The sequence below is a fragment of the Vibrio sp. YT-16 genome (assembly GCF_033337405.1).
GTDB lineage: Bacteria > Pseudomonadota > Gammaproteobacteria > Enterobacterales > Vibrionaceae > Vibrio > Vibrio alginolyticus.
Window position 1 is genome coordinate 173,014 of record NZ_JAWOQQ010000005.1, and the last position, 57,671, is coordinate 230,684.

Below are 57,671 nucleotides of genomic sequence, written 5' to 3' on the forward strand. Positions count from 1 at the left end.
GCAAGCAAAAATGATTGGTATGGTTTTGGCGGTGACAGCGCGGCTGAATTAGAGCCTGAGCGTTGTAATTCAAGTAAAGATCTTCTGTCTAACGAAGAGAGCGTTTACCAACGCGAGATTGATTTATCATACTTCAATGTTATTGACGGTAGCATGCATTTCCGCGCCGATATGGGTTACGGCACGTCAACGGCCAACTCCAGTTACATCCGTTCAGAATTGCGAGAGCTCTACATCAGTACTAACTCCCCGGATTGCAGCACCAGCGATGAAGAGACAAGTTGGTATATTGAAGATAGTCGTACCGGTGCAACTTCGCATACGCTAAACGCAACACTAAGAATCAACGAATACCCTAAAATCGACGGTCAATTACCAAAAGTCGTGGTAGGCCAGATACATGGTTGGAAAATCAGCCAAGCACTCGTAAAGCTACTTTGGGAAGGTGAGAATAAGCCAGTCCGAGTTATTCTGAACGATAACTACAAACTTGATAACAACAAAGACTGTACTGATTGTAACGCATTCAGCGTTAAGCTTGGTACCTACGCGGTAAACGAAGACTGGCAATATACGATCCGTGCCGATAAGGAAGGACTGTTTTTAGCCACCTACGATGCAGATGGCAGTAATATGGTCTCGCACACACTGAAGTGGGGAGAAGCATACTCAGACACCGCTAACAACAAGTCCTATACTCTTACTGAAAGATGGGCGTCGCCTGATATTGCGTTTTACTTCAAAGCCGGAATTTACCCTCAGTTTAAACCTGATAATGCATATCGAGGAGAAATCTTTGATGTGAGCTTTAGTGTTTTGAGCACTCTTCATCAATAGTCATTTCAATCTCTTAGCAATAGGCTTGCTACTTTGCTCTAAAGCAACGAACAAAGCTCATACTGCCGCCACGGGAAATTTATTTTCTCGTGGCCTCTTCTTTTAGAACACCACAATTCAACTCGCTTCACGCATAGTGTTTCCTTCTACGATAAATATATAAATCAACCTCCACTTAGGCAGCTTAAAAACAGCGTCTATAGTTTCGTGAGATATTTATCTACCCTAACGCTGAGTTATTTTAAATTTAACCAATTAAACTACTCTAATATACATTAGCACTTAAAAATAAACATTGTCAGAAGATAAAAGCAATCAATAATTATTACCTATCTATGATGATAAATTTTTAAATTAATTTATCTATGTCAATTAAAATAACATTTGAGCTGTTTTATTCTTCTATAGAAAGAAAAAGCCCTCAGCTACAAAGCTGAGGGCAAAGGACTTCAATCAACTAAAAGTGATAGAACTAGCCTTGGTACTTACCAAAAGATTGTTTTAATTTATAGAAAGTAGCTTGTGCGTAATCATCTGGATTACCGTACATATTCTGGTTATAGACACCGGCTTTAAAGTACATATATCTGCCACCTTCGTCATAGCCACTGTCACTCATATCTACGACTTGAACAACATCATCTTTACCATCACGTTTTACCGTAACTGTCATTGTGTTGCCTTTCACATCAATGATGTAGCTGAATTTTTCACCTAGCGCGATGCCATCGTCACCGATTTCACCAGTCATATCACCCACTAAGCTGTAGTAATCCTCTGTTCCAGTTTTGGTTTTTTCGTGAGCAAAGTAAACTGTACCTGTTGGTTGGTCTGGTAGCTTACGATAATAAAGACGAATTGGCTCATCATCTTTGTCATGAATCTGGCCGATAATAAAGCGGCCAACTTCATGCGACTGACCAGTTGTGGTTGCGTGGTCAATCTTCAGAGTCGCTTCAAGCGTACCGTCTACACCACCCGCTTCTTTTTGATCTTCAACTGGTGCAGAACTGAATACCCAGTTATTAGGATTTACACCTTTTGTGCTGTAAGACTTATCACCAGCACGAAGCATGGTACGTAACTCAGTTCGCGCGTATTTAGTGTTTTCAGAAGTTCGAGCGCCTTTCACATAGCTCTTGAATACCATTCCGCCATCATCAGCTGTGTAGAATATATCAGAGTGTTGGAAGCCGTTAGCCAAGTCCCACTCATCAATATCATCAGCACGACCATCTTTGTCATGGTCGAAAGGTGTCGTCAGTTTCCAACGTGTTAAGTCAAAGTTTTCACCCGGTGCATTTGTAGCGAGTGGCTCTTTCGGTAACGTAGGGTAAGGCATCGCTTTAGAAAGATCACACGTCACAGTCGTTTCACAAGGACGGACGATTGGTGCTCCAAAGTCGCCTTTACGATTCTTTTTGAGTAAATCCTTTTGTGCCTTTTGCTCCGCTTTCATTTGCGCAATCATAGCCGCTTCAGCGTTAACGACGTCATCAGTAATGATGTGACTTGCCGGACAGGCATTAATTCCGCAATTAACTGCCGCTAACTCAGTAACTGAGTTCCATTGGTTTTTGCTATTACCGTGGCCAACGTAACGAACATAGCGTGCTTTTACTGCAGGCTCAAACTGGAAGCGCTCTAAGCCAAGTGCGCGACCAGAGCTTTGCGCACCCTCAATAACCGTCACCCAGTTTTCACCATCAGTACTAAACTGAACATCAAATTTGCTGACGCGTTCGTTACCTTTGCTGAACGAGGCTTGAATTGCGTCGAACTCATAAACCGAGCCGTAATCCAACATCGCCCACTCACCATCACCATTTGCTGACCAACGTGTCATAATATCTTGGTCAAACAACTGCTCTGGAACATTACCATCATGACTACTCGCCGTTATCGTAACGGGAGTCAGAATATCAGCACCAGTTTCTTGGTTGTTTGGAAATGGATCTACCATGGTCGCCGTACTATTACAGCCCACAGCAAGTAAAATAGAAGAAGCTAACAAGCTTTTGAAGAAAATATGCTTCATGTAATCTAACACCTACAATATAAAAATGAATTAACAGCTCTTTTGCTGTAACAACAATTAGGCAATAACACTCGGGTTAAAAGCTGTATTTAAGGCCAAGGCGTGTTCTCAATTGGCGGTCATCCGTGGTTGAACCATCCTTACCTTTGACATTCCACAATTCAAAGTAAGGACGGAAATCTCCCATTTGGTAACCAACAATTAAGCCAGCATCCCACTCAGAATCTTTCCAATCAGATAAACGCACTTCGTCATAGTTTTTGTTGTAGTTGATCTCATAGCTCAGCTTGACGTTATCAAGGTACTCGTTATCAAACTGACGCATATCGTAAGAGCCTGTCAGTGTCCACTTACCTTGTTCAACTGTTTTCCCAGCAACGCTTACCGAAGTACCATCCGTTAGTGTTTTGTTACCTGCACCATCTGAATAAACTTGAAATTCGTGTCGGTAACGTAAAGCGGTACTTAAGCCAAAAGAGGATTTGTAACCAACACGAACTTGTGGTTTATAAGTGGTTTTTTCGTCATCATCACCAAAAGTAATAGGCATCCCTGGTTGGATAAACCATTGTTTATTTATTTGGTAGCGAACTCCCCAATCAAACTCAGAATCACCAGCAACGAGTTGATCCCAAAAATGCGAGTTGTCGTAACTATGGAATTTTTGTTCAACACCAAAGTTCAGTTTGGTCTGATCGTTAATTTTAGAACTACCACTAATTTTGATACGTTGGGCATAAGTTTCACTCTCATGCTTATATTCTGCGCGATAGTCTAAAGTTGCTGCGGAAACCGCTCCCGCCATTAATGTGGAAGCAACGAATAGGGACATTGTTGTAACTGCTTTCATGATTATATCTCTCTGTATATATTTTTTGGGATACCACTTAAATCCCTGGATTTGATTCAACACTATTGAATTAATGTATGACAAATACTAGTTAATTCATCATGAGAGTTCTGTGATATTAATCATGTAAGTGCCCCTCAACTGACAATTTGTATTATTATATATTCAAAAGTGTTAGCTATGTCTGATTCTAAAACGACCTTTGTAGACATCACTTACAGAGAAATGTTTTAACTCGTTTCATATGATAAAGAAGAAGATTAAAAAAACATAAAAAACAATAAATTCAATAACTTAAAGCCAAAAATCTTGACATGAAATCAAAATTCCCTTGCTAAATCACCTTTAGTTTTTGCTGTTCCTCTATAAAGAAAGCTGTCAACCTCATAAAGGTTCAGCTCTTATTGATGTTGATATTCAACTATTTTGTGTGACTTATTCATCACTTCAGTGAGCAATCATTGTATCTAGTGTGAGTCGGATCATTCTATTGATAAAACCATCTAGATGACAGAAATTATTTGTCTAACAATATTACATAAATAAAAACACATAGAAGTGAGTACCTACCATGCAAGTAACAAAAATTGCAGCAGCAATTGCTATTTCCACAGGTTTGTTAACCGGATGTAACACTGATTTAAGGGATGCACCATCGGCCCCCCCACCAACAGAAACTGAGTCTGAGTTGAGCCAAGGTATGTGGGATATTTCAACACCAGCCACTGTGGCGAAATCCGATGATGAGCACGACCTGCCAAACGTCTATGTCTTTGAAGACGGTACGCAAAAGTATTATAACGATGATGATAACTTCGGTACTTACACAATCTACACTTCAACTTATACCGAAGATAAAGATACAGAGACGCTTACATTCAACCTTTATGACGAGAGCGATCTAAGTAACCCCACCGAGTTAACAGGGACTTATGAAGTTTCAAACGGCATGTTAACCATCTCAGGAACAAATGACGGAAACTTCACCGGTAACGATGAATCAGAAAACGATGCGGTGAAAGATGCAGTTGCAGCGGCAAATAATGACGCTGGCGATAACAACGTCGTACAAATTTTGGATACCAATAAAGGTGGAACAGAAGAAGACACCGGTGAGTTACGAATCAAGCTGTCTGATTCAACGAGTGTTTCAGAAATTTCAACAGGCCGACTAACTGTAGATCTAACTTACCAGCATCATGAAGAAACAGAACAGGAAGCCGACGGTTCTGGTGACAATGCTTACATCTCATTTTATGCAGCAAAAACCTCGAATTCCAACTTGCATGGCGAAGTGGCATTTGAAAACGGCAAAATCAAATACCGCGATGCAAGTGGAAACTTGACGGAAACAGGCGACACGTTTGAGTTAGGTGAAAACCTCGCGATAGAAGTCAGTTGGGTAGAAAACTTCTTCTCTTTTTCGGTTAACGGTAAACAAATAGGTGAAATGTTACCTGTCGCTGATGGCACCGCTGTAACTTATGTATCACTGAGACTAGGTGATAATGGCAACACTACAAACTTTGAATTAAATGCAGACAACTTGAAGATTTACTCTAGTGATTCGGGCTCTGAAGTGTTGGTTCTAGAAGAGGATTTTGACAACTACATTCCAGGCTTAGACCTCGCGACAATTTACAACAGTGCATCAAGCGAAGCGGTTGTCATTTCAGACGGAAGTTCTAATCCTGATAAACCGTCAGAAGACGTGAGTGAAAACTTTGACTCATACCCAGTAGGAACAAATATCAGTTCAGCAAACTCTAGTTGGAAAGAATACAATACGGTTGCTGATGACTCCTCCACCTTGACGTCCGTGGCTGTAGTAAGTGATGATGTATCAAAGAGCGGCGCTAACTCTCTGCTAATATCCGACACAGATACGACCAACAAACCATACGTTACGCGCGAGTTTTCAAACGGAGCAACATCAAACGGTAGCGTGTCATTCGATGTTTACATTCCGTCAGACAACGAAAAAACTACATACATTAATGTTGGCTCAGGTAAAAACAACTCAGATCGTTACTACGAATTGAGAATTTCGGGCAGTGGTAAAGTTGAAGCCGAAGCAGGATCAGATGACGTAGAAATAGGCACTATTACGACTGACGCTTGGAACTCAATGTCCCTAGCTTGGGATGGTGATGAGATTAACGTTTCTATTAATGGAAAAACGGTTGATGCGCCAAGCCAGTCCGAAACAGGCTTAGACGCAACGAATACACCATCACAACTGACTATTTATGTAGGGGACACAAGTGGTGCTTCAACAAAAGCATATTTCGATAACATCGATTCAAAGCAACTCTAGTGTTATTTTGTAGCACTTGATACTAGGCCAGGCTTTCGAGCCTGGCTTTATTTTTTTACCTCTTCAGAAGAACAAAATTCAACACAATACTCTAAATTCAAGCCAGTCCCAGTGATTGCTTGCTCTATCTTGTTTCTTACCTTTTAAAGAATTCCACTGAAAACAAAAGCCTCATCAAATCGATGAGGCTTAAGTAGAAATCGAGTAGCTCTTAGTTTTCTATTAGTTTCAATTTTGATTTAGCTTGAGCTTAGAAAATGTCACGCTGTTATAGTCACCGTTTTTCTTGTCGACTGAAAAATCACCGGTGCCCGCACATCCTGTACCCCACACAGGGTGAGACTCACTGACGCTACATTGACCATAAGCTCCTGCTTTAAAATAGAACATGTCTTCTGCGTAGCCATGCTCAAAGTCCTTACTATCAATCCCCTTACTGAGATCTATGGAATAATTCACTGTCTCGTGGCGTTCTGTTTCAAACGTCAAGTTCATCATAGTTCCTTGAACTTCTATCTTGTAGCTGAACTCTTCACCAAGAGCGATACCTGCTTGGCCTGGTTCTTCAAGGTTATCCCAAGTATTTCCCCATACTGGATATGCAATATCAATACGATTTGGATCTTCCTTCGCTAGGTTACGCTCGTAGTTCCAAAATACAGAGCCCATTTTGTGTTCTGGGAATTTTTTATAGAAGATTTTAATGGGTTCATTTCCATGTCCATAACCTTTACCCTCTTTTATTCTTGCATCAATTTTTTTCGCGTGGATTTGACCGACAACAACAGAATGAGCAGGCCCTTTTTCTGGAAATTTGGCGTGTTCAGAAACATGGTTCACTTTCAAGGTCGCTTCCAACGTTCCACCTACGCGACTGTGTTTAGCAGCCTGAGGGTGGCTCGATAAAGCCCAATGGTTTGCTAAATCATCGGTTTGAATAGAAAAGTCAGCGCCACGAGGCATTTCACGTAGTTCAGAGCGCGCATTCTTCGAGTTTTTTGTCGTTACCGCTTTATTCTGCACTTCAAATACCAAGTTGCCTTCTTCGTTCAAGAAGAAGAAGTCTTTGTGTGAATAACTCAGCATCGCCACACCCTCGATTTCGTCCACTTTTCCGTCTTCATTGATATCTGAAGGAATAGTGATCTTCCAGTTTCGCATATCAAATTTATCGGCAGGGACTGGATAATCAACGCCATTATTTAAATCAGAAGCGATAGCAAGAGTTGGTAAGGTAACAGCCATTGCGGCTACGAGTAGATTGAGTTTCATGTTTAAACCTTATTATATGTAATATTGTCATACATATAATAAGGTTTGCAAAGGAATGATTCGAGGAAAGAAGTTATGATGTGCTCTATTGATCACAATTTATAAACTCGATAAACCCCAAAATGATAAGCTAGACATACTCCTCTTTAGTCCATAGCATCTACGAATCTTTTCGACCTAATCCCAAAGTCATAGGATCAATCGTACATTAGCTTGTCTGCCTTATTAATATCGAAATCTTTCAGAGACTTACGTGCTAAATGCCTAAATGGCCATGCCTTAACAATTTCTTCAAACGGCATGATTGCAAACACCCAAAATACTGAAAGATCCAAGTATAAAATCATCAAAGCACATAACGGTATTGAGATTACCCACTGACCGGTAAAGTTAATCTTAAACACCTCCGTTGTTTTACCTAACGCTCTCAAAATATGACCATGAACGGTGTTATAGCCACGTACTATCGGTAGCAGTATGTAAAGTGGAGCAATCGCGGATAACGCTTTGTAAGTACTCGGGTCTAAGTCGGGATACAAATCAGGAAGCACGAAACTAAGTGCAAAAAAGAAAAATGCTGAAACGAACGAGATCATCACGGCCATATCAATACTAATATCGACATTGTTACGCAGCTCATCCATTTTTCTTGATCCAATTGCTTGGCTAATCGTGATTGCCGATGAATGCGCCCAAGCAGTAATGAACTGAGTACCCGCTTTGATCCAAGGCATCACGATAGTCATAGCGACATAAGCATTTAAGGTCAGTTGCGAGTACAGCAACATGTATATCGTTGCGCCAGTTTGTAACATTGTGACGTTCGCCGCGACGGGGAAAATCTCTTTAAAATGCTTATGTATATTGCTTTTCAATGACGCATCAAGCTTCTTAATAGACAAGATGATAGAATCATCAAGCTTAATGCACATGGTTAAATATAACAGCCGAATACTAATAGCAACCAAACTACCCGCCGCGGCGCCTTGAACGCCAATACCTTCAAAATTAGTCAGGCCGTGAATCAGAACATAAGACATCGCCACGTTGACTGGCAATTCAATCAAATAGCCTTTAAATGGAACTTTGGTCCGTCCAAGCGCATTGAACACCGCAATCATAACCTGAGTAATGGCATTGAATATGACGATGAACTTAGCAATTGCAAGGTAGCATTTTGTCTCCGCATAGAGATCAACGTTATCCGTCAACTTACTGATTAACGCTTCATCAAAGACAGTAATCAACAGCCAGAATAAGGATGCGACTAGAACGTTGATAACTAAAGCTGCCCAGAAACCTTTATTTAACGATAGATAATGACCAGAGCCTACGGCACGGCTAAGTACCAATTGAGACCCATTTGCTAGAGCCATTTGGATACCTAAAACAAAAGAAACTATTGTTGTAGCAATCCCCATAGCAGCAAGTGAAACTTCACCTAATGGCGTAACAAGCAGCGTATCAATCATAAGCATTGATTGCATCAACAAAGCATTAAGAGCAAGCGGCCAAGCAAGAGATAAGTTTTTCTTTATATATGGTTGAGAAAACATTAGTAAACCTTTGTAATGAGGTTAAACGTTTAAACTAAAGAGCTCTGTCATTAGGCAAAGTTCATGACAAAAAGAAACGACAGAAAACTCTTTTTAGTCAACAAAAATGTACGCAAGCTCTTAACTATTCACGGCGTCGGAAAGCCTCTGATTCTCATCATTTAACAGCGTTTGAGAGGCTAAACGAGCTTGAAATGAGTTTCCGACCATAATTGCATCATAAATTGCACGGTGCTCATTAAGGCAGAACCTCCCTCCTTCAACTGACTTGTCAATAAACACCTTAAATATGGTCGAAAGTATATTGCTGAAGGGAACGTAGAATTGATTATCGGTACAAAGGAATATCGTTTGATGAAACAAATGATCGTTAGCAATCCACTCATCATAATCGTGACATCGTGCTGCCATCGTCATTCTTTGAAATACAATTGACAACAGCTTTCTTTGCTCAGCATTGGCATTTTGGGCTGCCAGCGCACACGCCTCTGGTTCTATGGCTTTACGCAATCCTAAAAACTGAGATAGAAACGGCTTAGTATCTTCTAAATCTTGGATCCACTCTAAGAGTTGAGGATCAAGAAAATGCCAATAGTTTCTTGGTAGTACCGTAGTTCCAACTTTTGGTTTAGAGATAATTAAGCCTTTAGCAGACAGCAACTTCGTCGACTCTCGTAGTGCTGTCCGACTAACACCAAACAACTTACACAGTTCTATTTCACTCGGGAGTTTCTCATTTTGACTTAATTCTCCTGACAATATTTTGCGAGAAATCTGTCTTGCTACTTGTACATGTATCTTGTGATTTGAATTCCCGAGAAGTGAAAACTCTGCCATCTATATTCCTCATTGCCAGCAGCCTAAACGACTTGTTTAGCTAATAATTAGAAAAGGCCAAATGAAACACGCTTTGAAGGCGGAGACTTTCTGTGTAAATGTAAAGCACTGTTATTTAGCGTCTAAAATCTAACGATCTTATGAATATGATTTTTACTCGCGAGGTATATTGGCCAAACTCAATATTGAATGGTCGAGTAGTAACATCATACACACCGATCTTTAGTATATAATAATACAATATCACTTTATTTAACAAGAAACCTGACCTTCTATTCAAATTGTGTGCTGTGTATTGAAAATCAGTGAGTACAATAAGTAGGCGCGACTAGAGTTAACTAACATATTGAGCTAACAGATAAATAAGGAATGATGTAAGAATCGGTGGCCTCATCTGTTATACGCTAAGTATCATAATCATGAAGGCTTCATAAAGCAGTCGGAGATTCAAAATGGATTTGTGAAGACAACTGTTATTACGTAAACATCTTCTTGGTGAGCTACACTTTGGATGATATAGTCCAAGCTTAAATAATACAATTTTAACGATAAGTGATTTTATGTCTGGTGAATTTCATTCTATCTCCGGTTCCAAGCGCAGCTTACATGTACAAGTAGCTCGCGAAATTGCTCGTAGCATTTTGTCAGGCAAGATCCCTCAAGGGTCCATTCTTCCAGGAGAAATGTCCCTGTGTGAACAGTTTGGTATCAGTCGCACAGCTTTGCGTGAAGCCGTAAAACTTTTAACATCAAAAGGTTTACTCGAGTCACGTCCAAAAGTTGGTACTCGAGTCATCAACCGAGCGTACTGGAACTTTTTAGACCCACAATTAATTGAATGGATGGACGGTCTAACAGAGATAGATCAGTTCTGTCATCAATTTTTGGGGTTACGACGCGCTATAGAGCCTGAAGCTTGTGCACTCGCAGCGAAAAATGCCACTGCGGAACAGCGAATTCAGCTATCAGAAGCATTCCAAGATATGTTGGAAGTCGCTAAAGCAGACGAACTGGACAAAGCGCGCTGGATGGATGTAGATATTCGTTTCCATAGCATTATTTTTAACTCAACCGGAAACGACTTTTTCTTACCGTTTGGGCATGTTCTGACTACAATGTTCATTAACTTTATTGCTCACTCATCTGAGGAAGGCAATACGTGCATCGAAGAACATCGTGAGATTTATGAAGCAATAATGGCAGGCAATGCTGAAAAAGCACGTCAAGCTTCGGCTAACCACTTGTTGGAGTCAAAACATCGCTTACCCGAAGCCAGTTAAGCTTAGGGCTTGGGCGATCTAATAACTAGGCAAAAGCACGCATCTCGCGTGCTTTTTTAATTTCGTTTCCTCCAATTCTTTATGGCACACCATCAATATTTTGATATATAGTAATACAAATGTATTTTAAGAATGTTGTGTTATGACCGACTCGCTACTGCCAAATATCATACAGTTTATCAGCCAGATTGATCCGTTTGACAAGGTACCTAAAGGTGCACTTCGCGAGCTTGCTTCATCTGTTAAGATCACTTATTTAAGCAAGGGGGATGTTGTTGATCAGTATTCTTCTAAGAACGAAAAGTCACTTTATATTATTAGAACTGGCTCTATCGAACAGCGTAAATCTGATGGCATATTGAGAGCTAAACTTGGTCCGGAAGATTTGTTTGGCTTCACTTTTCTTGGTAACGAAGTCGAAAGCGGAAAAGAATACAAAGCAATTGCAATCGAAAATTCATTAGTTTATGTAATTCCAAATGCTGCGCTAAAAAAGTTGTGCACTTCTCATCCTGAATGTGCTGAACATTTTGCATCACAAGCTCAGGTACGGCTAAAGTCAGCATTAGATGTCGTGTGGTCTAACAAAGAAAAAGGGTTGTTTATTCGGCGTGTAGAGGAAGTTGCTAGTGGTCGAGTTGCAATTGTAACCGCTGAGCAATCCATTCAGTCAGTCGCCAACGAGATGATCGATAAGTGCTCTCCCTGCGCTGTCGTTTATCGTGATAATAAAATAGTTGGACTGATTACCGACCGAGATATGACAAAGCGAGTCATCGCCAAAGGATTAAGCATCTCAACACCAGTCGTCGAAGTCATGTCGCCTGATCCTAAAACAATTCATCCTGACGATTTAGTTCTGCACGCAGCCTCCATTATGATGCAGCACAACATAAGAAATTTACCCCTAGTCAGAGACAATAACGTCGTTGGCGTTTTGACAACAACGCACTTGGTTCAAAACCATCGAGTCCAAGCAATATTTTTAATTGAAAAGATCAAATATGCTGGCAGTGTCAAAGCTTTGTCTAGTTTTACGTCTGAGCGCCAAGCTATTTTTGAAGCATTAGTCGAAGGACGGGTTTCACCAGAAATCATTGGTAAAGTGATGACCATGATTATGGATGCGTACACTCGTAGGTTAATACAAATAGCCATTGATAAGTTGGGAACACCTCCCTGTGACTTCTCTTGGATTGTGGCAGGCTCTCATGCTCGCCAAGAAGTACATATGCTGTCAGATCAAGATAGCGCCATCGTATTAGATGATTCGGCAACAGATAACGACCGTATCTACTTCAAACATTTAGCAATGATAGTAAGTAATGGCCTGAATAAATGTAACTATCCATTGTGTCCAGGGAAATTTATGGCAGCGACCCCTAAATGGTGCCAGCCTCTCTCTGTTTGGAAAAAGTACTATAAGAAATGGGTGGCAAATCCTGAATACGAGCGCCTCCTCAATATCAGTGTCTTTTTAGAAATCCGAACCGTTTATGGAAACAAAGACTTTGAACAGATACTTCGCGATGAGCTTCACTCTAACATCAACGCTAATAGAGAATTCCTTACGATGTTAGTTAACGATGCGGTGAAAACAAACCCACCGCTAGGAATATTCAATAGCCTAGTATTACAAAAATCGGGAGAGAACAAGAAAACGCTCGACGTAAAAAAATACGCGATTAATCTAATCATTGATCTTGCAAGGATTTATGGTCTGGCAGTTGAATGTGACCTCACTGCAACTGATGAGCGTTTTAAAGCAGCTAACGAAAAAGGACTGCTCAGCCATGACGCGTACAAAAATATAATCAACGCATATCAATTCATCTTGTCGTTTCGATTTGCCCATCAATTAGAAGCACTAAAAAGTGGAGATGAGCCAAATAACCACATTGACCCCAATACGTTCGGTAGTTTTGAACGTCAACATTTAAAAGACGCGTTCCGCATCATTGCAGATCTACAAGAAGTCGCCAAACTCCGTTTTGGGAGCCGATAATGAAGCGCTTACTTGAGTACTTTCATCCATTGACACGAAAAAATCGTCAGAGACAAAAGCACTGTAAAAAGAAGCACATCCCTCTTTATCTTAAAAAGCTGCTTCGCTCGCCAAATCTGGACGTAAATCAACGAGCTTTTGACACTGAGTTCATCGTTCTAGATCTTGAAACAACTGGCTTAGACAGTGAGGAAGAAGTCATTCTTTCCATGGGCTGGGTAGAGATTCGACAAGGCCATATTGACTTAGCAACAAGTCAACACCTTTATGTACATAGCGACTCAAAAATTAAGCCCGAAACCATAGTTGTTAACCATATTACCCAACAAATGCTGACTGATGGAATCTCTATTCATGAAGCAATGCGGACATTCTTTAAAGCAGCAGAAAACAAAGTTATTGTTGCGCACGGATGTATAGTCGAAACTAGCTTTATTAATCAATATTTACAGCGAGTTTTCAACATAAAAGAGTTGCCGCTCATTTGGATAGACACCTTGCGAATAGAAAAAAGGTTACAAAGAGCTATCAATGCTTCCGATGAATCAGATGTGACTCTAGCAGCGACAAGGGAACGTTACGGGTTACCCGCTTACAACGGCCATAATGCACTTGCAGATGCAATTGCAACTGCAGAGTTACTATTAGTTCAACAAACCCGTATCGCACCTCAGACAAAAGCGACAGTCGGGCCCCTTTACCGGCTTAGCCTGTAATCATCCAGATCACAGGCCTATTTGCTAAACATGTTCTCTGTCACAATTTGGTATCATCAGCATTTACCTTAATTAATAATACAATATCATTAATGGAGGCGACGTTAGCAAAATGCAGCGAATAGCCATTGTCACTTGCCAACATCAGAGCGAGTGTAAACTGATTAGTTGCTCCATATCATAACTACATTTTAGAGAGCTTAGCATTGCATGTGCGCAATGATTGTCGAAGATCTAGCAGCGTTACATAAACAACCGAATTCAGGTGATGTCCCCTCGAACGTCATCTGCAGTGGTTAGTAATCATGTAAAGCCGCTGTTGCGAACTTCAGCCGACAGCTCGCGGTACTAGTACCGTTTGGCCCATGCAGTACAGGCTTGCATGGGCTTTTTTTTAACAATCCTACATCAATCGATGTTATATCCCTCTGCCAGATATGCATAAATCCGCGTCCATTCTTATTAGAGGACTTAAGATTCTTTATAAGTATATTCATAGAACCCATACCTAAACTCGACACTTTTAGCAGCTTCAGAGAAAAGCAATATCTGACACCGATCACTTGTATGATTAATTAAAGGGTTTATTACGCCTTACTGGTCACGGTTTTGAGTTATTGTACTACAAATAAGAGGAGCGAACGTTACTATTACTTAGGACAATAAACTACTTCAAAGGTCTAAAGATGGAACTCAATACTCTCATTGTGGGCATCTATTTTCTATTCTTAATCGCAATAGGTTGGATGTTCAGAACTTTTACTAGTACTACAAGCGACTACTTCCGAGGTGGCGGCAACATGCTTTGGTGGATGGTTGGAGCAACGGCGTTTATGACTCAATTCTCTGCTTGGACATTTACTGGCGCCGCTGGTAAAGCCTACAATGACGGTTTTGCTGTCGCTATTATTTTCCTTGCAAACGCGTTTGGTTACTTCATGAACTTCGCTTACTTTGCACCGAAATTTCGTCAGTTACGCGTCGTAACTGTCATAGAAGCCATTCGTATGCGTTTTGGTACAACAAACGAACAAGTATTTACTTGGTCTTCGATGCCAAACAGTGTTGTCTCTGCAGGTGTATGGCTTAACGCCCTCGCTATTATAGCTTCAGGTATTTTTGGTTTTGATATGACAGCAACCATCTGGATTACCGGTTTAGTTGTACTTGCGATGTCGGTAACTGGCGGCTCTTGGGCGGTTATCGCCTCCGATTTCATGCAAATGGTCATCATCATGGCGGTAACGATCACATGTGCAGCCGTTGCTATTGTTCAAGGTGGTGGAGTTACTGAAATTATCTCTAACTTCCCAGTCGCAGAAAGTGGCAGCTTTGTTGCAGGTAACAACCTGAACTACTTAAGCATCTTTAGTATTTGGGCGTTCTTTATCTTCGTTAAGCAGTTCTCTATTACAAACAATATGTTGAACTCTTACCGTTACCTAGCTGCAAAAGACTCTAAAAATGCAAAAAAAGCAGCTTTGCTAGCATGTGTATTGATGTTGGGTGGAGTTTTCATTTGGTTCATGCCTTCTTGGTATATTGCAGGCCAAGGTGTTGATTTAGCGGCAGCTTATCCAGATGCTGGTAACAAAGCAGGCGACTTCGCGTACCTATACTTCGTTCAAGAATACATGCCAGCAGGTATGGTTGGACTTCTGGTCGCTGCAATGTTTGCTGCTACGATGTCCTCTATGGACTCTGGTCTTAACCGCAATTCAGGTATTTTCGTAAAGAACTTTTATGAACCGATCGTTCGTAAAGGCCAAGCATCAGAGAAAGAGCTAGTCGCAGTTTCTAAAGCAACATCGGCGGTATTTGGCGTTGCAATTATTCTAATCGCGCAGTTTATAAACTCTCTAAAAGGTCTGAGTCTATTCGACACTATGATGTACGTTGGTGCGCTCATCGGGTTCCCAATGACAATTCCAGCGTTTTTAGGCTTCTTTATCAAGAAAACTCCAGACTGGGCCGGTTGGGGAACTCTAGTCGTGGGTGGCATCGTTTCCTACCTTGTTGGGTTTGTTATCACAGCTGATATGGTGTCATCGGCGTTTGGCCTTGAGGAGTTGACTAGCCGAGAATGGTCTGATGTGAAAGTAGCAATAGGTCTAATCGGACACATGACGCTAACTGGTGGCTTCTTCATGTTGTCGACTCTATTCTACAAGCCTCTAACTGACAAACGCCAAGCAGATGTCGATAAGTTCTTTGAAAACCTATCAACGCCTCTTGTAGCGGAATCAGTGGCACAGAGAAAACTCGATAACAAGCAACGTCAAATGCTGGGTAAACTTATCGCGGTCGCAGGTATAGGTGTCATGTTTATGGCTCTGCTACCTAACCCAGTATGGGGGCGCTTAGTGTTTATTCTATGTGGTGCCATCGTCGGAGGTGTTGGTCTACTACTTGTAAAAGCTGTGGATTCAAGCGCTGAACAAGCCTCTGAACCTGTGACAGAAAGTTAAATCTCTTATTCTAATAAACGCGGCTATTCTTTGGCCGCGTTTTTTAATTCTAAGTTCCCAGTACGAACACTTCCCCCTTTTACGAAGACATATCATCTTGTCTAGGGTTATCGAATTGCAGCTTTATTTTGTCATTCGATAAGGCTAAACCAGAACGTGATAATCTGATCGAGTTAAAAGTGCAGCCTACCTTGCTTAAGTAAACGCCCCAAAGCCATCCAAATATCTGATGAAGTAAAGATCTCGGCTCGTATACTTTGTTACCGCTTCGTGATTTAGACTCGCTAGTCCTTTACATCACCACCTAGTCTACAAGCCAAACTATTCCCGCTGAACAAACCATCTCGGGATTACTTAGGTACACTATTTTCTCTTTTTGCAGATGGCACAACAACCGCTACCAATAAAGCTAACAACAGGAACACGGGGCTAAGCATTAATCCATGCCAGATTGAATACCCATCATGGAACAGCCAGAATATACCAAGCGTCAGTAGGTACGAAAAGTAGCTGCAAAACACCAAGCTAATCGCGACAAAGCGCTTTTGATTAATAATAAGAATCCGCACTAGATACTGGCTAAGAATACCAGAGCAGCGCATGGCAAGTTGCCAATTAATGATAAAGAAAGCAAGCGCAATAAACCCAGCTACGACCAGTGCATCATGCGTGCTTAAAATGAAGTAGCTACCAAATCGGCTTATGATGACCGGATAATCGCCTTCGTATATCGTTGACCAAGATATTGCGTTCGCTGCTGCTACGTAATTGGCAAAATAAGCAATGGCGTAGAAAGTCGTTTGAGAACTGAACGGCTGAAATACATCCGTACAAAATCCTCGCCACTCTTCTTTGTTGGCGGTAGGCCCAACCCAGTCACGTTTTTTTTGAGCGGTACGCCCGGCAAACGCAGGCCCGTTGCGAAACAACAGCCAAAATATATAGAGTGCAAGTATAACCAAGAGTATTGAAAACATACCCTTCCCCCTCATAAATTATCGGCGCCACTGCCAATGGCGTTGGGGTCGTAAACTGCACTTCCCTGCTATACCTATTTGATTTATCAAAGACTTATTATTTTATTACCACCAAAATTCATTTAATGGCATGCTAAACAGCAACATTTTCACGCTTTGTGCGTGAAGTTCGAAAGCCTACTTTTAGGTTTAGCACAAAAATAACTACAGCAAAGCGTAAGAGAGGGATTCCGCACCCATCAATGAAGATGAGGCGTTAAGCAGAAGCTGCGACCGCAATGAGAAGAGAAGGATTCAAAGCGGTCATGCATGGGCGAGAAGAGCAACTATTTCTCTAACTTTTCTTCAAATACACCAATCTCTCTGCCCAACCAAATCGCGCGTTCTGTGTGATCGAGCAACTCTTCTTCGCTTACTGGGTGAATAAGCACAGAAAAATCGCCTCGAATCGTATCAAGCCACGCCAAGAACTCTTCACTCAATGATTCTAGGTGAATTTCAAACATCGGCATCTTGTGTGGGCCAACTAACCTTCCAACTAATGGAAACACACGCAGCACATCTTGACGCTCTTGACGGATGATCTCGTTCAAGGCTTGCGCTTTATCTTGTTCTCTTAGGGGAAAATAAACATGAGCGTGGTACATAACTTCTCCATAATCACTTCCGCTTGAGCACCACCTACTTTGGATAAGCTCAAGGACTGCCGAGGGTATACATTTGTAATGCCGTCACCCTACCTTGATTCCACTCAGTTGGGAAGAAGTTATGCATTCTCATAAGGTCGAGGCTTCGAGCACAACAAAAATTTGCAATTCATCATATAGCAACTGTTTGAGTTGATTCATTAATAATGACTCACTTTGTCAAATTTTACAGCCAAATTTTGTTGCAAATATGTTTCATTAACCAGTAATTAAATTCGAGTTTAAAAATACCACCAACAAAATAGCAGCATATTACTCTGCAAAATCAGGGTGTAAGCAAAACTTTACTACTGAGCGAAAGTCAAAATGAAGCATAATTTAACAATTTGTTTACACTTATTGTATCTGGCTATACCACGATTTAGTTAGAGGGTTAGATACAGAAAAGCCTTTCTCTGTATCTTGCGGTGAAATAGTCGCAGCGATGTTATCGACAAATAGTTTAAGGGACGAACAGATGCCTACCGCTATCGAAAGCACACGCAACCTTAGGTATGGCCTTTGCGCTGATATCAGAGTTTGAGTACCCATACAAACTCTGGTTTTGTATGAACAGCTGCAGTCCAAAAGACCCGCAGCGTCAAAAGGAGCTTGAGATGAACGTTCAGGCATTACCCATGCATCGGTTTATCGACCATCGTGGGGACCTAGTCGGCCAACTACCCAACTGGGCTGACACTGAAACATTGGTCGGGTTTTACCGAGATATGGTATTAACTCGCACTTACGACAACAAAGCAGTTGCCTTGCAACGCACCGGTAAGCTAGGGACCTATCCCTCACACTTAGGCGCGGAAGCCATAGGCATTGCGGTCGGCAGAGCACTTAAAGCCGATGATGTGTTTGTTCCTTACTACCGCGATATGCCTGCGATGTGGTGTCGTGGCATTGGCATGGAAAAGAACCTTCAATACTGGGGTGGCGATGAGCGCGGGAGTGATTTTGCTCCTGAAGGCAGTCCGGTTCCTAGCCGAGACCTTCCCTACTGTGTACCCATAGCGACGCAATGTACGCATGCTGTCGGGGTGGCTTCCGCGCTAAAAATTCAAGGTAACCATGAAGCTGCGCTAGTCATGTGCGGCGATGGTGGTACATCCAAAGGGGACTTTCTTGAGTCAATAAACTGCGCAGGTACTTGGAATATTCCACTTGTTTTCGTCGTAAACAATAACCAGTGGGCAATTTCAGTGCCGCGTAGTCTCCAATGTGCCGCCGATTTCTTATCAGAAAAAGCGCAAGGTGCAGGTATACCGGGTATTACTGTCGATGGTAACGATGTCGTCGCCGTTTATGATGCAACTAAAACCGCCCTTGAGAGAGCAAGAAAAGGGAAAGGTGCAACACTCATCGAAGCGGTGAGTTACCGACTGAGTGACCACACTACGGCCGATGATGCGACTCGTTATCGTAAAGAAGATGATGTTCAAACTGCATGGCAATACGAACCTATCGCACGTCTTAAAACGTACCTCCTTAATCAAGGCGCTTGGAGCGACGAACAAGAACAGCAATGGCTAGATTACTGTAAAGAGCAAGTAGAGTTAGCTGTTGAACGCTATCTGAGCTTACCGCCACAAGCACCAGAAACCGGTTTCGATTATTTGTATGAATCGCTACCTCAAGAGCTTCATGCACAAAGAGATGAACTCATCAACAAGGCAATGAGAATGCAGGGAGGCAGACATGGCTGAGCTAACGTTGGTTGAAGCAGTAAACCTTGCCCTGCACCACGAAATGCAACAAGACCCCAATGTTGTCGTATTAGGTGAAGACGTGGGCGATAATGGTGGTGTATTTCGTGCCACTGTTGGACTCAAGCAAGAGTTTGGTCTTAAACGAGTCATCGATACGCCACTCGCTGAAGCCTTAATCGGCGGGGTTGCGGTCGGTATGGCAACGCAAGGATTACGACCTGTCGCCGAATTTCAGTTTCAAGGTTTCGTTTTTCCTGCGATGGAGCACTTAATGTGCCACGCGGCTCGAATGCGTAACAGAACTCGCGGTCGGCTCACTTGTCCCGCGGTTTTCCGTGCGCCATTTGGCGGCGGTATCCACGCTCCGGAACACCACTCAGAAAGCGTGGAAGCGTTATTTGCTCACACTGCTGGATTTAAAGTGGTGATTCCTTCTTCTCCACAACGCGCATACGGCTTACTTCTCGCTGCAATTAGAAGCAATGATCCCGTCATGTTCTTCGAACCGAAGCGCATATATCGCACCGTTAAATCTGAAGTCGTTGATAACGGCGAAGCACTCCCACTCGACACCTGCTTCACCTTACGCAAGGGGCGAGATATCACGCTCGTTACTTGGGGCGCATGCGTCGTAGAGTCACTTCAGGCCGCGCAAACCTTGTCTAGTCAGGGAATTGAAGTCGAGGTGATTGATTTGGCGAGTATTAAGCCAATTGATACCGCGACGATTTTCAGCTCACTAGAAAAAACTGGACGTTTACTCGTTGTTCATGAAGCGAGTAAAACTTGTGGTGTGGGCTCTGAGCTATTAGCTCGAACCGCTGAACACGCCATGTGCTTACTTAAAGCCCCACCTAAACGAGTAACTGGAATGGACACCATTATGCCTTATTACCGTAACGAAGATTATTTCATGGTTCAGGAAGAAGACATTGTGACCGCGGCGCGCGAACTCGTGGAGGATTGGAAATGAAGACGTTTAATTTACCCGATCTCGGTGAAGGTCTCGCTGAGTCAGAAATTGTGAAATGGCACGTTAATGTCGGAGACATGGTTAAATTAGATCAAGTGATCTTAACCGTAGAGACAGCAAAAGCGACGGTAGACGTCCCTGCCCCTTATTCGGGCCGTGTGGTCAGCCGTCATGGTGAGGAAGGTGAAATCGTCAATATTGGTGCATTACTGCTAGAGATTGATGAAACAGGTGCCGGGAGAGAAGTAACGGCAGAGAAAAAAGCCACTGCTGACGCCGCAACCGTCGTCGGCAGCGTTTCTCACCAAGCGCATCATGTAAACGTTGATGATTTCTGGATTGGTGGCAACCACAACACGACAGAAAGTAACCTCGTTACCGCCCTGCCTTCGGCTCGCTTGTTGGCACAAAAACTTGGGGTAGATCTTAACCTCGTGTCAGGTAGTGGCCCGAACGGACTTATCGTAGATGCCGATATTTACGACGAAGCCGGAAAACAGCGTCCAGGCACCGAAGTTTTGAAAGGCGCTCGACGTACCATGGTATCGTCTATGACCGAGTCGCACGAACATGTTGCCGCCGTAACCATTACGGAAGAAGCGTTGTTGGAAGATTGGCTGCCAAACGAAGATATCAGTATCCGCCTTGTTCAAGCGATTGTTCATGCGTGTCAAGAAGAGCCTGCTTTAAACGCTTGGTTTGATGCCGAAACCATGACACGCTGTGTACACACAACGGTCAATGTAGGAATTGCAGTAGATAGCCGTCATGGATTGTACGTACCAGTCTTGCGCCACGCAGATGAATACGAGCCACAAGATGTTCGTCGTTGGCTCGATCAAACCGTTGAAGGGATCAGAGAGAGAAAAATCGGTCGTGAGCAATTGCAGCACGCAACGATTACGCTTTCCAACTTCGGCGCGATTGCCGGTATTTACGCAACACCTGTCGTCACACCGCCACAAGTCGCTATTGTCGGTGCGGGCCGAATACTCGACCGAGTTGTGATAAGAAATGGTCAAGCAATTTCGGTGAAAGCAATGCCGCTATCCGTAACGTTTGATCATCGCGCTTGTACTGGTGGTGAAGCTGCAAGGTTTACGAAAGTACTTGCAGAGCACCTGCAACGTCCGAGCGAAAAGTAACTTATAAAAATCAAATGATAAAGGCTTCCAGTCCGGAAGCCTTTTGTTTTAGGAAGCAAGACTATATCTACAGCTTCTCTAACAGCTCTGGCATTACCACAAACAAATCGCCGACCAATCCATAATCAGCAATGTCAAAAATAGGCGCATCAGGATCGCTATTAATTGCAACAATCACCTTGGAATCTTTCATTCCCGCCAAATGCTGGATCGCGCCAGAAATTCCGACGGCAATGTATAACTCCGGTGCAACAATTTTGCCGGTTTGCCCGACTTGATGGTCATTAGACACATAGCCCGCATCGACCGCCGCTCGTGACGCCCCTACCGCTCCACCTAGCTTGTCAGTCAATTGTTCTACTAAAACAAACTTCTCTTTACTCCCGAATGCACGACCACCCGACACTACTACTCTAGCCGCTGGCAATTCTGGTCGCTCACTTTCTGGCGTTTGTTGCGAAACAAACTCACTAAGTTTATTGATAATCACCGTGTCGACTTGAGTAAGCTTAGGGACAACTGGCGTGTCAGATAGCTCTGCGGCATCAAAAGCCGTACTTCTTATGGTCATCACTTTATAGGGATCATTCGACGTGACTCTCGCCAATGCATTTCCAGCATAAATTGGACGAATCACCGTATCGATAGACTCGATTGTCATCACGTCAGAAAGTTGACCAACATTAAGCAACGCCGCCACACGAGGCATCACATTCTTACCAAATGTACTGGCAGGAGAAAGAATGTGTGAGTAGTTTTTGGCTACTTGTGAGATCAAAGGTGCGATATTTTCCGCTAATCCATGTTCATATCCCTTCGCATCAACCCAGATAATTTCTGCAACACCCTGAACGCAATTCAACTCATCCAAAACTGATTGGCACTGATATCCAATAAGCAACACAGAAACAGGAAGCGATTTATCATCATCCTTAATCTCAAATGCCGCTTTAATTGCACACAGCGTCCCTACAGCCAACGATTGGTTGTCATGCTCTGCGAGCACAAGTGTTGCTAATGGTCGGTCTTCCATGGTCATGCCTCATATAACACGTCAGATCCATTACTTGAGCTTAGTCCACTTCACGTTAACGTCAACTGAGCTATAGTTTTCTGTATAGAAACCAAAACCTGTCACGCAGATGACGATAATAGAAAGGAAGCATAAAGATGGAACGAGAATGCATGGAGTTTGATGTCGTGATCGTGGGGGCCGGACCTGCAGGCTTAAGCGCCGCTTGTCGGCTAGCTCAACTCAACCAAGACAGTGAAGGTGACGCACTTTCAATTTGCGTTGTAGAAAAAGGCTCAGAAGTGGGCGCACATATTTTATCTGGCGCTGTTTTTGAAACTAGTGCCTTAGATGAGCTTTTCCCCAATTGGAAAGAAATGGAGGCCCCGCTAGCAGCCTCGGTTCAACGAGATAATTTCCTTTATCTTACTACTGAACAAAACCATATTCGCGTTCCCCACTTCCTTACACCGCGTCCAATGATAAATGGCGAGAATAATTACGTAATTAGCCTTGCCAACCTTTGCCGTTGGCTCGCTAACCAAGCAGAAAATCTTGGGGTGGAAGTTTTTCCGGGCTTTGCCGCTGCAAGCATCAATTATGATCAGACTGGCGCCGTGACAGGCATTAACACGAGCGATATGGGACTAGATAAGAACGGCCAGGCCAAACCTAACTTTGAACCAGGTATCGAGCTAAGGGCAAAATACACCCTTTTTGCTGAAGGTTGTCGCGGACATCTGGGTAAAGAACTTATTCAAAGGTTCGACCTAGACGCAGGAAAGCAACCACAGCACTACGCGCTTGGCCTAAAAGAGATATGGGAGTTACCCACTGACAGTAAGGATGTATCTGGCAGTGTTATCCACTCCGCTGGCTGGCCCTTGAGTGAAACAAATACTACAGGCGGCGGTTTTCTCTATCACATGGAGAACAACCAAATCGCCGTCGGGCTTATTGTCGACTTGAATTACAGCAATCCTTACTTGAGTCCGTTTGACGAATTTCAACGCTTTAAGCACCATCCTGCTATTGAACCACATTTGAAAGGTGCTCAGCGCATCGCTTACGGCGCAAGAGCCATTGCGAAAGGTGGGCTTTCCTCTCTGCCGAGACAGCAATTCCCTGGCGGTTTATTGATTGGTTGTGATGCGGGGACTTTGAACGTCGCAAAAATTAAAGGCAGCCACACAGCAATGAAGTCCGGAATCATTGCAGCAGAAGCGGTACATACGGCCCGACAAACTGGAGCTTCTGAGCCAGACTACCAGTCGTTGTTTGAATCATCATGGTTGTATGACGAACTCGCCGAAACGCGTAACTTTGGCGCGAACATTCATAAGTTTGGCAGCATACTTGGTGGTGCTCTTTCGACTTTTGAACACAACCTGTGGCAACCACTGGTTAAGAAGCCGTTACCTTGGTCTATCAAGGACTATTCGCACGATCATGAGCAGTTAAAACCTAAACAAGAGTGCCACCCAATTGCATACCCAAAACCAGATGGTGAAATCAGTTTTGATAAGCCTTCGTCGGTATTTTTGTCGGGAACACAGCACGAAGAGAATCAACCTTGTCACCTTGTTCTGACTTACCCTCACATTCCAATTGATGTGAATTTAGGTATGTATGACGAACCGAGTCAGCGCTATTGCCCCGCTGGGGTTTACGAAGTGGTGGAAGTGGACAATAAGTTGAAGTTTCAGATAAATGCCGCCAACTGCGTTCATTGCAAAACCTGTGACATCAAAGATCCTTCGCAAAACATCACGTGGAAAGCACCAGAAGGTGGCGGCGGACCAAGCTATCAAAACATGTAGATACGTTAGTATGTTGACGATCTAACAAATGGATAAACAAACCGATTGGCAGAGCCTCATTACTCCTGCCAATCGACAAAATGATCAAGCAAGAAGTCGATAGCCAATCGCGCTCGTAGTGGTAGAAAGTGACGATTCTGATAAACAATCCAGCTGCTGTTGCCGCTTCCCCAATACGGCTCTAGTATTGGCACCAAACGACCAGACGAAATAGCATCGTTGAAACTGCTCTTCGGTAAGTACGCCACACCTAATCCTTCTGCACAGGCTTGCAAGACCGTGTGTGCGTTATTGCTCTTCCATCTGCCCTGCACTTTTACGCCATCTAAAGGCTTGCCGTCTTTTTCAAACAACCAAACGTCCTTATTGGCAATAATGCAGCTATGACGCTTGAGTTGCTCTGGGTGCGTTGGCAAACCATGTTCATCGAGATAACGCTGACTGGCTGCCGCTGCCATGGGACGATCCACCAGCTTTCTCGCAACCAAGCCTGAATCACTCAACCTGCCGTAACGAATGGCAAAATCGAAACCATCTTCAATAAAGTTGACCATGCTGGTGTTGAAGTTAATTTCAACCGTGAGATTAGGATGTTGCTTGGCAAACGCCATCAAGGCAGGCGCTACATGGTTCTCAGAAAACGCACCAGCGGCACTCACACGTAACGTACCACTCAATTGAGTTTGCTGCGTGGTGAGTTGCTCATTGGCTTGCTGAAGCCCAATCACCAACTCTTTACACTGTTGATAATACGCTTGCCCCGCTTCCGTTAGACTCACCATTCTTGTCGAACGTGCTAACAAAGCGACACCTAATCTCTCTTCTAGTCTTGTGACTTGGCGACTGACGTGACTGGTACTGCAACCTAACTGTTTTGCCGCTGCAGAAAACCCTAAGCTCTCAGCAACCGTAACAAACTCATTGATGCCTTCAAAACTGTCCATACTTACCTTTGCTATATAGCAATAATGTTTTGCCAATTAATCATATTATCACTTATTTGTTTAGCAATTAGTATGAAGGTGTTCAACAAATATACGTAAGCCAAAAAGGAAACCATCATGAAAAAAGTACTCATCATTGTGACGAACCATGCGACCCTTGGTGAAACTGACCAAGCAAACGGAACTTACGCGCCAGAGCTCACTCATGCGCTTAGCGAGCTACTAGGTGCAGGCTTCGATTACGACATTGCCTCTATCAAAGGCGGGCAAGCACCACTGTACGGAACCGACATCGAAGGCGACGCAGTCAACGAGAAAATCTTAGCGGATGATGATTTCCAGAACCGCATCAACAACACGATTCCAGTATCACAAATCAACGGTGACAACTACGATGCGATCTTCTATCCGGGTGGCTTTGGTCTTCTTTCAGACCTAGCGAGCAACGAAGATTTTGCCAAGATTTCTGCAAAACACTATGAAGATGGCGGTATTGTGGCAGCAGTTTGTCATGGTCCAGGCGCTCTTCTCCCTATCACGCTTAGCAATGGCGAAAAGCTGCTTGCGTCTAAATCAGTAACAGGTTTCACTCGCGAAGAAGAGATCGACTTCGGCACCATCAACGACATCCCATTCCTATTGGAAGAGTCTCTTGCTCGTGGCGCAGCGCGCTACTCTAAAGTGCAACCATGGCAAGAGTTTGTAATTGTGGATGATCGTGTCATCACAGGTCAAAACCCAACGAGCGCACACGGCGTAGGCAGAGCGATTGTTGAACACCTAGCTTAAACGCGCCGGAAACTACAACCATCCTAGAAGAGGAAAGCGTGCTTTGTCATGCTTTCCCTTGCTACAGGCGATCGCAAGATGCGCTTATACTTCTACCCCTGCTTCATCTTCTTCTACGATATCCGTTTCTTGGTTCGCCTCTTCCAACCATTGCTGTAAAGATTCACTTGCTAGCACCTTTTGTTGGTAAGCTTTGGCACCTTCCGATAACTCGATGCCGTAAGTTTGGAAACGCAATGCCACAGGTGCATACATAGCATCCGCTATCGACCATTCTCCAAATAGCCAACCGTTTGGATGCAGTTCTGCTTGCTCTGCCCAAATGGCGTCAATACGAGCAATATCTTTACGTGCCCCCTCCGTTAGATCGACTTTTCTGCGTGCGCGGATGTTCATTGGGAGTTCGCTTCTTAAGTTAAAGAAACCCGAATGCATTTCTGATGCGATGGCGCGTGCTTTAGCCCGTTCCGCAGACTTACTTGGCCATGCTTTGCCTTGTAAGTATTGCTCGTTAACGTATTCCAAAATCGCTAATGAATCCCACACGGTTGCGTCATCATCCACTAAGGTAGGGACTTTCGCGGTTGGTGTAATACCTTCCAAGGTCTTATAAAAATCTTCCGTGAATAATTTGAGCTTGGTGACTTCGACATCTAGTTTGAATTGAGAAAAGATCAGCCATGCGCGCAGTGACCAGCTTGAGTAGTTTTGGTTAGCAATAAACAGTTTCATGACGCCTCCATGCGGTTTGTGTTTTGAGTACCCATTCACAATATCTGATTGTATTTAAGGGGACTAACGGATAGTTTTGATGGAACACTTCAACAAAAACGATGGATGAGTTTTAGATATGGATATCGATGCGTTACGCAGCTTTCTGGCTTTTGTCGAAACGGGCAGTTTCACTCGTGCAGCCAAGCAGATCAATCGCACCCAATCCGCATTCAGTGCGCAAATGCGTAAGCTAGAAGACGAACTCAGCGTCAGTTTGTTTGAAAAAGAAGGTCGCAATCTTGTCTTAAGTGAAGCGGGGTTGGCACTACGCTCTCACGCAGAGCAATTGGTTAGCTTGCACAATCAAGCACTGAAACAAGTGAGGCGCTATGAAAACAAGCGCCCTCTTCGCTTAGGTTGCCCAGAGGATTACAACGACAATATCTTGCCTAAAGTCATCCGCGTATTACAGCAATCTGAGCCCACATGTTCAATTCAAGTCTTCAGTGAGCCAAGCATCACCTTGAGAGAGAAACTCGATGAAGGAAAGCTAGACGCCGCTATTGTGACAAGAGCACCGGATAGTGAAGAAGGTTATTGGCTAGCGAGCGACAAAGGCGTGTGGATTGCTCATCCTGATTTTGACATTGAGAACGCCCAACCTCTCCCTCTCGCCCTATTCCAAACCGACTGTAAATACCATGCGGCAGCAGTAGACGGATTAACCAAACGTGGCACTCCTTATCAACTACTGGCATGTTGCAATACGGCTTCTGCACAACGAGCAATTGTACGTTCAGGCATGGCTATCGGTGCGATGGGCAGTATTAGCGTTAGCGAGGATCTTAAGATCTTAGACGATATGCCATCGCTACCTTCCGTGGATATCGTTTTGGTCACGGGCGTCGAGCCTCATCCGATACTGGATAAAGAATGCTTGGCGCAATTGGTTGAGTTAATGGCTTAACCGGATTAGCTAGCCAATCACAAAGTTAAATTGGCCAGTTAATCGCCCGTCGGTTCGTATGGTTTCAAACTGTAGATAATCTCGGGCTTTGCCACCCCACCATTCATCACCAGTATTGCCTTTTAAGTACAACTGAGTGGTCAGAAGCTCTTGGTTATCCCGCCACAACTTAACGTGAATGTGCGGTGGACGAGAGGCATAAGGCACGGGGTACAAAGTCTGGAATAAGTAGCGACCATCCGATTGAGTTTTTACCGCGCCAAAACCTGCAAAGTGAGCATCAAACTTATCGTTATTTGGTTGCTTAGGATGATCGTAAATCCCCTGCCCATCGCATTGCCAGATTTCTACTTTGATGCCTGAGACAGGGTTTCCCGATGTATCTACTACTCTGCCTTGCAACACGATAGGTTCACCGACCAAGCCTTCTGATTGTAGAATCAAGTTTTGACGAAGAGGAATATCCACTACTGGGTAAAATGGCCCTTCTGTTTGTGCTGGCGTCGGCCGCATTGGTGTCGTCGCTTTTAAAGAGGGTACGAACAACAATGTCCACAGCGCTAAAAAGTGTCTTCTTTCCATGGTGCCACCAATACAATTGCATTGAATTAAGTTTGGTGGAACTTGAGGGATTTGCCATAACGAATATAAAAAATGCCCCTGAAAGAGAGTCATTTGCAGAGGCACTGTGGAACTAAATTGAGTGTTGATTGAAGGTTTATGCAGCTTCGAACGCCAATGCTTTCTTCTCTACCTGACGGAAAATGAGAGTTAGCACACCATTTACTGCTAAGTAGAATGCGCCCGCAATACCAAATACCGTCAACGTATCGTAGGTTTGTGCGTTAATACGCTGCGCGTAACCCATCAGATCCATGATCGTAATCGTGCTTGCTAGTGACGTGCCTTTGAAGACCAAAATCACTTCGTTCGAGTAAGCAGGAACAGCACGACGAATAGCGTATGGTAGCAGCACTTTCAGCGTTGCGGTTTTGTTCATACCTAATGCAAGACACGCTTGCCATTGACCAGAAGGAATCGCGTTAAACGCTCCTTTGAACAACTGAGTGCTGTATGCAGCGGTATTGAGTGCTAGCGCTAACATCGCACAGAACCAAGGTTGGCTTAACCATGTCCAGAATACACTTTCTCTTACTGCGTCAAACTGACCCGGACCGTAGTACACCAAGAAGATCTGTACCAACAAAGGTGTACCAGTAAACAAGGTGATGATGCCACGACTTACCCAATGCAAACCCGGAGTACGTAGGATCAGAGTCAGCGTCATCATCAAAGCTAAGAGGCAGCCCACAACCAAGGAAGCGGCGGTCAATTGGAGGCTAGTGCCTAAGCCATCCAGCATTTGCCAAACGTGTTGTTCGTTCATGCGGTTGCCTCCTGTCCCATGCTCATACCTTGAATTGAGAACTTCTTATCAATCAGTTTGACGGCACGTTGTGTAATCAAAGTAATGCCTAAGTAAATCGCCGCAGCGGTCGCGTACCATGTAAACGCTTCATGCGTCGCTGCAGATGTTAGCTGCGCTTGCTTCAACAAATCCGTTACGCCAATCAGTGATACAAGTGCGGTATCTTTCAGCAAAACCAACCATTGGTTAGTTAAACCTGGTAGTGCGTGTCTTACTGCTTGTGGCAAAACAATGCGAACAAAAGCGTGTGCTTGACTGATGCCGAGTGCACTTGCTGCTTCTCTCTGCCCTCTTCCAACGGCTTTCAATGCGCCACGTAGAGTTTGAGAAGCGTAGGAAGCGAAGATCAATGACAACGCCACCACGCCAGACAAGAACGGGCTAACTTCAATAAAGTCGCCGGTGATTAAAAACAGAACCTGCGTCGAACCAAAATAGATAAACAACACGACAAGGATTTCTGGCAAACCGCGTACAATCGTCACAAACGCCGTCATTGGCCATTTAACGAAAACGCGGCGAGACATTTCACCACTGGCGAATACCACTGCCAGAATCAAACCGACTAAAAGGCTTGTGAAGGCTAGCTGGACAGTCATCCAACTAGCTTGAACAAGCGATAAAGAGTAACCCGTTAGTGCCATATTACTTACCGAAGTACTTGTTGTAGATTACGTCGTATTCGCCGTTCGCTTTCACTGTTTTCAGTGCCGTGTTCAGCTTGTTCACTAGCTCGTCGTTACCTTTGTTTACTGCGATACCGAAACCGTTACCGAAGTATTTAGGGTTGGTTACGTGCTCGCCCACGTATGCTAGATTGTCTTCTTTCTTGAACCATTCCGCTACGACTGCTGTGTCACCGAATACAGAATCAATACGGCCATTCTTCATATCGATGAATGCGTCTTGGTAGCTTGAGTAAGGAACCGCAGTTACACCTGGCATTTGCTCAATCAGGTAACTTTGGTGTGTTGAACCGTTTTGAACACCAACACGCTTACCTTCTAGTGCTTTTTGATCAGCCACTTTTTCTTTGATAGAAACAAACGCTGCTGAGTTGTCATAGTATGCATTCGTGAAATTCACTTGCTCCAAACGCGCCTCAGTAATGTCCATTGCAGAGATTGCCGCATCGTAGCGCTTGAATTTTAATGCTGGGATCAGGCTGTCAAAAGATTGGTTGTGGAAGGTGCATTTTGCTTCGATTTCTTTACATAGTGCATTCGCCAGATCCACATCAAAACCTCGGATTTGGTTGTTTTCATCCATGTATTCGAATGGGGCGTACGTCGCTTCCATCGCGAATTTGATCTCTTCTTGTGCTGCTGCGTTTGCCGCCATAGTTGCAGAAGAAAGGCCGATTAGTGAAGCTAGTAGAATCTTTTTCATTGCAATACTCCGTGTGTACTTAGTGGGCTGACACTCGCAATGACAGCCGAGCTTATCTGTTAAATAGACTGAACTTTAAAAACGTGATTTAGTGATTTAAGTAGTCAGCAAACTGGGCGGTTTGCGGGTTAGAAAACGAATCATTTGTGCCGTGCTCAACGATGTGTCCTTTTTCTAAATACAGTACGTGACTAGCGATTTTCTTGGCGAAATCCACTTCGTGCGTCACAACTACTTGTGTAATTCCGGTTTCGCTTAAATTTTTAATAATCTTAACGACTTGGTTAGTAATTTCCGGATCAAGCGCAGCGGTCGGTTCATCAAAAAGCAAGACTTCCGGTTTCATCATCAATGCACGAGCAATCGCCACACGTTGTTGCTGACCACCAGAAAGTTGCATCGGCCATGCATCCGCTTTGTCTGCCAAATGCAGCGTCGCAAGAATTTGCATTGCCTGCTTCTTCGCTTCTTCTTTATCCATGCCAGCGACTTTTACCGGAGCCTCAATCAGGTTCTCCATCACTGTCATATGCGGCCATAGGTTGTACTGTTGGAACACCATGCCCACTTTACGACGAAGCGCTAAACCTTGCTTCTCTTTGATTTCATTTGAAAAGTCGAATGCGTCATTAGCGATGTTTAACTGGCCGTTATCCGCTCCTTCAAGAAGGTTAAGAACACGTAGTAGAGAGCTCTTCCCTGCACCACTCGGACCGAGTAACACCAGTGTTTCGCCGCTTTCACACTTAAAGCTGACATCGTGAAGCACTTGTGTCTCACCGTAGGATTTATTGATTCCGCTTACCTGAATAGTCATGCTGACATACCGCATTAATTGTCACTTGGCATTTATATTACTCAAAAGGATTTTTTATGCAATAAAAATGTATAAAAATTAATTTTGTTAAATTTTTGTATGATAAGCAATCAATACAACAGAGAATATGACTGGTTTAATCAGTTGGTTTTAACTGAAATTGTTGATGAAAATCCAACAATATGATGGCAATCGAAACAAGGTTAAAATTCTGGTTACTTTTGTGCTTGTGTAGACGGAATTTTGAGTCTTTGAACGTACTACACCCGACGCAGACCTTCTCATTTTTGCCGGGCTTCCCCCTCGATTTACGGTAAAACCTTCTATCGGCGGGTTCCTGATTAGGACTTTGTGAATAGACTATAATTTCTCTTTGTATTCTGGCCCTTAATTCGAGTCATCTAAGTATAAGTGAGATAACCCCATGTTGAAGTCGCATTGTTTTTCTCTCATTGCACTTGCTTCTCTGAGCTTACTTTCTATACCCAGCGTTTGGAGTAGAACATCAATCGTGTTACCTGGATTGCATGAACAGGGTATTGATCTTCAAGATAAGCCTATCTCTGCTGTGGCTACACGTGAGTGGGAACTGGATTATGCTGATATCGTATTCGGCGCTTACGAAAGTAAAAGTCATAATGAGCGTGTACAAGCACTTGGTTACATGTACAACCAAAAACTCGACATGAACTCAAGCTGGCTTGAAAACGATATACGTAACCAAGCAGAACTGAATGGAATTGACTACGAAGATTTCTTTCTCCACTTTTCTGAAGACACTATCCTAGCTGAAGTCGACTCAAGCCATGGTGAAAATACATTACTCAATCGAAAACCGATGATTGTTGGTTATACGGCTAGTGCTGACCACGCCGGTTTTTGGCTATATCAACCACCGCCATGGGATGCTGATGTATTCGGTCAGGCGAATAATGGTGGTGCCCTCTATGTTTATCACTCAGAGAAGTTCGACCGCTTAACTTTTACGTTTTCTCAGTTTGCTCAGGGTGGCAGCTTTACGATTGAATACCCTTCTGCTATCGACTCGTTTGGTCAGGTAACTGAATGGAAAAGCTTCGCGATTAAAAAAGACAAAACTGAGAGCATGACTAAAAACCAAACAGTAAGCTGGTCTGTTCCTTTGGATTGGGTTCGCGCTACAACGCATGATGGTAGCGGAAAAACTTATGGTGGCGGTCAGTACTTTGGCTCCACCTTTTTACGCGACGGCGGCCGCCTTTACTTTGCGAAAATTACTTTGCATGACGACAACATAGAAAACCGCCCACGTCTCGAAAACATTCAACTCAAAAATAGCTTCCCTGCCGTCAATATCTCAGGAGCACCAACGGAGACACCGGAAGGTCAAACCATTCAACGCTGGCGTAAAATTCGTGGCTTCGACAAATCTGCAGATCGAAACCAAGACAATTATCTTTCTTGGAATGAATACAAAAACCGTTCGAATAAGAATGCAACGGCCCGATTTCGTTGGGAGTCACGGGTTATTCCATTTGGTCGTATGTGGAATCAAACCTCTTCTTGGGCATTGACCAATCTCGGTAATCCCGTTTTTACCAATACAATGCGCCACTATTACCAAGCTGAATGGGCGAAACAAGGTTTAAATGGTGCGTACAACGACGATACGAATAAGTTACTCGGTGCAAATCAGTTCTACATATATTCCGGAGGCACAGTGGATGAACTTGGTTTGGTGGCGGGTAGCCAAGCTGCTGACGATGCTTACAAAGCGCAATTCTCGGCGTTCTTGAATAAACTGGCAACGCTGGATGAAGATGCGTTAATTGGCCTCAACATAGGTACGGCAAACTTATTCGGTCGTAATGGGCAAAACCACTTGGTTAACGCTGGCTCCTTGTACTTGCGCGAGCACTACCTTTTCCCTGCTACCGGCTTTAGTGGCTATGCTGGCTTGGCTACATTTTGGGATAACTCTGCACTCGCCAAAGCGGGCCAGAAAGTGATTTATCAAGCGACCACGCGTTATGGTCGCGTTCAATACTTTGGTAACACAGAAAACAATTGGAAACAGGACCAATACTCTGCACTAGCGGTGTTCTACTTAAACTATCACCCTGAGCGCAGTTACTTTAATCAGTGGAACAATGGCTACTTATATGGAAGTAATAACACAACAAGTGACAACTTCTGGAAGGCAGGCGTACCAAAGAATATTGCTTATCAACCTAGCACCTTGCTTGCCATCGATTTAGGTACGCCAACCAATCAAATCCCAGATGGGTATCAGGCGACTCCGCTAATGATGTCCACCAGCACGCCCTATTCCGCCGATTACACGGTGATTGGAGATGCTTCTATGAGCAAAGTGGCTCATCCTGACTTGCCTAATGGCGCTATCGATTTGTTACCAACCCATACGTACTTTGCGTATCACTCAGACGATACGGTAGTGATGCATGGCCCTACAGAGATGGTGTTAGCCCGCGAATTCACCAAAGGCCGAGTGCTGTATCGGACTGATTTCTTTGGCAAAAATATCGATTACTTCTCCTCACCGAAGATAACTATCGCACTTCCAGAGCCTATGCGACCTGTAGATCAAGACGGTAACATCGGCGACTATGTTTCTCATATTGAGATTGGCGGCTACGAAGGAGTGTTCTTGCTGTATTAACGCCCTTTAAACCCCTCTCACCAAACGCTTCATAAATCACCGTTTTTATGCTTAACGTCACTGAAAAAAACTTGTTCACTGAATCTTTATAAACCGATGTATATACTGAAGTAAATGACAACGACAAGGAAATTCAGTCACATGAAGACGACACCTTCAATGCTCTCTGTTCTGCTGCTATCAGCATTATCTACTCATGCAAATGCGGACGAATGCGGAAAAATAACCATCGCAGACATGAATTGGAATTCGGCCAGCTTAATGGCGCACATCGACCAATTTGTCTTAAATGAAGGCTACCAGTGTGATGCGGAATTGATCCCTGGTGATAGCGTTCCTACAGGCACCTCAATGATTGAAAAGGGGCAACCTGACGTTGCGCCAGAGTTATGGACAAACGGCATTAAAGAAGCACTTGATAAAGGGATTGCGGATAAACGCTTGCGCATCGCTAGTGAATCGCTTGTCAATGGTGGTGAAGAAGGGTTTTGGGTTCCCGCCTATCTGGTAAAACAGTATCCAGAACTCGCGACGATAGAAGGCGTCATCAAGCACGCCAAACTATTTGAACACCCAGAGGATGATGACAAGTTCGCGTTTTATAGCTGCCCTGCTGGTTGGACATGCCAAATCACCTCCGGTCACTTGTTTAATGCATTAGGGTTAAGTGAGCACGGCTTTGAGATGGTTGACCCAGGATCTGGCGCAGCATTAGCTGGCACCATCGCCAAAGCCTATGATCGCAAAATGCCTTGGTTTGGTTACTACTGGTCACCGACCCCCGTATTGGGCAAGTATGATATGGTCAAAGTGGATTTTGGTAGCGGAACAGATTTAGAAGAGTATCGCAACTGTACCACTCAGCCTGATTGCGCTTCACCAAAAGTAACAATGTACCCACCTTCTCCAGTTCGCACAGTAACAACTGAGGCGTTTGCGAGCAAAGAACCCCAAGCATTCGCGTACTTGCAGAAACGCGGATTTACCAACGAGCAAATGAGTGAAATGCTGGCCTGGATGGAAGATAACTACGCGGACGGTGAAGAAGCGATGTTTTACTTCTTTAATACCTACCCTGACTTGTGGAAAGGCTGGGTATCTGAAGACGTCGCGGTGAGAATCGAAAAAGCGCTTTGATGATTAATACTTCGAGTGCCACAAATCATTTAACCTCCCATACCGTTTGAATAAACGGCATGGGAGGCTAATCAACGACTCGTTAATACATGGTGTGACCATTCAATGTTTCTTTGGGTATCTCTTGCAGAGCGTCCCAATGTTCAACGATCTTCCCATTGTGATCAAAACGAAAGAAATCCATCGTCACGTATTCAATATCATTAGGCCATGTTTGGTGAGTGTGTAGTGCCACCAAATTCCCTTCAGCAATGGCTCGCACAAACGTAATATCTTTATCGGGATACTCATTTTGCATCCGCTCAAAATACTCGATAAAAGCCTCGGGGCCATTTCCAACTAATGGATTGTGCTGGATGTACTCATCACCTACGTAGTCTTCAACTGCCTTTCTTGGGTTACCTCTATAGGCGGTTTCGTAAAACGCAATGGCATTTCTTTTATTCTCTTGCAGATCCATTTTTCTTACCTGTGTTGCTCCATCTTGCGGATAACGGTAATCATAGTCTTTGAACTTCAGAAGTGACCAAACATCGCGCACAAAAAAGGCCGCTAAACAGCAGCCTTCATCACTTCAACTTGGAATCATCGCCTTTCATCGCTTAAACCACACCACCAGCACCGAGCATAGAACGCTCACTGTTCTCCACCAGCAACGCGGTTGCGGTTTGTTTCAGTGTTTCCCATTCTTGGTCTTCGACAAAGATACCATTTTGCCAAGAAGCTTGTTGCGTGCGGCTTAACTCATCACCTTCAATGTGGGTGGTATACCCTTGTGCACTTTTCTCGATATCGAAATCGTTCACGGAGAGCTCGATAACCATACTATGCAAATCCGTATCATGCCCATCAAACTGATCCGAGAAAAAGACTTCTGGTGCGATTCGTCCGCGGTTTAACACATAAAGCGTTCGCTTGGGACTAGAGCCATTGACCCATTGTGCGCGACACGCGATGCCTTTCGCAGAGAGCTTCAACAACTCACTGAAACCCAACCAACGGTTATGACACTGCTTCAACGTGATAGTAATCGACTTACGGTTAATCATTTTCTCAAGTGCGAAATCCAACACAGCGGGTAAATGACACGCTACACTCCCGTTGTGCAGTTCTACCTCTATGCTTGACGGCGTAATGTTGGTCACCGATACGGCGCAGTCTGAATCTAACCCAAGAAATAGACTGGCGTTATTAAAATGACGAACTCCATGTAAGCCAACCATTTGCAAGTCCGCCACCATGTTCGCAATGACATCCGCCTCACCACAGTGACGGCGCATGCCAAGAAATGCCTTATTAACCGCGGCCACCAATTCGTTGTGAGAGACGATCATAATGCAAATCCTCCGTTGATTTTTTGATTGTCACTTTGCGCAATTTCGTCACGCGGCGGCATGCTAGGGAAAATCCATGTGTCTGCCAGTTTAGGGTCGTGAATTTCATCTAACAATGGCGCACCTTGGAAGAAAGTTACTCGAACCCAACGATCCGAGCGCGGATCAAACTTAGTCGCACCAAAGATAGCCAACTTACAGCGCAGTAAGTGCATTGGTAACGCATCTTTACGCAGCACATTCATTTGAATATCCCCCATCGCACGGTTGCCTAACGTCCATACGCGACGTGTGATCGAACGATAAGCCGGTTTTTGCAATAGAAACTCCGCTACGGACATTTCTACATCACAGTCAAGCAAGGCCTGGTACAAGCGATTCACTTGTCTGCCGATATCAAGCGGCAATTCTTTTTCTTCTCCAGCCTCTTCCCCGCGGACACCAAGCCTTGGCTCTTCTTTGTCTTGTGAGCGATACCAGAACCAATAATTGTTCTCGGCCAGTGAGTAATCCGCATCAATCGCCCAGCGGTACTTGCTTTGCAACACTTCCAGTAAATCTTGGATCTTTTTCCCGCCCGGAATAGATAACGTTTCATCCGTATTCATTTGGCTAGCAAATTCATCCACTAAAGATGGGTAGAGTTCGATCAAGCAAGAGGTGAGGATTTCTTGGGCTTCCACACTCATTGTTTTCTTATGCTCGACCAAACTCGCCCAGTTCGGATGTAATTCCATTAACGTTGTTAGCTTCGATAGCAGTTGTTTGATGTCTGCTATCGCTTGATGATTGAGCCTGTCTTGATGTTCATTGATGGTGATGACTTGCTCTAAATGACGCTGTGCTTTTTGCAGCAATCCTTGCAAAGGAGCATGGAACGACGCTTCACATGGCATGGCAAAGACTCGCGCTACCGCACGTTCGCGAGAGGTCATCCATTGGTCAACGATGCACGGGTGATTAATCAAGTATGGAGCCATGCCTAAGCCAGTAGCATTGCCGACACCAAGGTAGCGCTGCAAGCCACGATGCAAAGCCACCGCCTTGTCGCCACCTTGTTGAAGTGCCAGATAGTGCACCCAATCTAGGCTGAATTCACGCAACATATATACGGCACACATTTGCGCACTAAAAGACTGGCTGAAATCTGAGTTGTTCTCTAACAGTTTGAAATCGGCGATACCAAACTTTCCGTTACCATAAACAGCTGTGGTACGCAGGATATAACCCACTTCCGCTAACTCTTTCGGCTCAGGCTGCTCGCCTTGAGAAAGCGCGCTAACAATGTGCTCAAACACGCGCACACTTTTGTTTGCGCGAGCAAGAACAAGTACGTTGTTTGGATTACGTCCCGCTTCTTGCAGCGGTACATTTTCTCGCAATCTTTCCAACAAAGTAACATCAACATCGCCTTGAACCAGTGCAAATGTGACGTCCCACTTTTCAGCAATTACGCGATCATTACGCTCGTCGTCGGCAATTTCATCACAGAATACCACCAAATGATAAACGTGCTCTGGCGTGGTCAATTTGTAAATCACATGACCATAACCACGAGGACAAAGCTGCCACTCATGCTTGGTTACTTGCCAGTTTTGGCTTGCCATATTACGAATCAGACTGCGAACAAAGCTGATTCGGTTTTGGTGCATTGCGCCAAGCCTTTCGGCTGCCATGACAATCGCTGCATCGCGCATAGTTGCTTCCGTATAAGTAGAACGATGTGCATCCATTTTGCTCACCACCTATTTGTTATTGTAAGAATACTAGGGTTTGTGCGGATGCAGGAGGAAAACACCCGCACAAGCTCCACGTTGTTTGAATTGGATAATTGTTATAGCCCTTGCTCTTTCGCCATTTTGATTGCAATTTGTGGCGCATTCCAAAGTGACGGTAACAGAATCAACGAAACCGGAACCGCGGTAATAACAATGAAAGATTGCAGAGCAGAGATGCCGCCAGAGCCAAGGGAAATTAGGATCAATGCCGTCACACCCATCATTACTCCCCAGAAGGTACGGATGATCGCATTCGGCTCCGTTTCACCACTGATCACGACACTGATTGTGTAGGTCATTGAGTCGCCCGTCGTGACGATGAAGATCGTGGTTAAAATCAGAAATAGAATTGAAGTCAGCATTGGCATTGGTAGTTGCTGAGTCACTGCAAGCAAAGCACCTGGCAAGTTAAAGCCCTCAAACGCCGCACTCACGCTACCCGGTTCAGCAATTTCAAACGCAAGGCCTGAGCCGCCCACAATCGTGAACCAAAAACAGGTGGTTAACGGAGCCACAATACTGATGGTGGAAATAACTTGGCGAATAGTTCGACCACGGGAAATACGCGCAATAAAGATTGCCATCATCGGACCATAACCCAGGAACCAGCCCCAGAAAAATACTGTCCACCAACTTAGCCAACCTTCGTCACCGCGATAAGTCGCCATTGGGATAAAGTTATCTAGCATGCTCCCTACACCTTGAATGTATCCGTTAAAGATAAAATTCGTAGGGCCAAAAAACAGGATGTAAACCATCAATGCCATTGCCAGAATCACGTTGTAACGACTAAGCAGTTGCATGCCTCGACTTAATCCACTGAGTGCTGACAAGGTGTAAAGCGCAATCGCAAACAAAATGATAATAAGCTGAGTGGTAAAGCCATCAGGGATATCAAACAACGCATTTAACGCGTAGCTAACCTGCAAGCCCAGAAACCCAATTGGACCAATGGTGCCCGCGGCTACCGCGATAATGCAGCATGCGTCAATCAATGCACCGAGTTGGCCTTTAAGTGCTCGTTCGCCCAAGACTGGGTAAAGCAAAATACGGGGTTTTAGTGGTAAACCTTTGTCGTAATGTAGGTGCATCACCACGATGGAAGTTAAGCTACCTACAATCGCCCAAGCTAGAAAGCCCCAGTGCATAAAGGATTGCGACAACGCATTCACCGCACCTTGCTGCGGGTTATCTTGCGCGCCGTACAAAGGAGGTGGGCTAACATAATGCGCGATAGGCTCAGCCGCGGCCCAGAAAACGCCACCACCAGCCAATAAGGTACAGAAAATAATCGCCATCCAGCGGAAAGAATCCATTTCTGGTTTTGCAATCCCGCCCAACATCACCTTGCCTGTTCGCCCTGCAGCCAAGCCAAGACCAATAAGAAAAGTGAGAAGCAGCAGTAACTGCCAGTATGGACCAAATACCTGAACTGCCCAGCCAAAGCCAGCGTTAACGATCGTAGATAACAGCTCGCCGTCATAAAGTGCAATAGCAACGAACAACGCGATGAAACCACCGCTATACCAAAAGGCCGGGTTATTCAGTCCTAATTTGTCCGTCGTGTTTTCTGTTGTTGATGTGTTGTGTTTTGCTTTTGACTTGCCCGATGACACGCTCATCGTGGAAGCTTTCATGCTATTGGTTAAATCAGACATACTCTGGCTCCAGAGGTTCTTTGCAGCAGCCAAAGACTGGCTACAAATGTGAGTTTTACGCCTGCCGTATTGTTATTATGTGGGCAGGCGGTTCCTACTTTGGGGAATGCTATGAAATAGGCTCTAATCCTTCTTTAAGGAAGTTGAACCAGTTTTCACCCAATATTTTTCCAGCCTCAGATTCACTGAATCCGTGACCCATTAATCCGTTGTAGATGTTCTCCATCCCTGCGCTGCCGCAGAACCATGGCAGCGCATCTGGCCATCCCGAGTTACTTGCTGAACCTTCGCCGTAATCCATCGCTTTTGACCAACGCCCGTTGCGCATCCATTCCAATACTTGTTGCGGTTGGTTTAAGCACAGATCACTACCGATGCCTAAATGGTCGACGCCAAACATGTCTGCGGTTTTCGCTACCATCTGGCAGAAATCATCCAGCGTGCACTGGCTGCCATTTGGCAAATGGAATGGATATAAACTGAATCCAATCAAACCACCGCGCTCCGTCAGTGCTTTGATCACGGTGTTGGATTTGTTGCGCAGTGCGTCATGCGCAAACGTCGGGTTAGCATGGCTGATACAAATTGGACGCGAAGAAAGATCGATGGCTTCCAACGTAGAACGCTCCGCACTGTGGGACATATCAATGATCATCCCGACTCGGTTCATCTCTTCAATAGCTTGCTTACCAAAGCGAGTTACGCCGGAATCGTTTTGTTCGTAACAACCTGTCGCCAGTAAGCTTTGGTTGTTGTAGGTCAGTTGCATGATCAGCAGACCTTGGCGGCGCATCACTTCAATCAGACCAATTTCATCATCGATTGGTGAGCAATTTTGCGCGCCGAAGAAGATGCCGACTTTGCCTTCTGCTTTGGCTTTTTCTACATCTGCCATTGAATAAATAGGCATGATGAGGTCCGCATTTTGCTCGAAGCGCAAGTTCCACTCAGCAAAACGCGTTAAGGTTTCGCGCGCAGTTTCGTGGTAGACGATGGTGGCATGAACGGCAGTAATGCCACTCGCCTTAAGCGTTTGGAAATACTCTCGATCCCAATTGCAGTACTGCAATCCGTCAATCACAATCCGTTGTTGGTACATAACCACTCCTTAAACAATTTCTTAGCCTTTTCGTGCGGGCAACTGACACCATCAGTTACCCTGCCGATCTTAGTAAGGACGCTGATAAGCGGTTTTCACTACGGTGTAGAACTCTTTGGCGTACTGACCTTGCTCACGAGGACCAAAGCTAGATTCTTTACGGCCACCAAATGGAACGTGATAATCTGTACCCGCAGTTGGCAAGTTAACCATGACGCAGCCCGTTTGGACTTGCTGTTTGAAGATCGCGCTATTGCGCAAGCTTTGCGTGATAATGCCGCCTGTCAGGCCAAAGCGCGTATCGTTCGCGACTGCAATTGCCTCATCCAGATCAGAAACGCGAATCACGCTCGCCATTGGCGCAAAGACTTCTTCTTGGTTCACTTCCCAGCTGTTTTGTGTGTTCAAGAACAGGGTTGGTGACATGTAGTACCCGTCATGCTCTAGGCTCAGACGCTCGCCACCAAAAGCCAGCTCTGCGCCCGCTTGGCGAGCGTTTTCGATCCACTCAAAGTTCGCATTCAGCTGGTTACCATCAACAACAGGACCCATGAATACGCCCTCTTCTAGAGCGTGACCCACTTTAAGTTCGCTCATGCGTTTGATTAGCGCTTCAACATACGCGTCGTGAATTCCGTCCATAACCACAAGACGAGAAGACGCGGTACATTTTTGACCTGCACCCGAGAATGAGCCTGCGATTGTCGCTTCGACAGCAATTTGAATGTCTGCATCATCTGCCACTACGAGCGCATTTTTGCTACCCATCTCTAGCTGACAACGCACAAAATTTGGTGCTGTTGCCGCTGCAACTTTGCGGCCAGTGTCCACAGAACCAGTGAAGCTAACGCCGTTCACATCCTTCGAATTGATAAGGGTATTACCGACTTGCGAACCGCTACCCAAAACGAGGTTAAACGTGCCAGCAGGTAAACCTTGGCGATGGATAATCTCTGTCAGCGCAACGGCACTTGCTGGGGTGAGGTTGGCAGGCTTCCAGACGACGCTGTTGCCAAACGCAAGTGCTGGCGCGATTTTCCAAGCCGCTGTTGCTGTTGGGAAGTTCCAAGGAGAGATAATGGCGATAACGCCGACGGCTTCGCGAGTAACTTCAACGGAGACACCTGGACGGACGGAAGCAGCGTTATCGCCAATTTGACGCAGAACCTCAGCAGCAAAGTATTGGAAGAATTGGCCAGAACGGTATATCTCACCTCGACCTTCAGCAAATGGCTTGCCTTCTTCACGCGAAAGCAAGGTGCCCAATTCGTCACATCGTGCAATGAGCTCATCACCAATCGCTTGTAGCACTGCTTGCTTGCGCTCGATTGGTGTTTTTTCCCACTCTGGCTGCGCTGATTTAGCCGCTTGAATCGCTTGCTCTACTTGCGACACACTCGCTTGTGCGAAATCGCCAATGTTTTCGCTGATATCAGAAGGGTTAATATTGGCGATGGTGTCCATGCCCGATTGCCATTCACCTGCTATATAGAGGGATTTTTCTGCTTGAACATTGTTAATAAAAGTCATGGTTCTTTCCTTGTTCTTCCGATTTGTGATGGCAAGCCACCCACTCACTGATCTCTAATTGTTCTTATTGGATTTATTCTGGTTGGCTTGCCGACGCGTAGACAACAAACTCCACCAACATCTCTTCTCGCGCTAACCCTGCAACCACCATGGCGGCGCGATTTGGGTACGGCGCTTCAAAATATTCCGCGTACACTTGGTTAACGGTCTTTAAGTATTCTCTGTCGGTCACATAAATCAGGACCTGCAACACCGAGTCCAAAGACTCCCCTGCACACTCCAGGGTGTGAATGAGATTGTTAAAGGTTTGACGTGTTTGTGCTTCGATACCGCCTTCCACAACCGCGCCTGTGTCATCAATAGGAATTTGAGCCGTATACAGGGTTCCGTTGTTGACTATCGCCCATTCAAGCGGCGCTTTAGAAGCAAATAGACTGGTTTTAACTGGGTGTTTTTTAGTAGGAGTATTCACGTGCCTTTCAACCTTTGTAACAACTTTGTTTCAATATAGTTAAATGATGCACATTGACAGGCGATAAATCTAACGGTAAATTTTTGACATTTGATAAGTTAAACTTATCGCTCTATTTAAAATAACGTAAATAAAGGGATTAAGAGGCATTAGGGATGAGTATTAAGCTTCAACAATTAATGCATTTTGTGATGGTAGTCGAGGAAGGAGGCTTTCGAGCCGCTTCACATCGTGCAAATCGTTCTCAGGCGGCACTGTCAACATCGATAAAAGAGCTTGAAAGAATTCTAGGGCAAACGCTGTTTGAACCCGGAAACAAAACCAAATTGACCCCGTTTGGTGAAATTTGTCTTCCCAAAGTGGTTCAGTTTCTCAATATCTACAGTGCACTAGACAACGATCTCAAAGCAGCCGCTGCCGGACAGCAAGGGAGAGTGCGAATTGCGAGCGTTCCTTCTGTTGCAGCGAAGCTCATTCCTAGCGTGTTGGGCGCCTTTTGCGAACAGTATCCAAATGTAGAAGTAAGCTTGATAGACGATAATGCCGCTGGCGTCGAGGCTCGCCTACTCTCCGGTGAGGTCGACTTAGCGCTCGGTAACCCCTCTCACCTCGATGAGGGCGGCATTGACTTTACGCCGCTGTTAGCCGATCCAATAGGCGTGGTGTGTTTAAAGGACAACCCTATTGCGAGTCATCCAGAAGGAATCGAGTGGCAAACTTTGTTGGAACAACCCTTTATCCGTAACGGCACTTGTACACTTCTCGATCCAACCCCAGCAAGAGCTCTGAGTCAGCAAGCGCTCTATTCGGTCGAAAATATTACTTCGCTGTTTTCTGTCTTAGAACTTGGGATTGGTGTCACGACCCTACCTAAGCTTGCTTTCCCAACCAATGAAACACGCTTGGTTTGGATTCCGCTTATCGATCCACCACTTGAAAGGCAAATTGGTATATTTACGTTAACCGATCGCACGATCTCGCCTCAAGCTAAAGCATTTCACGATCTTTGTGTGCATTATTTAAACTATCAAAAAGAAGATAAATAATGGTTCGATTAACATGCGGATAATTAAAAGCCTCCATATTCAGAGTGGAGGCTAATTTGTATTTGTGTATTCGCTTCGTTCTATTTTTTGCGACGATTTCGGTTCTTATACACCACGCAAAAGTTACCACGCTTGGTACGACACTTTGAGCAACGTTCACAATCTACTGGTGCGCGATTGCCTTCTTTCCAACGTTTGATCAACTGTGGCTCAGCCAATAAAGGGCGTGACACAGCAAAAAATTGGATATCTGTGTTTTCTGCAATTTTCTCAATCGCATCAATGTCGCTCAGCCCGCCGACAGTAATCACCGGTATGCTAACGTCCTGGCTGATCACGTGACCATATTCGTGAAAGTAACCTTCTTCTTGTAGTGTGTAACCATCGAACGTTTGACCAACAAGTTCGTTTGCTTTGCCGTGAACATTGCCAGATACGATGATCGCATCAACGCCTATTTCTTCAAGTTTCTTGCAGACGACGCGAGTTTCATTGAACGTTAAACCGCCGTCAAAGAACTCTGTTGCCGTCAGTTTAACGAGGATGGGAAATTCGCTTCCAACCAGCTTTCTGGTTTCAGAATAAATTTCTAAAAGAAAGCGCATGCGATTTTCTAAGTCACCACCATATTCGTCTTCGCGACGATTATAGTACGGACTTAAAAACTGGTTAATTAAATAAGTGTGCGCCGCATGAATCTCTACGCCGTCAAAACCAGCGTCTTGAGCACGTTTACTCGCCAATGCGAATGCCTTTACGATGTAGTCTATTTCGTCCTTTGTCATCGCTTTGCCTTGCGTATTTGTACCACGCTCAGGCACGTCACTCGGAGCGAAGATGACACGCTCACCGACGTTATGGGTGGTTTTGGTGCCACCGTAAGCAATTTGCATCACGATTTTAGAATCTTGTTGATGTACTAGCTCTGTTAGCTTTTTGTATTCTTCAATAAAAGAGTCGTTGTAGATCCCCATCATACCTGCGTTGGGTTTCTCTTCTTCAACGATATTGGCATAACCCGTGACAATAAGCCCAACCTCCCCTTTCGCAAGCGTTTCGTAAATATCGTAAAGCTTTGCCGTCATGTGACCATCTTCGGTCGCCATGTTCTCCCACGTTGCGCTTCTCACAAAACGGTTCTTTAGGGTCATGTTGCCAATGCGGGCTTCGGAAAACAAAATGCTCAAAACCAGTCCTCTTAAAGTTGTCTTTATGTTTTATCTTTTCGCAAGTAAACAAGAACGAAAAAGGAACAGCGATACACGATGTATGGCTGTTCCTTCTCTGAATCCTTGAGACCTGCAAACTACAGGCGCACCTTAATGCCTCGGAGACGACAAAACTTTAATCTGGGTTAAGGTTTAGTGAGTTTTTAGATTATGTAAAAGGATGATTCTTAATCGTGTTCATTTCACTGGAGTTAAGATGCTTCCTCACCCACTTTCAGTCGTAAAACTTTTGTATTTCGCTAGCTGGTGATTCAACTTAAACATTCACATTGTTAGTTTGTATGCTGCTATGGGAACTAGCACTACCCCAAATGTTTACATTACAAACTATCGATATTGAATTCTCATATGGTAAGTAGAGTTATTGCGCTGTTTATACTTTTAGCTTAATCGTCGCTATCTCTTGGCATTATTACGCGTCAGCGGAAACGCGCGATCTACTATGTTTTACACACTGGTTGTTTTTGCTTTTAGATATGAATACGTGATAGTGAAGCTAGAGGAGGAACAGGGAAAATAAAGGACAATAGAAAGTTAAATGACCTTACTTCTAGGTAAGGTCATTCATGCATTCAGCAGCAAAAGATATTGGCGCGTAGCAAACGCTTAGGTCTGGTTGTTACAGAGCTAGAGGAATCAACTCGACACCAAGCACACCACTGATCCCCATCACCACTAGCAGTGAGACTTTAAACACCGACTTTGACCAAGCGATGTAGTTGTTCTCATCAATGCTGCGAAAGGTCACTTTCGTCCACATAAAGCAAACAACCGCTGCAACCGCTAAGTATTCATACCCGGCTTCACCTAGTAAAAATAACCCCAATGATGCTGCCCCAAAAGCCACGACATACGCTTTCATGTGTCGATGCGCTTTATGAATACCTTCTTTAACTGGCAATACGGGAATCCCGGCTTCTCGGTAGTCTTGCATGCGGAACATGGCAATGGCATAAGAGTGCGGCATTTGCCAGAGACAGAACATGGTAAAGAGTAAAATCGCTTCCAAGCTAATGAAGTTTGTTACCGCTAAGTAACCCACCAATGGCGGAACTGCGCCTGAGATACTTCCCACTAAGGTTCCATACACCGAGTTACGTTTGTACCACATCGTGTAAAAGAACACGTAATACACGTAGCCAAGCAACACGACGACAGCGGATAGTGGATTCACTCGGATAAATAAGAGTGCGGTTCCTACCAGCAATAAAGCAAGTGCATAAACAAACGCAATATCGATATTGATGTTGCCTTTCACTGTTTCACGATTTCGTGTACGTGCCATCTTTTGGTCGATATCACGATCGAAAATATTATTCACCACACAACCTGAAGCGATGACTAACCCAACACCAACTAACGTCGTAACGAACAACATTAGACTGGCTGGTTCTGTTTTTGCGGCGAGGAAGAACCCCGCCGCAACAGAAATCAGGTTGCCGAAAATAATGCCCGGTTTAGTGATAGACAAATAACTTTTCAGCATACCTTGGCCTACAACTTCATGTTGACGTTCATGTTGTAGATGATCCATACCGAGCCAGCGATAAGGATAAGTACAACAATGGCGGTAAACATCAGTGATACAAGGTTCCAACGTCCGTCGGATGTTTTTGTTTCCATGTGCAAGAAGTATTTAAAGTGAACAAATATCTGCACTAATGCACATCCAAATAGAATCGCATAGGTCGTTGTATCTGGTAATGATTTCGTCCAAACAAAGTAGAACGGAATTACCGTCAGAATCAGTGAGGCAATAAAACCTTTCACGTAATCTGACGAACTGGTTTCTACATGTTGATCCATTACATTACCCCCAGTAAGTAAACGATGGTAAAGACACAAATCCAAACGATATCTAGAAAGTGCCAGAATAGGCTTAAGCAGTTAAAGCGCATTGCCATATTGTCGTTCAGACCTTTCGTCGACAGTTGATGGTATGCTACCGCTAACCAAATCAGACCAAAGGTTACGTGCAGGCCGTGCGTACCAACCAACGTAAAGAATGCCGACAGGAATGCACTGGTTTGTGGGCCATAGCCTTCTTCAATCAGGTGATGGAACTCATAGACCTCCATACAGATAAAGCCAAGACCAAGCGCGAACGTGACTAACATCCAACGTTTGAGACCAGCAACGTTGTTGCGCTTCATCGCGATAATGCCAAAACCAAATGTGATACTGCTAAACAGCAGCAGCATGGTTTCGACAAAAACGAATGGGAGTTCGAAAATGTCTTTACCTGTTGGGCCCGCAATTGAATTGCTCGACAGCACAGCGTAAGTCGCGAACAAGGTCGCAAACAGTACACAGTCACTCATCAGGTAAACCCAGAAGCCAAATAGCTTGTTGCCATTCGTGTCATGGTGGTGATCATGGTCGTGATGTGCTGCGATATTAGTTTGCATACGTCACCTCCAGATCATCTTTACTTTCGCTGTCTTTCACTGAGTTTTTCTTCGCTTCTTCAAGCTGAGCTCGACGTTCAGCCTCAATTGCTTTGATCTCTTCAACTTCCACGTAGTAATCCACATCATCGTTATAGCTATGCTGAATACACGTCACGATAATACCGACCAAACTTGCCGCCGCTAGCCACCAGATGTACCAAATCATGCCGAAGCCAAATAGGAGCGACCAAGCCGACACGTAGATGCCTGTTGCCGTGTTTTTTGGCATATGAATACGTTCGTATTCCACTTCTTTAGTTGGATCGAACTCGCCACTTTGTTTCTGGTACCAGAAGGCATCTAGCACATCACCTTTTGGTAGGTGCGCAAAGTTGTAGAACGGCGGTGGAGACGATGTTGCCCACTCAAGAGTACGACCACCCCACGGGTCACCAGTTAAATCACGGTTTTGCTCGCGGTCACGGATACTCACGTAAATTTGGATGAACTGAGACAATACGCCCAGCGCAATCACAACCGTACCTGCTGCGGCAATCGACAACAGTGGGAAGTATTCTGGGTTGATGTCTTGGCTTAAACGACGAGTCATCCCCATAAAGCCCAGCGCGTAAAGCGGCAGGAACGCCATTAAGAAACCAATAATCCAAAGATAGAACGCACGTTTGCCCCAAGTTTCATTCATGGTGAAACCGGTCGCTTTCGGGAACCAGTAAGTGATCGCAGCGAAACATCCAAACACGACACCACCGATGATAACGTTGTGGAAGTGAGCGATAAGGAATACTGAGTTATGCAGAACGAAATCTGCGCCCGGAACAGCCATTAGTACGCCCGTCATACCACCAACAGTAAAGGTGATCAGGAAACCCACCGTCCACATCATTGGCGTCGTAAAGCGGATGCGGCCTTTGTACATGGTGAATAACCAGTTGAAGATCTTCACCCCAGTTGGGATAGAAATGATCATCGTGGCAATACCGAAGAAGGCATTTACGTTCGCGCCAGACCCCATCGTAAAGAAGTGGTGTAGCCAAACAACAAAGGCAAGAATCGTGATAACTACGGTAGCCCAAACTAGCGATGTGTAACCGAACAACTTTTTACGTGAGAAGGTTGCGGTGACTTCTGAGAACACACCAAAAATTGGCAAGATCAAAATGTACACTTCTGGGTGACCCCAAGCCCAAATCAGGTTGACGTACATCATTACGTTGCCGCCAAGATCATTGGTAAAGAAGTGCATGCCTAGGTATCTATCCAGCGTAAGCAGAGCGATAGTCACCGTTAGGATTGGGAATGAAATGATGATCAAAATGTTTGCACACAGAGACGCCCAAGTGAAAACTGGCATCTTCATCATTGGCATAGACGGTGTACGCATACGCAAAATGGTCGCGAAGAAGTTCACGCCTGTTAACGTCGTACCAACACCTGATATCTGCAGCGCCCAAATCCAATAGTCGACCCCGACTCCTGGGCTTGCCTCAATACCTGAAAGCGGCGGATACGCTAGCCAACCTGTACGACCAAATTCACCTAAGCCGAGAGACATGTTTGTTAGGATGACACCAACAACAAACAGCCAGAAGCTCAAGTTATTCAGATACGGGAAAGCCACGTCACGTGCACCAATCTGCAATGGCACGATGATGTTCATCAAACCAATGACCAATGGCATCGCTACAAAAAAGATCATGATCACGCCGTGGGCAGTAAAAATTTGATCGTAGTGATGCGGTGGCAAGTAACCTGCTTCACCCGCAGAAGAAAGGAGTTGCTGACTACGCATCATGACTGCGTCAGCAAAACCACGAACAAGCATCACCATCGCTACTGCGATGTACATGAAGCCAAGTTTTTTATGGTCTACTGAAGTAAACCATTCATTCCACAAATATTGCCACTTTCCGGCTTTGGTCACCGCGTAAACTACGGCTAAACCAACCAGCGCCACAACCGCTAGGGTGATGACGATAATAGGTTCGTGGAATGGAACTGAATCAAGAGTTAATCTTCCAAACATTACGATTATCCTTGGTTTTCAGGCAAACAGTTCATTGAACCAGGATGCTGAGTCACAACGTCGGTGAACAAGAACGGAGGAACGCTAGAGAACAAAGTGACTGGCTCTGCGATACTTGGCGCTGCCAGTGAGCTGTATTGCTCCCAATCTTCAATACGATCAGGGCTCGCCTTCACTTTCTGCACCCAATTTAGGAACGCAGCACGATCAGACATTGCTGAAGCTGTGAACTTCATTTGCGAAAAGCCTTCGCCGCTGTAGTTCGATGCAAAACCCTTGTAGTCACCTTCGTGGTTCGCTATCAGGTTGAGCTTGGTTACCATGCCTGGCATCGCGTAGATCTGTGTACCTAAGCGAGGGATGAAAAAAGCGTTCATGATGTTGTCCGAAGTCAGTTTGAACTGCACTGGCACGTCTTTCGGGAACGCCACATAGTTCACCGTCGCAATGTTTTCTTCTGGATAAATGAACAACCATTTCCAATCGAGTGACACCACTTCGATGGTCATTGGTTTAACATCACTTTCCAAAGGTTTGGATGGCTCTAGTTCATGAGTCGAACGCCATGTGATCGTCGCAAGAATCGCAATGATGATGATTGGAATTGTCCATACCACCACTTCGATTTTGGTCGAGTGTGACCACTCGGGTGCGTACTCTTCTTCAGTGTTAGAGGCGCGGTATCGGTAAGCGAAGTAAATCGTCATTAAAATCACAGGGATTACAACGATCAACATCAGCAAAAGAGCAGTAATAATTAACTCTTTTTCTTGCACACCAATGGCACCTTTGGGGTCAAGTAAAGCTGAATTACATCCTGAGAGCATAAGTATGACGGACGCCAAACTTCCCCTCGACAAGATGCGTTTATATCTTGAGGCTTCCATTAACTTTCTCGATGGTTGTCTGGTTTCAAAGCAGATGCCAATCAAAGTAAATAAAAGCTCACAAATAGCGCAGAGGTAATGTATGAGAACAAGAAAAAACTTCGATAAGTAGTTATTCTACTTACAATTTTTCAACTTCGTCATCAAGCATTTAACCAGCTAGAATGAACCGTTATTTGCTACGATACGATTGGTATCAAGCCAAGAACCAGTTGTTATAGTCATTAGAATGTTTATGTGTTGAGCATGAGTAACGTCGGGCTCAGAGCGAAACAAAACGGAATTGAGTGGAGATCAAAACCACACTCTTAGTGTGAGTTTATTGTTACACTTTGAAACACTATGTTACATTTGGCGCATTATGAGGAGTAAAAAGTTAAAGCTCATTAGCCACAACTGGAAACTAACCTTCCATTAATGGAAGTTACACACTTTAAATCGAATATTAACCTCAACACGAATTTCTCGTGCTTCAACAATTAATTATTTAAAAACAAATAGTTGAAACTTAAAATTGATGAGACTGACTATCAACTTCATTTACGCAGATAGCCTTAATCAGAAGCGGAAACTAAAAAACCAAAAGTGTGATAAGAATCAAATTAATGATTTCACTTAATATTTGAGTGGTATTTACATCTCTTTATTGGATTGTGAGAAATCATTCTCAAGGTAAATCCAAACATAAGTTGTAAATACATTTGGGTTGCGCAGAATTAGCACTCCACAACATAGAAAATGTTGAAATGGAAAGAGACTTATTATTCAGGTCTATCAGAGCCTTATTTCAGTGATCACTTACATACGAATGCCGCCATCCACTTCTAAAACCCTGCCAGTAAAGTAATCACTCTCAATAATGTATTTTACTGCATGCGCGATTTCGCTTGTTTCGCCCATCCTGCCAACTGGGATCATCTTTTCTAATCGCTCTATGGCTTCGGGTTTCATTTGCTCTGCCATCGCGGTATGAACTACACCTGGTGCAACCGCCGCCGCGCGAATACCGTATCTTGCGAGCTCACGAGCCCATGTTGTCGCCATGGTCGCGACCGCCGCTTTTGACGCAGAATAATTGGTTTGTCCGATATTCCCAGCTCTCGCAACACTAGAAATATTGATGATAACGCCTTGGGAGCCACTCTCAATCATCTTGACGGCAGCTTCACGCCCACACAAAAACGTTCCTGTCACGTTAACGTTCATGACCAAGTTGAATTGATCCAAAGACATCTTACTGATCACGCCATCTTTTGCTTTTACAAGTAACCCATCTCTTAACACGCCAGCGTTATTGACTAAGCCATTGAGTTGACCAAAATCTTGGATAATCGCTTCAAACGTGGTTTCAACGTCGATTTCGTTGGTGACATCCACTTGATATGTCAACGCTTTCGCACTCAGCATTCGACACTGCTCTTGTGTTTCCATTAAGCCACTGGCGTTTACATCCAATAACGCTAAATCAGCGCCAGCTTGAGCAAGGGTAATGGCCATCATTTGCCCAAGCCCCTGCCCTGCTCCTGTAATGGCAATAACACTACTTTTTATGTCCATATTGGTGCACTCCATAGCTCGTAATGTTCTCTATCTCAACCAGTCTAAGTTGACCGAAATGATGCGCATTTTAGGTCACCATCTCGGGCTGGTTTGTCACAAAACTCGGTCTAGCCTTTCTTACTCTTGTATAACTCAAATAAGCTTGAGAAATCGAGTTCGCCGTGGCCGCTCGCGTTGTGGAAAGAATATAAGTTGCGCGCTAACGACCCCATCGGAACCGAAGAATGTGTTTGTAACGCCGCATCTAACCCCAAGCCGAGATCTTTTAGCATGAGTTTGCTCATAAAGCCCGGTTGGTAATCGTGACTGGCTGGCGCACTGTCCATCACGCCTGGGCAAGGATTGTAAAGTTCCAATGCCCAATTTCGGCCAGAGCTTTGCAGCATAATGTTTGATAGCACTTTTGGATCGAGTCCATGATCGATACCTAGGTTTAATGCCTCGCACGTACCAGACATTAAAATGCCGAGCATAAGGTTGTTACAGATTTTCGCCATTTGACCATCGCCTGCTTTGCCAGCATGGAAAACATTTTTTCCCATATACTGCAAAATCGCATTGGCTTTAGAAAACGCTTGATCCGAACCACCAACAATAAAGGTTAATGTCGCCGCTTTAGCGCCAGCAACGCCCCCCGAAACGGGCGCGTCGACAAACAACACGCGTTTATTTGCCGCTTCATTGGCGACTAATCGCGCAGAGTCCGGATCAATGGTTGAACAATCAATCATCAAGGTACTTGGCGAGACAAGATTGAGGACACCTACGCCGCCGTGTAAGTCGCCAAGATACACGGAACGAACGTGAGATCCTGCTGGTAGCATCGTGATGACCGTGCTTGCACCATCCACGACTTCCTCGATAGAGCTCGCCACCACCGCACCAAAAGGTGCAAGTTGCTTTGCCGCTTCGCTATCGACATCAAATACTTGCACGTTAAATCCAGACGCTAATAAGTTTTGCGCCATCGGATGCCCCATTCTTCCTAAACCGATAAATGCGATGGTACTCATGATCATTCTCCTTATTGACCTAGTGTTTGTTCACCCAAATCAGCAAGCGGATGTTCGTCATCCGGCCAAAGTGAGGTAAACAAGGTATCGATGACATCTTCATCGACTTCACTGACACTGTTAAATATCCAGCTCGGCTCGCCATCCCGGTCAATGAGCCGAGAACGGACGCCCTCTTTAAACTCACCTAATAAGGCACTGCGAACCGACAAACTCAACTCTAAACGGAAACAATCTGCAAGCGGTAAGCTGTGGTACTCTTTCACTTGTCTAAAGCAAATATGCGCGGTGATCGCACTGCCCGATGCGAACGTTTGTTTCGCGTTTTCTATCCACTGGCTATTCCCTTCGATAGCCATGATTCGCTGTGCTATCGCATTAAGATCAAAGCCTTTGCACGCTTCCTCTATCTGATCTAAATATGGACAAATTTGCGTGGTTGGTTTGCTATCAATAACTTGTTCTTCCATTAACTGTAGTAGTGCAGTTACCAACTCTTTCGCATCTTCTTTGCCCCACTGGAGCCGCTTTAGCTCATCCAGTAAGGTGGGATACTGCTCTTCCAACAGTGACCAATCGGCCAAACCAATAGTGACAGCGTCACTTGAATTTACCATTGAACCTGTCAATCCGAGGAATAAACCCACTTGCGGATCTATCTGGCTTAAAAACCACGTACCTCCCACATCGGGATACAGTCCAATATTGATTTCTGGCATAGCAAGGCGTGATGTTGTTGTCACAACTTTATGGCTGGTTCCCATAAAAAGCCCCATCCCACCGCCCATGACAATACCTTCTCCCCAACCGATAATGGGTTTGTTGTAAGTGTGGATGAGATAGTCACACTCATACTCCAACGAGAAATAGTTCGTACAGAACTCTACGATTTTTTCTTTACTCTCGTTATGCATGACGTGATACATAGCTCGAACATCACCACCAGCACAGAATGCTTTTTCTCCAGCGCCAGTCAGTACCACACAAGCCATATGTGGATCATCTTGCCACTTGATAAGCTGATCGTTAAGTTGGACCAACATGTCATACGTCAATGCATTCAATGAAGCGGTGTTGTCTAACGTTGCGATACCAATGCGGTGCACGCCATCTAAGCACTCTATTTCACTGATGGTTACCATCCCTGCCATGTGGCCTCCTATCGGTTTTTCCATTGCGGTGGGCGTTTTTCTAAAAAGGCGCGAACACCCTCGACTTGATCTTCCGTATCAAAAAGATTCAGAAACAACTCTCGCTCTTTCATTAAGCCGTGCTGAAGTGGCGCAGAGCGCATATTTTGAATGAGCGCCTTACATGCGGCGACAGAAGATGGCGACTGGTTCGAAACAGATTCAGCAAGCTCCATCGCTTTACTTAAAGCTTCGCCTTTGGGAACCAACTCCTCAACTAGGCCTAGTTCTTTTGCTTTGTCAGCGCTGACTTGCTCTCCACATAAAATGATGCGCTTTGCCCAGCCTTCCCCCACTAACGCTGTGAGGTTTTGGGTACCACCAGCACAGGGCAAAAGTCCGACTTTGGCTTCTGGTAAAGCAAGTACCGCTTGCTCTTCAACGACTCGAATGTCACAAGCTAATGCCACTTCTAACCCTCCGCCCATGGCGTAACCATTAATGGCGGCAATGGAAACACCACGGAATTCAGAGAGCGTTTCAAAAGCTTCACCAAAGCATCGCGCCATGTCTAACGCAACCACTTTGTCACCATCAGAAAATAGCTTGAGATCCGCACCAGCAGAGAAAAACTTTTCTCCACTGCCGGTTAAAACCAGTGCGTAGACCTGCTTATCATTGTTAAGTGTGAGTATCAGCGACTTCAGTACCTTGAGGCTCTCTGCTGTCCACGTATTGGCTGGCGGGTTGTTCATCGTCACCACCGCAACGTGATTAGTGATCGTATGTTGAATGGCTGCTTGGGTTAATGGCATATCTGAATCCTTTCTCAATGAGCAAATACCATACTTTGCTAAAGCAAAGCCGACTCCTCAGAGAGCAAACGACGTGCGATGATTAAACGCATAATTTCGTTCGTTCCCTCCAGAATTTGATGCACACGCACATCTCTGAAATGACGCTCCATTGGATACTCTTTGATGTAACCATAGCCACCATAAAGCTGCAGCGCGTGGTCGCAAACCTGAAAGCCCACATCGGTTGCGAACCGTTTTGCCATCGCGCAATAAGCCGTAGCATCAGGGTCATTTCGGTCGAGTTTACTGGCGGCATAGCGCACCAACTGCCGCGCAGCCACTAGCTCTGTCGCCATGTCTGCCAATTTGAATTGTAAGGCTTGAAACTGCGCAAGCGGCTTGCCGAACTGCTTACGCTCTTGAATGTACCGTGCCGCCTGATTAAGGGCCTGTTGAGCCGTACCGACGGAACAGGTCGCAATATTTATACGCCCTCCATCAAGCCCTTTCATCGCAAAGACAAAACCTTGCCCTTCTTCGCCCAGTAAATGGCTAGCTGGAATAACGACATTTTCAAAAGTAACCGCTCGTGTTGGTTGGCTGTTCCAACCCATTTTGGGTTCTTTGCGCCCATAGCTGATACCATCAGCGTGAGCAGGAACAACAAATGCGGACACGCCTTTAGCACCCTCATCTCCGGTTCGCGCCATCACGACCAAAACATCTGTCTCTCCTGCGCCAGAGATAAAGGTTTTGCCGCCATTCAGCACGTAAGTATCACCTTTTTTGCTCGCGGTTGTGGCCAACGAAGCGGCATCCGACCCCGCATTAGGCTCGGTTAAGCAATAGGAGCCTAACCACTCCCCCGTAACTAATTTCGGACAGAACTGCGTTTTGGCTTCATCGGTAGCAAAACTGGCTATCATCCAACTGACCATGTTGTGAATCGTCATAAACGCCGTAGTGGACGTACATCCCATGGCCAGTTGTTCAAAGATAATTGAAGCATCCAAGCGACTCAGCCCTAGGCCACCTTGCGCTTCTGGAGTGTAGAGACTGAGAAACCCCAGTTCCCCCGCCTCTCTCAATACGTCTTTGGGGAAGATCTGCTTTTCATCCCACTCCGCCGCCATCGGTGCTAAACACTCATCGGCAAATTGCTGAGCGGTATCGGCAAATGCACGTTGATCTTCATTAAGTTCAAAGTCCATAAAAGCTCCTTCTATTCACTCAGCGCAGTTGGATGGTCAAATTAGGCCCCGTTGGAATATCGTCATCAAACCAACGTGCCGTCACCGTTTTAGTCTCGGTATAAAAACGTACCGCTTGTTTACCATACGCATGTAAATCACCATAGAAACTGCCTCTCCAACCAGTAAAGGAGAAAAATGGTAAAGGGACTGGAATAGGCACATTGATCCCAACCTGACCGACTTGAATGTCATGCTGATATTTTCTCGCAGCAGCGCCATTAGCCGTAAAAATGGAAGTGCCGTTCCCGTATGGGTTGCGATTCACCAACTCAATGGCCTCTTGCAACGTTTCGACTTCCATACAAACTAAAACAGGGCCAAATATCTCTTGCGTGTAAATCGACATATTCGCTGTTACACCGCTAAACAAGGTTGGGCCAATCCAGTTTCCATCGGGAAAGCCTTCCACTTCACACTGACTGCCATCCAGTTCACACACTGCGCCTTGTTGTTTGCCATCTTCGATTAGGTCCAATACGCGTTGTTTGGCTTGCTCACTGATCAGTGGGCCATAAGCAGCTTGCTCATCGTCCCAAGGCCCTGGGTGTACTTTCGCCATTGCCTGTTTAAGGTCTGTAATCCATTGTTTTGAATCGCCGACAAATACCGCAACAGAAATTGCCATACAACGCTGCCCCGCCGCCCCAACGGAGGACCCCACTAAGTTATTCACCACTTGTTCCTTGTTCGCATCAGGCATGATCACCATGTGATTTTTAGCACCAGCAAAAGCTTGAACGCGTTTAAAGTGTTTCGTACCCGTAGTGTAGATATAACGGGCAACAGGAACCGAGCCAACAAATGACACCGCTCGAATATCAGGATGAGCCAGCAGAAAGTCGACTTGCTCTTTGCGGCCATGAACGATCTGCAACACCCCTTTTGGCGCGCCGGCTTGCTCAAATAGTTCGGCTAAACGAATAGAGGTCAATGGCACTTGTTCGGAGGGTTTGAGCACAAACGTATTGCCCGCAGCGATGGCGATTGGGAACATCCACAACGGAATCATGGCAGGAAAGTTAAACGGCGTGATCCCACAACACACACCTAAGGGCTGAATCATTGAGTAACTATCAATATCCGTGGCAACGTTTTCGACGGT

The 57,671-nt window shown here is 44.8% G+C and carries 50 protein-coding genes (2 of these 50 only partly in view); 15 read left to right on the forward strand and 35 right to left on the reverse strand.

All coding sequences use genetic code 11. The features are described from left to right. A protein-coding gene (locus tag R7F07_RS11375) for a polysaccharide lyase family 7 protein (RefSeq protein WP_171342558.1) crosses the window boundary here: on the forward strand, positions 1 to 837 show its end. Its footprint begins 915 nt before the window's first position; only the last 837 of its 1,752 coding nucleotides appear in the window; the start codon falls outside the window, past its left edge; the stop codon is at positions 835 to 837. A 472-nt stretch (positions 838 to 1,309) separates the two neighbouring features. Here R7F07_RS11375 and R7F07_RS11380 read toward each other — a convergent pair whose 3' ends face one another. Both R7F07_RS11380 and R7F07_RS11385 read right to left on the reverse strand, forming a co-directional pair. Beyond that, positions 1,310 to 2,875, reverse strand: coding sequence for a polysaccharide lyase family 7 protein (locus tag R7F07_RS11380; protein ID WP_017821221.1), 1,566 nt, complete (start codon positions 2,873 to 2,875; stop codon positions 1,310 to 1,312). Between the two features lie 76 nt (positions 2,876 to 2,951). Beyond that, positions 2,952 to 3,725: an oligogalacturonate-specific porin KdgM family protein gene (locus tag R7F07_RS11385; RefSeq protein ID WP_017634227.1), complete on the reverse strand. Its 774-nt coding sequence runs from the start codon at positions 3,723 to 3,725 to the stop codon at positions 2,952 to 2,954. A gap of 571 nt (positions 3,726 to 4,296) precedes the next feature. Here R7F07_RS11385 and R7F07_RS11390 point away from each other — a divergent pair. Then, a complete protein-coding gene (locus R7F07_RS11390; RefSeq protein ID WP_017821220.1) occupies positions 4,297 to 6,042 on the forward strand; it encodes a hypothetical protein in 1,746 nt (581 codons plus the stop codon). Between the two features lie 228 nt (positions 6,043 to 6,270). On the opposite strand, the gene R7F07_RS11395 is transcribed toward R7F07_RS11390, so the two are convergent. From R7F07_RS11395 to R7F07_RS11405, 3 genes are all read right to left on the reverse strand, one after another. Beyond that, entirely contained in the window at positions 6,271 to 7,314 is a 1,044-nt protein-coding gene (locus R7F07_RS11395; protein ID WP_017821219.1) for a polysaccharide lyase family 7 protein, read from the reverse strand. 197 nt (positions 7,315 to 7,511) lie between these two features. Next, positions 7,512 to 8,801, reverse strand: a complete 1,290-nt coding sequence (locus R7F07_RS11400; protein WP_025998585.1) for an MATE family efflux transporter — start codon at positions 8,799 to 8,801, stop codon at positions 7,512 to 7,514. Positions 8,802 to 8,990: 189 nt separating this feature from the next. Next, positions 8,991 to 9,707, reverse strand: coding sequence for a FadR/GntR family transcriptional regulator (locus tag R7F07_RS11405; protein WP_017634231.1), 717 nt, complete (start codon positions 9,705 to 9,707; stop codon positions 8,991 to 8,993). Between the two features lie 560 nt (positions 9,708 to 10,267). Here R7F07_RS11405 and R7F07_RS11410 point away from each other — a divergent pair. The 4 genes from R7F07_RS11410 to R7F07_RS11425 all read left to right on the forward strand — a co-directional run bounded on the left by R7F07_RS11410 (position 10,268) and on the right by R7F07_RS11425 (position 16,176). Next, positions 10,268 to 10,987, forward strand: coding sequence for a FadR/GntR family transcriptional regulator (locus R7F07_RS11410; RefSeq protein WP_005388529.1), 720 nt, complete (start codon positions 10,268 to 10,270; stop codon positions 10,985 to 10,987). A 142-nt stretch (positions 10,988 to 11,129) separates the two neighbouring features. Continuing rightward, a complete protein-coding gene (locus R7F07_RS11415) occupies positions 11,130 to 12,992 on the forward strand; it encodes a putative nucleotidyltransferase substrate binding domain-containing protein (protein ID WP_017634232.1) in 1,863 nt (620 codons plus the stop codon). Beyond that, complete coding sequence (locus tag R7F07_RS11420) at positions 12,992 to 13,708, forward strand: 3'-5' exonuclease (RefSeq protein ID WP_005388533.1); 717 nt, start codon at positions 12,992 to 12,994, stop codon at positions 13,706 to 13,708. The genes R7F07_RS11415 and R7F07_RS11420 overlap by 1 nt, the downstream gene beginning before the upstream one ends. 686 nt (positions 13,709 to 14,394) lie before the next feature. Continuing rightward, positions 14,395 to 16,176 carry a sodium:solute symporter family transporter gene (locus R7F07_RS11425; protein WP_031781211.1) on the forward strand — a complete coding sequence of 594 codons (1,782 nt, stop codon included), beginning with the start codon at positions 14,395 to 14,397 and terminating at the stop codon, positions 16,174 to 16,176. A gap of 350 nt (positions 16,177 to 16,526) precedes the next feature. Here R7F07_RS11425 and R7F07_RS11430 read toward each other — a convergent pair whose 3' ends face one another. The 3 genes from R7F07_RS11430 to R7F07_RS11440 all read right to left on the reverse strand — a co-directional run bounded on the left by R7F07_RS11430 (position 16,527) and on the right by R7F07_RS11440 (position 18,391). Continuing rightward, positions 16,527 to 17,153 carry a hypothetical protein gene (locus R7F07_RS11430; protein ID WP_154203902.1) on the reverse strand — a complete coding sequence of 209 codons (627 nt, stop codon included), beginning with the start codon at positions 17,151 to 17,153 and terminating at the stop codon, positions 16,527 to 16,529. Between the two features lie 326 nt (positions 17,154 to 17,479). Next, positions 17,480 to 17,800 (reverse strand): DOPA 4,5-dioxygenase family protein, encoded by a 321-nt coding sequence (locus R7F07_RS11435; protein WP_005375836.1) that lies wholly within the window; start codon positions 17,798 to 17,800, stop codon positions 17,480 to 17,482. Between the two features lie 396 nt (positions 17,801 to 18,196). Next, positions 18,197 to 18,391: a hypothetical protein gene (locus tag R7F07_RS11440; RefSeq protein ID WP_127891143.1), complete on the reverse strand. Its 195-nt coding sequence runs from the start codon at positions 18,389 to 18,391 to the stop codon at positions 18,197 to 18,199. Between the two features lie 65 nt (positions 18,392 to 18,456). Here R7F07_RS11440 and pdhA point away from each other — a divergent pair, with 65 nt between their 5' ends. From pdhA to R7F07_RS11455, 3 genes are read left to right on the forward strand one after another with little or no spacing between them, the layout of a single operon-like run. Next, a complete protein-coding gene (gene pdhA, locus R7F07_RS11445) occupies positions 18,457 to 19,551 on the forward strand; it encodes a pyruvate dehydrogenase (acetyl-transferring) E1 component subunit alpha (protein ID WP_025998586.1) in 1,095 nt (364 codons plus the stop codon). Continuing rightward, positions 19,544 to 20,527 carry an alpha-ketoacid dehydrogenase subunit beta gene (locus R7F07_RS11450; RefSeq protein WP_017634235.1) on the forward strand — a complete coding sequence of 328 codons (984 nt, stop codon included), beginning with the start codon at positions 19,544 to 19,546 and terminating at the stop codon, positions 20,525 to 20,527. The genes pdhA and R7F07_RS11450 overlap by 8 nt, the downstream gene beginning before the upstream one ends. Continuing rightward, positions 20,524 to 21,672 (forward strand): dihydrolipoamide acetyltransferase family protein, encoded by a 1,149-nt coding sequence (locus R7F07_RS11455; RefSeq protein ID WP_005375831.1) that lies wholly within the window; start codon positions 20,524 to 20,526, stop codon positions 21,670 to 21,672. The genes R7F07_RS11450 and R7F07_RS11455 overlap by 4 nt, the downstream gene beginning before the upstream one ends. A 67-nt stretch (positions 21,673 to 21,739) precedes the next feature. Here the strand turns inward: R7F07_RS11455 and R7F07_RS11460 are convergent, their stop codons facing one another. After that, the gene (locus R7F07_RS11460) at positions 21,740 to 22,705 is read right to left on the reverse strand and encodes an electron transfer flavoprotein subunit alpha/FixB family protein (protein WP_171342557.1); all 966 of its coding nucleotides are present in this window, start codon (positions 22,703 to 22,705) and stop codon (positions 21,740 to 21,742) included. A gap of 137 nt (positions 22,706 to 22,842) precedes the next feature. Here R7F07_RS11460 and R7F07_RS11465 point away from each other — a divergent pair, with 137 nt between their 5' ends. After that, positions 22,843 to 24,504 carry an electron transfer flavoprotein-ubiquinone oxidoreductase gene (locus R7F07_RS11465; RefSeq protein WP_054576771.1) on the forward strand — a complete coding sequence of 554 codons (1,662 nt, stop codon included), beginning with the start codon at positions 22,843 to 22,845 and terminating at the stop codon, positions 24,502 to 24,504. A 59-nt stretch (positions 24,505 to 24,563) separates the two neighbouring features. Here the strand turns inward: R7F07_RS11465 and R7F07_RS11470 are convergent, their stop codons facing one another. Beyond that, positions 24,564 to 25,448, reverse strand: coding sequence for a LysR family transcriptional regulator (locus R7F07_RS11470; RefSeq protein WP_042521059.1), 885 nt, complete (start codon positions 25,446 to 25,448; stop codon positions 24,564 to 24,566). A 117-nt stretch (positions 25,449 to 25,565) separates the two neighbouring features. Here R7F07_RS11470 and R7F07_RS11475 point away from each other — a divergent pair, with 117 nt between their 5' ends. After that, positions 25,566 to 26,237: a type 1 glutamine amidotransferase domain-containing protein gene (locus tag R7F07_RS11475; protein ID WP_054576772.1), complete on the forward strand. Its 672-nt coding sequence runs from the start codon at positions 25,566 to 25,568 to the stop codon at positions 26,235 to 26,237. A gap of 84 nt (positions 26,238 to 26,321) precedes the next feature. On the opposite strand, the gene R7F07_RS11480 is transcribed toward R7F07_RS11475, so the two are convergent. Then, positions 26,322 to 26,969: a glutathione S-transferase family protein gene (locus R7F07_RS11480; RefSeq protein ID WP_033906965.1), complete on the reverse strand. Its 648-nt coding sequence runs from the start codon at positions 26,967 to 26,969 to the stop codon at positions 26,322 to 26,324. Positions 26,970 to 27,087: 118 nt separating this feature from the next. On the opposite strand from R7F07_RS11480, the gene R7F07_RS11485 reads away from it, so the two are divergent. Continuing rightward, positions 27,088 to 27,918: a LysR family transcriptional regulator gene (locus R7F07_RS11485; protein WP_042521063.1), complete on the forward strand. Its 831-nt coding sequence runs from the start codon at positions 27,088 to 27,090 to the stop codon at positions 27,916 to 27,918. A 9-nt stretch (positions 27,919 to 27,927) separates the two neighbouring features. Here R7F07_RS11485 and R7F07_RS11490 read toward each other — a convergent pair whose 3' ends face one another. The 5 genes from R7F07_RS11490 to artP all read right to left on the reverse strand — a co-directional run bounded on the left by R7F07_RS11490 (position 27,928) and on the right by artP (position 31,553). Then, positions 27,928 to 28,500, reverse strand: a complete 573-nt coding sequence (locus tag R7F07_RS11490) for a protocatechuate 3,4-dioxygenase (protein ID WP_064369201.1) — start codon at positions 28,498 to 28,500, stop codon at positions 27,928 to 27,930. 136 nt (positions 28,501 to 28,636) lie between these two features. Beyond that, on the reverse strand, positions 28,637 to 29,305 hold the full coding sequence (artM, locus tag R7F07_RS11495; protein ID WP_171342556.1) for an arginine ABC transporter permease ArtM: 669 nt from the start codon (positions 29,303 to 29,305) through the stop codon (positions 28,637 to 28,639). Further along, positions 29,302 to 29,991: an arginine ABC transporter permease ArtQ gene (gene artQ, locus R7F07_RS11500; RefSeq protein ID WP_005388570.1), complete on the reverse strand. Its 690-nt coding sequence runs from the start codon at positions 29,989 to 29,991 to the stop codon at positions 29,302 to 29,304. Before artQ ends, artM begins: the two co-directional genes overlap by 4 nt. A gap of 1 nt (position 29,992) precedes the next feature. Continuing rightward, the gene (locus tag R7F07_RS11505; RefSeq protein ID WP_171342555.1) at positions 29,993 to 30,736 is read right to left on the reverse strand and encodes an arginine ABC transporter substrate-binding protein; all 744 of its coding nucleotides are present in this window, start codon (positions 30,734 to 30,736) and stop codon (positions 29,993 to 29,995) included. Between the two features lie 88 nt (positions 30,737 to 30,824). Beyond that, entirely contained in the window at positions 30,825 to 31,553 is a 729-nt protein-coding gene (artP, locus tag R7F07_RS11510) for an arginine ABC transporter ATP-binding protein ArtP (RefSeq protein ID WP_301338061.1), read from the reverse strand. Positions 31,554 to 31,977: 424 nt separating this feature from the next. Here artP and R7F07_RS11515 point away from each other — a divergent pair, with 424 nt between their 5' ends. Together R7F07_RS11515 and R7F07_RS11520 are read left to right on the forward strand one after the other, a co-directional pair. Continuing rightward, positions 31,978 to 34,212, forward strand: a complete 2,235-nt coding sequence (locus R7F07_RS11515; RefSeq protein ID WP_171342553.1) for a hypothetical protein — start codon at positions 31,978 to 31,980, stop codon at positions 34,210 to 34,212. A gap of 141 nt (positions 34,213 to 34,353) precedes the next feature. Next, the gene (locus tag R7F07_RS11520) at positions 34,354 to 35,349 is read left to right on the forward strand and encodes an ABC transporter substrate-binding protein (RefSeq protein ID WP_005375798.1); all 996 of its coding nucleotides are present in this window, start codon (positions 34,354 to 34,356) and stop codon (positions 35,347 to 35,349) included. Between the two features lie 82 nt (positions 35,350 to 35,431). Here the strand turns inward: R7F07_RS11520 and R7F07_RS11525 are convergent, their stop codons facing one another. The 7 genes from R7F07_RS11525 to R7F07_RS11555 all read right to left on the reverse strand — a co-directional run bounded on the left by R7F07_RS11525 (position 35,432) and on the right by R7F07_RS11555 (position 43,220). Next, a complete protein-coding gene (locus tag R7F07_RS11525; protein WP_031777276.1) occupies positions 35,432 to 35,809 on the reverse strand; it encodes a nuclear transport factor 2 family protein in 378 nt (125 codons plus the stop codon). Between the two features lie 142 nt (positions 35,810 to 35,951). Then, complete coding sequence (locus R7F07_RS11530) at positions 35,952 to 36,683, reverse strand: DUF3726 domain-containing protein (protein ID WP_171342552.1); 732 nt, start codon at positions 36,681 to 36,683, stop codon at positions 35,952 to 35,954. Beyond that, a complete protein-coding gene (locus R7F07_RS11535; RefSeq protein ID WP_171342551.1) occupies positions 36,680 to 38,416 on the reverse strand; it encodes a hypothetical protein in 1,737 nt (578 codons plus the stop codon). Before R7F07_RS11535 ends, R7F07_RS11530 begins: the two co-directional genes overlap by 4 nt. 101 nt (positions 38,417 to 38,517) lie before the next feature. Further along, entirely contained in the window at positions 38,518 to 40,119 is a 1,602-nt protein-coding gene (locus R7F07_RS11540; protein ID WP_005388593.1) for a BCCT family transporter, read from the reverse strand. A gap of 109 nt (positions 40,120 to 40,228) precedes the next feature. Then, entirely contained in the window at positions 40,229 to 41,218 is a 990-nt protein-coding gene (locus R7F07_RS11545; protein WP_005388594.1) for a membrane dipeptidase, read from the reverse strand. 69 nt (positions 41,219 to 41,287) lie between these two features. Continuing rightward, positions 41,288 to 42,748: an aldehyde dehydrogenase family protein gene (locus tag R7F07_RS11550; protein WP_137282552.1), complete on the reverse strand. Its 1,461-nt coding sequence runs from the start codon at positions 42,746 to 42,748 to the stop codon at positions 41,288 to 41,290. A gap of 73 nt (positions 42,749 to 42,821) precedes the next feature. Beyond that, positions 42,822 to 43,220 carry a RidA family protein gene (locus R7F07_RS11555; RefSeq protein WP_005375789.1) on the reverse strand — a complete coding sequence of 133 codons (399 nt, stop codon included), beginning with the start codon at positions 43,218 to 43,220 and terminating at the stop codon, positions 42,822 to 42,824. Between the two features lie 155 nt (positions 43,221 to 43,375). Between R7F07_RS11555 and R7F07_RS11560 the strand changes: the two genes are divergently transcribed. Continuing rightward, positions 43,376 to 44,266: a LysR family transcriptional regulator gene (locus tag R7F07_RS11560; protein ID WP_104970091.1), complete on the forward strand. Its 891-nt coding sequence runs from the start codon at positions 43,376 to 43,378 to the stop codon at positions 44,264 to 44,266. Between the two features lie 80 nt (positions 44,267 to 44,346). Here R7F07_RS11560 and R7F07_RS11565 read toward each other — a convergent pair whose 3' ends face one another. The 12 genes from R7F07_RS11565 to R7F07_RS11620 form a co-directional block, all read right to left on the reverse strand. Then, entirely contained in the window at positions 44,347 to 45,453 is a 1,107-nt protein-coding gene (locus tag R7F07_RS11565) for an NADH:flavin oxidoreductase (protein ID WP_053303714.1), read from the reverse strand. 661 nt (positions 45,454 to 46,114) lie between these two features. After that, positions 46,115 to 47,029 carry a heme o synthase gene (gene cyoE / locus R7F07_RS11570; protein WP_047100930.1) on the reverse strand — a complete coding sequence of 305 codons (915 nt, stop codon included), beginning with the start codon at positions 47,027 to 47,029 and terminating at the stop codon, positions 46,115 to 46,117. Next, positions 46,990 to 47,301 carry a cytochrome o ubiquinol oxidase subunit IV gene (cyoD, locus tag R7F07_RS11575; RefSeq protein WP_005375783.1) on the reverse strand — a complete coding sequence of 104 codons (312 nt, stop codon included), beginning with the start codon at positions 47,299 to 47,301 and terminating at the stop codon, positions 46,990 to 46,992. Before cyoD ends, cyoE begins: the two co-directional genes overlap by 40 nt. Continuing rightward, on the reverse strand, positions 47,301 to 47,903 hold the full coding sequence (cyoC, locus tag R7F07_RS11580; protein ID WP_005375782.1) for a cytochrome o ubiquinol oxidase subunit III: 603 nt from the start codon (positions 47,901 to 47,903) through the stop codon (positions 47,301 to 47,303). The genes cyoD and cyoC overlap by 1 nt, the downstream gene beginning before the upstream one ends. After that, positions 47,893 to 49,929 (reverse strand): cytochrome o ubiquinol oxidase subunit I, encoded by a 2,037-nt coding sequence (gene cyoB / locus R7F07_RS11585; protein ID WP_005375781.1) that lies wholly within the window; start codon positions 49,927 to 49,929, stop codon positions 47,893 to 47,895. The genes cyoC and cyoB overlap by 11 nt, the downstream gene beginning before the upstream one ends. Positions 49,930 to 49,934: 5 nt before the next feature. Further along, the gene (gene cyoA, locus R7F07_RS11590) at positions 49,935 to 50,816 is read right to left on the reverse strand and encodes a ubiquinol oxidase subunit II (RefSeq protein WP_005388604.1); all 882 of its coding nucleotides are present in this window, start codon (positions 50,814 to 50,816) and stop codon (positions 49,935 to 49,937) included. A 798-nt stretch (positions 50,817 to 51,614) separates the two neighbouring features. After that, positions 51,615 to 52,373 (reverse strand): SDR family oxidoreductase, encoded by a 759-nt coding sequence (locus tag R7F07_RS11595; RefSeq protein ID WP_005375778.1) that lies wholly within the window; start codon positions 52,371 to 52,373, stop codon positions 51,615 to 51,617. Between the two features lie 110 nt (positions 52,374 to 52,483). Beyond that, positions 52,484 to 53,389 carry a 3-hydroxyisobutyrate dehydrogenase gene (gene mmsB, locus R7F07_RS11600; RefSeq protein WP_053307783.1) on the reverse strand — a complete coding sequence of 302 codons (906 nt, stop codon included), beginning with the start codon at positions 53,387 to 53,389 and terminating at the stop codon, positions 52,484 to 52,486. Between the two features lie 11 nt (positions 53,390 to 53,400). Further along, positions 53,401 to 54,540: an enoyl-CoA hydratase/isomerase family protein gene (locus R7F07_RS11605; protein ID WP_017634260.1), complete on the reverse strand. Its 1,140-nt coding sequence runs from the start codon at positions 54,538 to 54,540 to the stop codon at positions 53,401 to 53,403. An 8-nt stretch (positions 54,541 to 54,548) separates the two neighbouring features. Further along, positions 54,549 to 55,334, reverse strand: coding sequence for an enoyl-CoA hydratase (locus tag R7F07_RS11610; RefSeq protein WP_017634261.1), 786 nt, complete (start codon positions 55,332 to 55,334; stop codon positions 54,549 to 54,551). Positions 55,335 to 55,372: 38 nt separating this feature from the next. Then, entirely contained in the window at positions 55,373 to 56,527 is a 1,155-nt protein-coding gene (locus R7F07_RS11615) for an acyl-CoA dehydrogenase family protein (RefSeq protein ID WP_017634262.1), read from the reverse strand. A 19-nt stretch (positions 56,528 to 56,546) separates the two neighbouring features. After that, on the reverse strand, positions 56,547 to 57,671 hold the 3' portion of the coding sequence (locus R7F07_RS11620) for a CoA-acylating methylmalonate-semialdehyde dehydrogenase (RefSeq protein WP_318110495.1). Its footprint extends 369 nt past the window's final position; 1,125 of the gene's 1,494 nt are visible here — the last part of the coding sequence; its start codon lies beyond the right edge, outside the window — the gene reads right to left on this strand; its stop codon occupies positions 56,547 to 56,549.

What these genes read in the sequence shown, in the direction of transcription:
- R7F07_RS11380 (WP_017821221.1), bottom strand. Translation starts at nt 2,875, where the DNA reads ATGAAGCATATTTTCTTCAAAAGCTTGTTAGCTTCTTCTATTTTACTT.
- R7F07_RS11385 (WP_017634227.1), bottom strand. Translation starts at nt 3,725, where the DNA reads ATGAAAGCAGTTACAACAATGTCCCTATTCGTTGCTTCCACATTAATG.
- R7F07_RS11390 (WP_017821220.1), top strand. Translation starts at nt 4,297, where the DNA reads ATGCAAGTAACAAAAATTGCAGCAGCAATTGCTATTTCCACAGGTTTG.
- R7F07_RS11395 (WP_017821219.1), bottom strand. Translation starts at nt 7,314, where the DNA reads ATGAAACTCAATCTACTCGTAGCCGCAATGGCTGTTACCTTACCAACT.
- R7F07_RS11400 (WP_025998585.1), bottom strand. Translation starts at nt 8,801, where the DNA reads ATGCAATCAATGCTTATGATTGATACGCTGCTTGTTACGCCATTAGGT.
- R7F07_RS11405 (WP_017634231.1), bottom strand. Translation starts at nt 9,707, where the DNA reads ATGGCAGAGTTTTCACTTCTCGGGAATTCAAATCACAAGATACATGTA.
- R7F07_RS11410 (WP_005388529.1), top strand. Translation starts at nt 10,268, where the DNA reads ATGTCTGGTGAATTTCATTCTATCTCCGGTTCCAAGCGCAGCTTACAT.
- R7F07_RS11415 (WP_017634232.1), top strand. Translation starts at nt 11,130, where the DNA reads ATGACCGACTCGCTACTGCCAAATATCATACAGTTTATCAGCCAGATT.
- R7F07_RS11420 (WP_005388533.1), top strand. Translation starts at nt 12,992, where the DNA reads ATGAAGCGCTTACTTGAGTACTTTCATCCATTGACACGAAAAAATCGT.
- R7F07_RS11425 (WP_031781211.1), top strand. Translation starts at nt 14,395, where the DNA reads ATGGAACTCAATACTCTCATTGTGGGCATCTATTTTCTATTCTTAATC.
- R7F07_RS11430 (WP_154203902.1), bottom strand. Translation starts at nt 17,153, where the DNA reads ATGTTTTCAATACTCTTGGTTATACTTGCACTCTATATATTTTGGCTG.
- R7F07_RS11435 (WP_005375836.1), bottom strand. Translation starts at nt 17,800, where the DNA reads ATGTACCACGCTCATGTTTATTTTCCCCTAAGAGAACAAGATAAAGCG.
- R7F07_RS11440 (WP_127891143.1), bottom strand. Translation starts at nt 18,391, where the DNA reads ATGGGTACTCAAACTCTGATATCAGCGCAAAGGCCATACCTAAGGTTG.
- pdhA (WP_025998586.1), top strand. Translation starts at nt 18,457, where the DNA reads ATGAACGTTCAGGCATTACCCATGCATCGGTTTATCGACCATCGTGGG.
- R7F07_RS11450 (WP_017634235.1), top strand. Translation starts at nt 19,544, where the DNA reads ATGGCTGAGCTAACGTTGGTTGAAGCAGTAAACCTTGCCCTGCACCAC.
- R7F07_RS11455 (WP_005375831.1), top strand. Translation starts at nt 20,524, where the DNA reads ATGAAGACGTTTAATTTACCCGATCTCGGTGAAGGTCTCGCTGAGTCA.
- R7F07_RS11460 (WP_171342557.1), bottom strand. Translation starts at nt 22,705, where the DNA reads ATGGAAGACCGACCATTAGCAACACTTGTGCTCGCAGAGCATGACAAC.
- R7F07_RS11465 (WP_054576771.1), top strand. Translation starts at nt 22,843, where the DNA reads ATGGAACGAGAATGCATGGAGTTTGATGTCGTGATCGTGGGGGCCGGA.
- R7F07_RS11470 (WP_042521059.1), bottom strand. Translation starts at nt 25,448, where the DNA reads ATGGACAGTTTTGAAGGCATCAATGAGTTTGTTACGGTTGCTGAGAGC.
- R7F07_RS11475 (WP_054576772.1), top strand. Translation starts at nt 25,566, where the DNA reads ATGAAAAAAGTACTCATCATTGTGACGAACCATGCGACCCTTGGTGAA.
- R7F07_RS11480 (WP_033906965.1), bottom strand. Translation starts at nt 26,969, where the DNA reads ATGAAACTGTTTATTGCTAACCAAAACTACTCAAGCTGGTCACTGCGC.
- R7F07_RS11485 (WP_042521063.1), top strand. Translation starts at nt 27,088, where the DNA reads ATGGATATCGATGCGTTACGCAGCTTTCTGGCTTTTGTCGAAACGGGC.
- R7F07_RS11490 (WP_064369201.1), bottom strand. Translation starts at nt 28,500, where the DNA reads ATGGAAAGAAGACACTTTTTAGCGCTGTGGACATTGTTGTTCGTACCC.
- artM (WP_171342556.1), bottom strand. Translation starts at nt 29,305, where the DNA reads ATGAACGAACAACACGTTTGGCAAATGCTGGATGGCTTAGGCACTAGC.
- artQ (WP_005388570.1), bottom strand. Translation starts at nt 29,991, where the DNA reads ATGGCACTAACGGGTTACTCTTTATCGCTTGTTCAAGCTAGTTGGATG.
- R7F07_RS11505 (WP_171342555.1), bottom strand. Translation starts at nt 30,736, where the DNA reads ATGAAAAAGATTCTACTAGCTTCACTAATCGGCCTTTCTTCTGCAACT.
- artP (WP_301338061.1), bottom strand. Translation starts at nt 31,553, where the DNA reads ATGACTATTCAGGTAAGCGGAATCAATAAATCCTACGGTGAGACACAA.
- R7F07_RS11515 (WP_171342553.1), top strand. Translation starts at nt 31,978, where the DNA reads ATGTTGAAGTCGCATTGTTTTTCTCTCATTGCACTTGCTTCTCTGAGC.
- R7F07_RS11520 (WP_005375798.1), top strand. Translation starts at nt 34,354, where the DNA reads ATGAAGACGACACCTTCAATGCTCTCTGTTCTGCTGCTATCAGCATTA.
- R7F07_RS11525 (WP_031777276.1), bottom strand. Translation starts at nt 35,809, where the DNA reads ATGGATCTGCAAGAGAATAAAAGAAATGCCATTGCGTTTTACGAAACC.
- R7F07_RS11530 (WP_171342552.1), bottom strand. Translation starts at nt 36,683, where the DNA reads ATGATCGTCTCTCACAACGAATTGGTGGCCGCGGTTAATAAGGCATTT.
- R7F07_RS11535 (WP_171342551.1), bottom strand. Translation starts at nt 38,416, where the DNA reads ATGGATGCACATCGTTCTACTTATACGGAAGCAACTATGCGCGATGCA.
- R7F07_RS11540 (WP_005388593.1), bottom strand. Translation starts at nt 40,119, where the DNA reads ATGTCTGATTTAACCAATAGCATGAAAGCTTCCACGATGAGCGTGTCA.
- R7F07_RS11545 (WP_005388594.1), bottom strand. Translation starts at nt 41,218, where the DNA reads ATGTACCAACAACGGATTGTGATTGACGGATTGCAGTACTGCAATTGG.
- R7F07_RS11550 (WP_137282552.1), bottom strand. Translation starts at nt 42,748, where the DNA reads ATGACTTTTATTAACAATGTTCAAGCAGAAAAATCCCTCTATATAGCA.
- R7F07_RS11560 (WP_104970091.1), top strand. Translation starts at nt 43,376, where the DNA reads ATGAGTATTAAGCTTCAACAATTAATGCATTTTGTGATGGTAGTCGAG.
- cyoE (WP_047100930.1), bottom strand. Translation starts at nt 47,029, where the DNA reads ATGGATCATCTACAACATGAACGTCAACATGAAGTTGTAGGCCAAGGT.
- cyoD (WP_005375783.1), bottom strand. Translation starts at nt 47,301, where the DNA reads ATGGATCAACATGTAGAAACCAGTTCGTCAGATTACGTGAAAGGTTTT.
- cyoC (WP_005375782.1), bottom strand. Translation starts at nt 47,903, where the DNA reads ATGCAAACTAATATCGCAGCACATCACGACCATGATCACCACCATGAC.
- cyoB (WP_005375781.1), bottom strand. Translation starts at nt 49,929, where the DNA reads ATGTTTGGAAGATTAACTCTTGATTCAGTTCCATTCCACGAACCTATT.
- cyoA (WP_005388604.1), bottom strand. Translation starts at nt 50,816, where the DNA reads ATGGAAGCCTCAAGATATAAACGCATCTTGTCGAGGGGAAGTTTGGCG.
- R7F07_RS11595 (WP_005375778.1), bottom strand. Translation starts at nt 52,373, where the DNA reads ATGGACATAAAAAGTAGTGTTATTGCCATTACAGGAGCAGGGCAGGGG.
- mmsB (WP_053307783.1), bottom strand. Translation starts at nt 53,389, where the DNA reads ATGAGTACCATCGCATTTATCGGTTTAGGAAGAATGGGGCATCCGATG.
- R7F07_RS11605 (WP_017634260.1), bottom strand. Translation starts at nt 54,540, where the DNA reads ATGGCAGGGATGGTAACCATCAGTGAAATAGAGTGCTTAGATGGCGTG.
- R7F07_RS11610 (WP_017634261.1), bottom strand. Translation starts at nt 55,334, where the DNA reads ATGCCATTAACCCAAGCAGCCATTCAACATACGATCACTAATCACGTT.
- R7F07_RS11615 (WP_017634262.1), bottom strand. Translation starts at nt 56,527, where the DNA reads ATGGACTTTGAACTTAATGAAGATCAACGTGCATTTGCCGATACCGCT.